At 63.4% G+C, this 57,671-nt stretch carries 49 protein-coding genes (2 of these 49 only partly in view); 26 read left to right on the top strand and 23 right to left on the bottom strand.

Annotation, left to right across the window (positions count from 1 at the left end; all coding sequences use genetic code 11):
• The 6 genes from ACH79_RS31255 to ACH79_RS31280 form a co-directional block, all read right to left on the bottom strand.
• Positions 1 to 815 carry the 5' portion of a CHASE3 domain-containing protein gene (locus ACH79_RS31255; RefSeq protein WP_161854380.1) on the bottom strand. The gene continues 715 nt to the left of window position 1, outside the view, so only the first 815 of its 1,530 coding nucleotides appear in the window; the start codon lies at positions 813 to 815; its stop codon lies off the left edge, out of view.
• Between the two features lie 112 nt (positions 816 to 927).
• Positions 928 to 2,289, bottom strand: a complete 1,362-nt coding sequence (accC, locus tag ACH79_RS31260) for an acetyl-CoA carboxylase biotin carboxylase subunit (RefSeq protein WP_161854381.1) — start codon at positions 2,287 to 2,289, stop codon at positions 928 to 930.
• A gap of 24 nt (positions 2,290 to 2,313) precedes the next feature.
• The gene (gene accB, locus ACH79_RS31265; protein ID WP_161854382.1) at positions 2,314 to 2,811 is read right to left on the bottom strand and encodes an acetyl-CoA carboxylase biotin carboxyl carrier protein; all 498 of its coding nucleotides are present in this window, start codon (positions 2,809 to 2,811) and stop codon (positions 2,314 to 2,316) included.
• A gap of 89 nt (positions 2,812 to 2,900) precedes the next feature.
• Complete coding sequence (gene aroQ, locus ACH79_RS31270; protein ID WP_161854383.1) at positions 2,901 to 3,371, bottom strand: type II 3-dehydroquinate dehydratase; 471 nt, start codon at positions 3,369 to 3,371, stop codon at positions 2,901 to 2,903.
• A gap of 265 nt (positions 3,372 to 3,636) precedes the next feature.
• Positions 3,637 to 4,251: a hypothetical protein gene (locus ACH79_RS31275; RefSeq protein ID WP_246738207.1), complete on the bottom strand. Its 615-nt coding sequence runs from the start codon at positions 4,249 to 4,251 to the stop codon at positions 3,637 to 3,639.
• Positions 4,252 to 4,261: 10 nt separating this feature from the next.
• The gene (locus ACH79_RS31280; RefSeq protein ID WP_161854384.1) at positions 4,262 to 5,578 is read right to left on the bottom strand and encodes a YadA-like family protein; all 1,317 of its coding nucleotides are present in this window, start codon (positions 5,576 to 5,578) and stop codon (positions 4,262 to 4,264) included.
• 243 nt (positions 5,579 to 5,821) lie between these two features.
• Between ACH79_RS31280 and ACH79_RS31285 the strand changes: the two genes are divergently transcribed.
• Positions 5,822 to 6,934 (top strand): helix-turn-helix transcriptional regulator, encoded by a 1,113-nt coding sequence (locus tag ACH79_RS31285; protein ID WP_161854385.1) that lies wholly within the window; start codon positions 5,822 to 5,824, stop codon positions 6,932 to 6,934.
• Between the two features lie 108 nt (positions 6,935 to 7,042).
• Here ACH79_RS31285 and ACH79_RS31290 read toward each other — a convergent pair whose 3' ends face one another.
• From ACH79_RS31290 to ACH79_RS31305, 4 genes are all read right to left on the bottom strand, one after another.
• Positions 7,043 to 7,825, bottom strand: a complete 783-nt coding sequence (locus tag ACH79_RS31290; protein ID WP_161854386.1) for a DUF1236 domain-containing protein — start codon at positions 7,823 to 7,825, stop codon at positions 7,043 to 7,045.
• 152 nt (positions 7,826 to 7,977) lie between these two features.
• Entirely contained in the window at positions 7,978 to 8,319 is a 342-nt protein-coding gene (locus ACH79_RS31295) for a hypothetical protein (protein WP_161854387.1), read from the bottom strand.
• 268 nt (positions 8,320 to 8,587) lie between these two features.
• Positions 8,588 to 9,355 carry a DsbA family protein gene (locus ACH79_RS31300; RefSeq protein WP_161854388.1) on the bottom strand — a complete coding sequence of 256 codons (768 nt, stop codon included), beginning with the start codon at positions 9,353 to 9,355 and terminating at the stop codon, positions 8,588 to 8,590.
• A 129-nt stretch (positions 9,356 to 9,484) separates the two neighbouring features.
• Entirely contained in the window at positions 9,485 to 10,888 is a 1,404-nt protein-coding gene (locus tag ACH79_RS31305; RefSeq protein ID WP_246738208.1) for a M48 family metalloprotease, read from the bottom strand.
• Positions 10,889 to 11,138: 250 nt separating this feature from the next.
• On the opposite strand from ACH79_RS31305, the gene ACH79_RS31310 reads away from it, so the two are divergent.
• Positions 11,139 to 12,326 (top strand): pyridoxal phosphate-dependent aminotransferase, encoded by a 1,188-nt coding sequence (locus ACH79_RS31310; RefSeq protein ID WP_161854390.1) that lies wholly within the window; start codon positions 11,139 to 11,141, stop codon positions 12,324 to 12,326.
• 53 nt (positions 12,327 to 12,379) lie between these two features.
• Positions 12,380 to 12,997, top strand: a complete 618-nt coding sequence (locus ACH79_RS31315; RefSeq protein ID WP_371419301.1) for a biotin transporter BioY — start codon at positions 12,380 to 12,382, stop codon at positions 12,995 to 12,997.
• Positions 12,998 to 13,061: 64 nt separating this feature from the next.
• Here ACH79_RS31315 and ACH79_RS31320 read toward each other — a convergent pair whose 3' ends face one another.
• From ACH79_RS31320 to ACH79_RS31335, 4 genes are all read right to left on the bottom strand, one after another.
• Positions 13,062 to 13,769 carry a ferritin-like domain-containing protein gene (locus ACH79_RS31320; protein WP_246738745.1) on the bottom strand — a complete coding sequence of 236 codons (708 nt, stop codon included), beginning with the start codon at positions 13,767 to 13,769 and terminating at the stop codon, positions 13,062 to 13,064.
• A gap of 655 nt (positions 13,770 to 14,424) precedes the next feature.
• Positions 14,425 to 14,637, bottom strand: coding sequence for a hypothetical protein (locus tag ACH79_RS31325; protein WP_161854391.1), 213 nt, complete (start codon positions 14,635 to 14,637; stop codon positions 14,425 to 14,427).
• Between the two features lie 76 nt (positions 14,638 to 14,713).
• The gene (locus ACH79_RS31330; RefSeq protein ID WP_161854392.1) at positions 14,714 to 16,093 is read right to left on the bottom strand and encodes a hypothetical protein; all 1,380 of its coding nucleotides are present in this window, start codon (positions 16,091 to 16,093) and stop codon (positions 14,714 to 14,716) included.
• 277 nt (positions 16,094 to 16,370) lie between these two features.
• The gene (locus ACH79_RS31335) at positions 16,371 to 19,478 is read right to left on the bottom strand and encodes a ribonuclease E/G (RefSeq protein WP_161854393.1); all 3,108 of its coding nucleotides are present in this window, start codon (positions 19,476 to 19,478) and stop codon (positions 16,371 to 16,373) included.
• 712 nt (positions 19,479 to 20,190) lie between these two features.
• On the opposite strand from ACH79_RS31335, the gene ACH79_RS31340 reads away from it, so the two are divergent.
• The 8 genes from ACH79_RS31340 (at position 20,191) to ACH79_RS31375 (ending at position 31,423) form a co-directional block, all read left to right on the top strand.
• A complete protein-coding gene (locus ACH79_RS31340; RefSeq protein WP_161854394.1) occupies positions 20,191 to 21,519 on the top strand; it encodes an N-acetylmuramoyl-L-alanine amidase in 1,329 nt (442 codons plus the stop codon).
• Between the two features lie 249 nt (positions 21,520 to 21,768).
• Positions 21,769 to 24,291, top strand: coding sequence for a penicillin-binding protein 1A (locus ACH79_RS31345; protein WP_161854395.1), 2,523 nt, complete (start codon positions 21,769 to 21,771; stop codon positions 24,289 to 24,291).
• A gap of 205 nt (positions 24,292 to 24,496) precedes the next feature.
• On the top strand, positions 24,497 to 27,064 hold the full coding sequence (locus tag ACH79_RS31350; RefSeq protein ID WP_161854396.1) for a penicillin-binding protein 1A: 2,568 nt from the start codon (positions 24,497 to 24,499) through the stop codon (positions 27,062 to 27,064).
• 126 nt (positions 27,065 to 27,190) lie between these two features.
• Positions 27,191 to 28,322, top strand: a protein-coding gene (prfB, locus tag ACH79_RS31355; RefSeq protein ID WP_141688374.1) for a peptide chain release factor 2 whose coding sequence is annotated in 2 segments (ribosomal slippage) — positions 27,191 to 27,259 and positions 27,261 to 28,322 — 1,131 coding nt in all. Because the reading frame shifts where the segments join, the coding sequence is not laid out codon by codon here.
• A 3-nt stretch (positions 28,323 to 28,325) separates the two neighbouring features.
• The gene (locus ACH79_RS31360; RefSeq protein WP_161854397.1) at positions 28,326 to 29,195 is read left to right on the top strand and encodes an NAD(P)-dependent oxidoreductase; all 870 of its coding nucleotides are present in this window, start codon (positions 28,326 to 28,328) and stop codon (positions 29,193 to 29,195) included.
• Positions 29,196 to 29,269: 74 nt separating this feature from the next.
• Positions 29,270 to 30,175 (top strand): DMT family transporter, encoded by a 906-nt coding sequence (locus tag ACH79_RS31365; protein WP_161854398.1) that lies wholly within the window; start codon positions 29,270 to 29,272, stop codon positions 30,173 to 30,175.
• A 73-nt stretch (positions 30,176 to 30,248) separates the two neighbouring features.
• A complete protein-coding gene (locus tag ACH79_RS31370; protein WP_161854399.1) occupies positions 30,249 to 30,932 on the top strand; it encodes a helix-turn-helix domain-containing protein in 684 nt (227 codons plus the stop codon).
• A complete protein-coding gene (locus ACH79_RS31375; RefSeq protein ID WP_202639074.1) occupies positions 30,929 to 31,423 on the top strand; it encodes a cupin domain-containing protein in 495 nt (164 codons plus the stop codon). Before ACH79_RS31370 ends, ACH79_RS31375 begins: the two co-directional genes overlap by 4 nt.
• 41 nt (positions 31,424 to 31,464) lie before the next feature.
• Here the strand turns inward: ACH79_RS31375 and ACH79_RS31380 are convergent, their stop codons facing one another.
• From ACH79_RS31380 to ACH79_RS31395, 4 genes are all read right to left on the bottom strand, one after another.
• Positions 31,465 to 33,540, bottom strand: a complete 2,076-nt coding sequence (locus tag ACH79_RS31380) for a carbamoyltransferase C-terminal domain-containing protein (protein ID WP_161856661.1) — start codon at positions 33,538 to 33,540, stop codon at positions 31,465 to 31,467.
• A gap of 340 nt (positions 33,541 to 33,880) precedes the next feature.
• Entirely contained in the window at positions 33,881 to 34,330 is a 450-nt protein-coding gene (locus ACH79_RS31385; protein ID WP_161854400.1) for an SRPBCC family protein, read from the bottom strand.
• A gap of 230 nt (positions 34,331 to 34,560) precedes the next feature.
• Positions 34,561 to 35,916 (bottom strand): M23 family metallopeptidase, encoded by a 1,356-nt coding sequence (locus ACH79_RS31390; RefSeq protein WP_202639076.1) that lies wholly within the window; start codon positions 35,914 to 35,916, stop codon positions 34,561 to 34,563.
• A gap of 101 nt (positions 35,917 to 36,017) precedes the next feature.
• Positions 36,018 to 36,794, bottom strand: coding sequence for a peroxiredoxin (locus ACH79_RS31395; protein WP_161854402.1), 777 nt, complete (start codon positions 36,792 to 36,794; stop codon positions 36,018 to 36,020).
• Between the two features lie 216 nt (positions 36,795 to 37,010).
• On the opposite strand from ACH79_RS31395, the gene ACH79_RS31400 reads away from it, so the two are divergent.
• Entirely contained in the window at positions 37,011 to 40,676 is a 3,666-nt protein-coding gene (locus ACH79_RS31400; RefSeq protein WP_161854403.1) for a DUF3971 domain-containing protein, read from the top strand.
• 106 nt (positions 40,677 to 40,782) lie between these two features.
• Here the strand turns inward: ACH79_RS31400 and bla are convergent, their stop codons facing one another.
• On the bottom strand, positions 40,783 to 41,682 hold the full coding sequence (gene bla, locus ACH79_RS31405) for a class A beta-lactamase (RefSeq protein ID WP_161854404.1): 900 nt from the start codon (positions 41,680 to 41,682) through the stop codon (positions 40,783 to 40,785).
• A 98-nt stretch (positions 41,683 to 41,780) separates the two neighbouring features.
• Here bla and ACH79_RS31410 point away from each other — a divergent pair, with 98 nt between their 5' ends.
• Positions 41,781 to 42,707: a LysR family transcriptional regulator gene (locus tag ACH79_RS31410; RefSeq protein WP_161854405.1), complete on the top strand. Its 927-nt coding sequence runs from the start codon at positions 41,781 to 41,783 to the stop codon at positions 42,705 to 42,707.
• Here the strand turns inward: ACH79_RS31410 and ACH79_RS31415 are convergent.
• Together ACH79_RS31415 and tyrS are read right to left on the bottom strand one after the other, a co-directional pair.
• A complete protein-coding gene (locus tag ACH79_RS31415; protein WP_161854406.1) occupies positions 42,697 to 43,944 on the bottom strand; it encodes an MFS transporter in 1,248 nt (415 codons plus the stop codon). The genes ACH79_RS31410 and ACH79_RS31415 overlap by 11 nt on opposite strands.
• A gap of 70 nt (positions 43,945 to 44,014) precedes the next feature.
• On the bottom strand, positions 44,015 to 45,268 hold the full coding sequence (gene tyrS / locus ACH79_RS31420; RefSeq protein ID WP_161854407.1) for a tyrosine--tRNA ligase: 1,254 nt from the start codon (positions 45,266 to 45,268) through the stop codon (positions 44,015 to 44,017).
• A 178-nt stretch (positions 45,269 to 45,446) separates the two neighbouring features.
• Between tyrS and ACH79_RS31425 the strand changes: the two genes are divergently transcribed.
• From ACH79_RS31425 to ACH79_RS31435, 3 genes are all read left to right on the top strand, one after another.
• Entirely contained in the window at positions 45,447 to 46,547 is a 1,101-nt protein-coding gene (locus ACH79_RS31425; protein WP_161854408.1) for an anhydro-N-acetylmuramic acid kinase, read from the top strand.
• A 118-nt stretch (positions 46,548 to 46,665) separates the two neighbouring features.
• Complete coding sequence (locus ACH79_RS31430) at positions 46,666 to 47,346, top strand: glutathione S-transferase family protein (RefSeq protein WP_161854409.1); 681 nt, start codon at positions 46,666 to 46,668, stop codon at positions 47,344 to 47,346.
• A gap of 4 nt (positions 47,347 to 47,350) precedes the next feature.
• Positions 47,351 to 47,680 carry a multidrug efflux SMR transporter gene (locus ACH79_RS31435; RefSeq protein WP_161854410.1) on the top strand — a complete coding sequence of 110 codons (330 nt, stop codon included), beginning with the start codon at positions 47,351 to 47,353 and terminating at the stop codon, positions 47,678 to 47,680.
• Positions 47,681 to 48,134: 454 nt separating this feature from the next.
• On the opposite strand, the gene ACH79_RS31440 is transcribed toward ACH79_RS31435, so the two are convergent.
• Entirely contained in the window at positions 48,135 to 48,782 is a 648-nt protein-coding gene (locus tag ACH79_RS31440; RefSeq protein ID WP_025589847.1) for an alpha/beta hydrolase, read from the bottom strand.
• 264 nt (positions 48,783 to 49,046) lie between these two features.
• Here ACH79_RS31440 and ACH79_RS31445 point away from each other — a divergent pair, with 264 nt between their 5' ends.
• The 10 genes from ACH79_RS31445 (at position 49,047) to ACH79_RS31490 (ending at position 57,111) form a co-directional block, all read left to right on the top strand.
• Positions 49,047 to 50,201, top strand: a complete 1,155-nt coding sequence (locus ACH79_RS31445) for a cysteine desulfurase family protein (protein ID WP_161854411.1) — start codon at positions 49,047 to 49,049, stop codon at positions 50,199 to 50,201.
• Positions 50,202 to 50,285: 84 nt separating this feature from the next.
• Positions 50,286 to 51,767 (top strand): Fe-S cluster assembly protein SufB, encoded by a 1,482-nt coding sequence (sufB, locus tag ACH79_RS31450; RefSeq protein ID WP_161854412.1) that lies wholly within the window; start codon positions 50,286 to 50,288, stop codon positions 51,765 to 51,767.
• A gap of 6 nt (positions 51,768 to 51,773) precedes the next feature.
• Positions 51,774 to 51,977 (top strand): hypothetical protein, encoded by a 204-nt coding sequence (locus tag ACH79_RS31455; protein ID WP_161854413.1) that lies wholly within the window; start codon positions 51,774 to 51,776, stop codon positions 51,975 to 51,977.
• A gap of 16 nt (positions 51,978 to 51,993) precedes the next feature.
• Positions 51,994 to 52,749, top strand: coding sequence for a Fe-S cluster assembly ATPase SufC (gene sufC / locus ACH79_RS31460; protein WP_161854414.1), 756 nt, complete (start codon positions 51,994 to 51,996; stop codon positions 52,747 to 52,749).
• A gap of 11 nt (positions 52,750 to 52,760) precedes the next feature.
• A complete protein-coding gene (gene sufD / locus ACH79_RS31465; protein ID WP_161854415.1) occupies positions 52,761 to 54,086 on the top strand; it encodes a Fe-S cluster assembly protein SufD in 1,326 nt (441 codons plus the stop codon).
• A complete protein-coding gene (locus ACH79_RS31470) occupies positions 54,083 to 55,330 on the top strand; it encodes a cysteine desulfurase (RefSeq protein WP_161854416.1) in 1,248 nt (415 codons plus the stop codon). Before sufD ends, ACH79_RS31470 begins: the two co-directional genes overlap by 4 nt.
• Positions 55,327 to 55,698 carry an SUF system Fe-S cluster assembly protein gene (locus ACH79_RS31475; RefSeq protein WP_161854417.1) on the top strand — a complete coding sequence of 124 codons (372 nt, stop codon included), beginning with the start codon at positions 55,327 to 55,329 and terminating at the stop codon, positions 55,696 to 55,698. Before ACH79_RS31470 ends, ACH79_RS31475 begins: the two co-directional genes overlap by 4 nt.
• Positions 55,699 to 55,707: 9 nt before the next feature.
• A complete protein-coding gene (locus tag ACH79_RS31480) occupies positions 55,708 to 56,121 on the top strand; it encodes a VOC family protein (protein ID WP_161854418.1) in 414 nt (137 codons plus the stop codon).
• 129 nt (positions 56,122 to 56,250) lie between these two features.
• On the top strand, positions 56,251 to 56,637 hold the full coding sequence (locus tag ACH79_RS31485; protein WP_161854419.1) for an iron-sulfur cluster assembly accessory protein: 387 nt from the start codon (positions 56,251 to 56,253) through the stop codon (positions 56,635 to 56,637).
• Positions 56,638 to 56,664: 27 nt separating this feature from the next.
• Positions 56,665 to 57,111, top strand: a complete 447-nt coding sequence (locus ACH79_RS31490; RefSeq protein ID WP_161854420.1) for a TfoX/Sxy family protein — start codon at positions 56,665 to 56,667, stop codon at positions 57,109 to 57,111.
• Between the two features lie 6 nt (positions 57,112 to 57,117).
• On the opposite strand, the gene ACH79_RS31495 is transcribed toward ACH79_RS31490, so the two are convergent.
• Positions 57,118 to 57,671: the 3' portion of a GGDEF domain-containing protein gene (locus ACH79_RS31495; protein ID WP_161854421.1), read on the bottom strand. It continues 514 nt past the right edge of the window; 554 of the gene's 1,068 nt are visible here — the last part of the coding sequence; its start codon lies off the right edge, out of view; the stop codon is at positions 57,118 to 57,120.

Consider the following 57,671-nt stretch of genomic DNA (forward strand, 5'->3'; position numbering starts at 1 on the left):
AGCTCGCTGGTGAAGCCCATGATGTTCACCAGCGGCGAGCGCAGATCGTGGCTGACGATGTAGGCGAAGCGTTGAATCTCGTCATTGGCCTCGCGCAGGTCCGCGGTGCGCTCGTCGATCGTGGCTTCGAGGTTGAGATGGCTGTCGCGTAGCCTGGCGTCGGCCTGGTCGCGCGCGTGCGACGAGCGCCGCACCAGGAAGATCGCAATACCGGCCAGCACGACGACGAGACCCGAGCCGATGCCGGTGATCGAAGCCGCCAGCGTCTGGCTGTGGTCGGCGTTGGTCGTGCGCTCCACAAACAGACGATCTTCTTCGGTCCGCATCCGCACCGCGAGATCCTCGATATGTTTCATGGTGTCGCGGCCGATGCCCTCGCGCACGATCTTGGCAGCATCGCTCATGCGCTGCGACCGGGCCAGTTCCATGGTCGTACGGAATTCCTCAACCCGCTGGTCGTAGAGTGGCATCATCTCGTTGATGAGCCGCCGTTGGACCGGATTGTCGCTGATGAGCTGGCTCAGCCGCGTCAGCGCAGGGGCCAGTGCGGTCATCGCCTGCTCGAAATCCGCCTGAAAATCCGGCCGCAGCGTCGCCAGGTAGCCGCGCTGGGCGCTTTCGGCACGCCGCAACTGCAGTTGAACGAGCGATATCTGGTTTTCGACCTCGAGGGTGTGCAAGACCCTGCGTGCATCCTCGCGAGCCATGTTCACGAGATGGACCGAGCCCGCGCTGATGACGGTCAAGACCAAAAGCCCCGCCGCAAGCAGCAGGATGTGGCCCACGGCGCGCTTTCGCTGGGCGTCAGCGGTCACGTTGATCTCGCGTCATGAGCAAACGGAACAAGTACCCCTGGCCAACCCTTCCACATGCCAACGTGCATGGAACCCACCGGTTCCATGCACCGTCGAATATGGGGAGCGTCGCTCAGGAGGCTTTGCCGTCCACCGGCTTGCCGGCGAGGTATTGCTCAAGCCAGTGAATGTGGTAGTCGCCGTTGATGATATCGGCTTCCCGGACCAGGGACCGGAACAGCGGCAGGGTGGTCTCGATGCCGTCAACCACCATCTCGTCGAGCGCCCGGCGCAGACGCATCAGGCATTCGGCGCGGGTCTTGCCGTGCACGATCAGCTTGCCGACCAGGGAATCATAATAGGGCGGAATGACGTAGCCCTGATAAACGGCGGAATCGATCCGCACGCCGAGCCCGCCGGGCGGGTGGAATTGCGTGATCTTGCCGGGCGAGGGGCGGAAGGTCTGCGGGTTTTCCGCATTGACGCGGCATTCGATGGCATGGCCGATGATGGCGATCTCTTCCTGCTTGGCGGGCAGGTCGCCGCCGGCGGCGATGCGGATCTGCTCCAGCACCAGGTCGATGTCGGTAATGCTCTCGGTCACGGGATGTTCGACCTGGATGCGGGTGTTCATCTCGATGAAATAGAACTCGCCGTCCTCGTAGAGGAATTCGATGGTGCCGACGCCGAGATATTTCATGTCCCGCATCGCCTTGGCGCAGGTCTCGCCGATCTTGGCGCGGGCGGCGGCGGCGAGAACCGGCGAGGGGCCTTCTTCCCAGACCTTCTGGTGACGGCGCTGCAGCGAGCAGTCGCGCTCGCCGAGATGGATCGCGCCGCCGCGGCCGTCGCCGAGAATCTGGATCTCGATATGGCGCGGCTTCTGCAGGTATTTTTCCAGATAGACGGAAGCGTCACCGAACGCCGACTTGGCCTCGTTGGATGCGGTCGAGAGCGCCAGCATCAGGTCGTCAGCGGTGTGCGCCACCTTCATGCCGCGCCCGCCGCCGCCGGCCGCCGCCTTGACCAGCACGGGGAAGCCGATCGCCTTGCCGATTGCCAGGGCGTCGTCATCGGACGAGACCGCGCCGTCGGAGCCGGGCACCACCGGAATGCCGAGGCGCTTGGCGGTCTTCTTGGCCTCGATCTTGTCGCCCATCAGGCGGATGTGTTCGGCCTTCGGGCCGATGAAATGCAGATTGTGATCGGCGAGAATTTCAGCGAAGCGGGCGTTCTCGGACAGGAATCCGTACCCGGGATGCACGGCGTCCGCTCCGGTGATCTCGCAGGCCGCGAGCAGCGCCGGGACGTTGAGATAGGAGTCCTTGGAGGGCGGCGGCCCGATGCAGACGCTCTCGTCGGCGAGCCGCACATGCATGGCATCGGCGTCGGCGGTGGAATGCACGGCAACGGTGGAGATGCCGAGCTCCTTGCACGCGCGCAGCACGCGCAGGGCGATCTCGCCGCGATTGGCTATCAGAATCTTATCGAACATCGCAGCGCCTGACGTTGACGAATCTTATTCAATGATCACGAGCGGCTCGCCGAATTCGACCGGCTGGCCGTCTTCGACGAGAATTTGCGTCACCGTGCCTGCGCGCGGCGATGGGATCTGGTTCATCGTCTTCATCGCTTCGATGATCAGAAGAGTCTGGCCGGCCGATACCTTGGTGCCGACATCGATGAACGGCTTGGCGCCGGGCTCAGGCGCCCAATAGGCGGTGCCGACCATCGGCGAGGGGACTACGCCCGGATGCTTGGCCAGATCGGCGCCCGCGGTCGGTGCGGCGGAGACGCCTGCTGCCGCGGCCGCCATGGGTTGGAAGTTTGCCGGCATCGCGGCTGACACGGTGACGTTGCGCGCGACGCGCAGCCGCAGGCCGGCGCGCTCGATTTCAATCTCGGTCAGGCTGGTCTCATCCAGCAAGAGCGCGAGTTCGCGAATGAGCGCGCTGTCGTCGCTCTGCAGATTGGCGGCTGATGTATCCGCTGACTTGTTGTCGGGCTGGCGGGCCATGCTCTTTAATCCGGAATCTCGATGTGGGTGACGGCTTAAGCGTCAGGCTTGGTGTCTTTCGATCTCAGTTGTGAGGTCAGTTTTGAAAGTCAGGTGTTCGCCTTGGCGCCGATTTTGGCGGCCAGGCCATTGATTGCGAGTCGGTAGCCGTCGATGCCGAAGCCGCAGAGCGAGGCGAAGGCGGCCATGGCCGTGAAGGAGTGGTGACGGAAGCTCTCGCGGGCGTGGATGTTGCTGATGTGCACTTCGACCGTCGGGATCTTCACCGCGACCAGCGCGTCGTGCAGCGCGATCGAGGTGTGCGAATAGCCGCCGGCGTTGATGATGATGCCGGCTGCCTTCTTGGCGTGCGCGTCGTGGATAAACTCGATCAGCTCACCCTCGCGGTTGGATTGGCGGCAATCGGCCTTCAGGCCGAACTGTGCTGCCGTTTCCACGCACAGTTTTTCGACATCGGCGAGCGTCGCATGGCCGTAGGTTTCGGGCTCGCGAATCCCCAGCATGTTGAGGTTCGGGCCGTTGAGCACATAGATCGTCGCGGCAGCGGTTCCTTGGGCCATCCGGATTCCAGCAAAAAGGGTCGGGCAGGTCGCGGCGTTATAGGTAACAACGCGGCCAAGGGGAAGCCTTTAGGCCGCTGCCGTCCCTTTCAAGGGCCTCATCCTGTTCATAAAAAGGCGCATGGAACCTGCTGAATTCGTTCATTAACCAATGCCGAACGAATCGATCGGGTAGCCGCCGGCCCACCATCATCCACCGCCGGTTGCCCTGATGACCGGTTCTCATGCAGAAATTGCCGGAAATCCAGGGTGACTGGCTTGCGGGCTACTTCGGTTGCTGGCTTTCGGCCGGCTTGTTGTCCGGTGCCGCGGGCTTCGTCCCAGGCGCCGACTTCGCAGCCACTGCCGGCTTGGCTCCGTTCGGAGTAGCGGGCAGTTTTTTCGCCGCCGATGGTTCGGGCGCGACGGGCGCCGACGATCCAACACCGACCGAGATGCCAAACAACCGCCACTGGCCGTTCACCGGCGCGAACAACAGATCGAAATTGACCTGTGTCGGTACCGATGGAAAGAAGCCGGCCATGCGCATCATGCCGTTTGCCTCGATCTGCGGCAGTAGATTTAACTGCGGTTCGATTACCGCAACGCCGGAGAGATCGAGATTGTCGTTCCGCAGTTTGACGAAGATGTCGCCGAGCCGCGCAGCCGTATTGCTCTGGAATCCAGGCGCGCCGATATCCCGTAGCACCGTGTAGTTGCCAGTCTTGTTGGCGTGGTCCAGGGCCAGCAGCGCCGATCGGATCAGGATCAGGACCCCGTTGCGATCGATCTGTGCGGGCTTTGGTGCCTGCGTGGGCGATTCCGCGGCGGCAGCGGAGATCATCGCCAGCAGACCAACCGCGGACAGCAGAATTCGCCAGCTTCGCCGCTTGCCGGTCATCACGCTGCCGTCACCATGCGACGGTTACTCCGGCACGTCCGCCGACGCCGCCTTGCGCAAAGCCTGCGGCGACGCCGCCGTTGAGGACAACGTATTCGTTCAACCGCATCTGCGCGCCGAGGCTCATGGCGTTCTGCCCGCGGAAGGTGCCCCAATTCGTCGAGATCGCGAACTTCTTGTCCGATGGCAGCGCAGAGCCGCCCATGGCGATGGCGATCGCCGTTCCCTCGAAGGCCTGCCGCATCTGCGTCTGCAACGTCGCGACGTTGCCTTGGAGCACGGACACGTTGGTTTGGAGACCGGAGATATCCTGTGCGCTGAAAGGAGCGGCGGCGAGATTGCCATTGGCATCGGTGGTGACAATCGAAGTCGGGCCGGATTGCGCCGCGAGACTTGCCGCCGACGTGATGCCCGACATGCGGTAGGTATTCGATGCGGTGCCGATCGATATCTGATTGGCCGCGGTCGCGGTCGCGCCGTTGCCGATGGCCGTCGAATTGGCGAATGTGGCCGCGGCGTTCGGGCCTATGGCGGTTGCGTTAGTTCCGGTCGCGGCCGAATTGTTGCCGACCGCGACCGCACCGGTCGCGGTCGCCTGTGCGCTGGCACCGACAGCGGTTGCGCCGGTGGCACTCGCGATGCTGGCTTGGCCGATGGCGGTGGTGGCGTCCCCGGTGGCATTGCTGCTCTGGCCAAAGGCGCTCGCGGTGGCGCCGTCAGCGATGCTGTTTTGGCCTGTCGCGGTGGCACTAGCGCCGTATGCGCGGCTGTTCTGCCCGTACGCGGTCGCGCCGGCGCCGCTCGCATTCGCGAGAGCACCCGTCGCGGTCGCGAACCCGCCATTCGCGAAGCTCTGCCGGCCCGTTGCGGTCGCGAACGCGCCGGCCGCTGTGCTGGCTTGGCCAGTCGCGGTGGCGCTAGCGCCGATCGCAAAGCTGCCCCTGCCGGTCGCGGTCGCGTTGTCGCCGCTCGCGTAGCTGCCCGCGCCAGTCGCGGTCGCACCGTCGCCGTTCGCTTCGCTGGCGTAACCGGTCGCGGTCGCGTTTTCGCCGTTCGCCCAGGCTGCAGCGCCGTAGGCAGTAGCGCTGGCGCCATCCGCGATCGTCGCTTGGCCGACTGCCGTGGCGAAGCCGGTTGTCCCTGAGGCGTTACACGATCCGGTGAAACCTGCGCCGCTGGAGTAGCAAACAGCGAAGGCGGGCGAGATTCCCGCTACCGTCGTGCCGGCCGCCGCGGCAAGGCAGCGCAGGGTGCTGCCCGTCACCACGCCGCTCACGAGAAGCCGCGCGGGCGTCCGGATGCACGTTGGTTTCAATCTGTTCGTCATCGACCACCCCTGCCGTAAGGCCGCTGCTTCGAGAGTCAGGCGCGCCCTCTGAAGGGATTGATCCTTGAAACCGCTGGAGGCCGCATTGCCCAAACGGTAGTGATCTGACGTTATTGCCCCTGCGTGTTGCAGGATCGTCACACCGCCTCTGGATGCGACAAAAACAAGCAGCAGACCCCATTTCGCTCCGGTGCAGTTCCCGCAAATATGCGACCTGCAGTATTCCGGAAGCAGGACGGCGGCGTGGATTCGGCAGGGCTCGCACTCACCGAGATGTTCTACCAGGCAGCGCTGGAGCCGGGCATCTGGCCGGCGGCCCTCGATGGCTTGAACCGGCGGCTGGATGCCGAGCACAGCTTTCTTGTCATAGACCATGACTCGGGTGTCGAGGCGCCACTGATCGCAATGGCCGGAATCGACGAGGCCGATGTCGCACGCTTGCTGTCGCCGGACGCTGCTCGCATGTTGATACCGTTCATGGACCGGGTATCTCCCGCACAAGCGCCGGGCACCGCTTTGACCGGTGACCAGTTGATGGCCGACCCTGAGTTCGAGCAAACCGAATTCTATAACGAAATCCTTCGGCCTATGAACAGATACTACGGCCTGACGGTATGGGGCGGTTCGCAGAACCCATGGCTTCAGGTCGCCACCTGCCGCACCCGGTCAGGGGGCCCCTTTCTGCAGCCCGAGGCGCGCGCACTGGAGCAACTGTTTCCCCATCTGACGCGCGCCCAACAGTTGTACCGGAGGCTGCGCATCGGGGATGACCGGGCGGCGGGACTGACGGCCGTGATTGAACGGCTCGCCGATGCCGCGATCGTACTTGACGCGTCGGGCCGTCTGCTCATTGTCAACACGCGTGCACGCCAGATCCTCAATCAACGAGACGGGCTCGCTCAAGCTGCAGGCGCATTGCAGGCCGCGACCGCGGCCACGACCGACCGGCTCCAGAATGCCATCGCACAGGCTGCCACGTCCGCAGAAGATCACGGACGGCGCCTGAGTGTGCCGCGCCCCAGCCGCCGATTGCCGCTGCTGCTCGATGTCATGCCGATCTGGCGGCTTGGTGTTCCCGAGCCCGGGATGCGCTCACCGCGCGTAATCATCTTCATCAAAGAGCCGGACGCGCCGCCGCAGATCGACGAAAGGGCGCTCATCGAGACCTTCGGGCTCACGCCGCGCGAATGCGAGATCGTCTGCCTGCTGGCGGGCGGGCTGAGTGTGACGTCGATCGCCGCCCGCCTGGAAATTCAAGCCAGCACTGTGCGGCAGAATCTGAAAAGCGCTTTCGGCAAGACCGGCATGCATAATCAGGCCGCATTGGTAGCGCTGGTCCGCAACTTCGGACGTTAATCCAGGCTTGAAGGCAGTGTGCCTGCGGCCGCTTCAGAATTGGCTGCGCCGCGAGAGAAAAAAAGGGCGGGCATTTCTGCCCGCCCTGATACTTGTGCAAGCCCGCGCTTAGGCTTCCAGAATCGCCACGATCTCGAACGTGTTCGGATCCACGATCACGATCTGCTCCTTGACGAGGATGAACTTATACCTGCGCCATTCCGGATAGATCGTCACCACTCGCTCCGGCAACGTGTGGAAGTGCACGTCGCGCGGCACGCGGGTGCCAACCGAAACCGAGAAGTTCACGTTCGTTACCGGCTGAACGCGCTGCTCCTTGATCACGCTGGTGATCTGGGTGCGCTGCTCGGTTGAGAGCTTCGCGCCGGCGCCGGCCTGACCCGTCGTGGTCTGGCCCGCGGCTCCACCCTGCGTCTGGGTCTGGGTGCGATCCTGCTGGCGGTCCTGCTGACCGGCCTTCTGGTCACCCTTCTGCATGCTCTTGTCGCGGTCCTGGGTCGTGGTCTGGTCACGCTGGGTGCTCTGATCACGCTGCGTGCCTGGGCCGGCGCCCTGACCAGTCGTCTGGCCCTTTTCGGCCTTGCCGCCGCGGTCCTCCTTGCCCTCGGCCTTCATGTCCTTGCCGCCCTTCATCTGGTCGTCGGCGCGCTGGTTCTTTTCAGGGCCCTTCGACTTCGGCTCGGACTGCGCACCCTTCATATCGGACGCGCCGCCGGGATCGCGCTGCATGGTGCCTGACGAGGCGCCGCCGCGCTCAGAAGAAGGCGCGCTCTGCTGCGCCGTGGAACCGGCCCCGGTGTCGCGCCCCGTGCCGGTACCTTGCGCATTCGCAAAGCCGGTTCCGGCGATCAGAGCCGCTGTCGCGACCGTAATCAGAAAGCGATTACTCATCGAAAGTCTCCTCACGTGTCTGCATTGCCCGCACCGACAACGAAAGGAATTGACTGATGTTCCTGATAGTTGGCGGTTCCGCCGGCGATTGTTTTGTGAACGCGGGATGAACGCCGGCGTTCTGATGCGTCGATCGAAAGCGCCGTCGCTCTTCAGCCGCAGGCCCAGTCGAATTCCATCGTCGCGAGATCGAGCTGACCGTTGCCGCCACCAAAATTGAAGCCGCCGAAATGCTCTTCGATCTCGAGATAGGTCGCGCTGTATTTCGGCGTCCACTGACACGGAAACATGGTGCCGCCGAGATGATTGCGGCCAGATAGCCTTGCCAGATCGAACGGGTCGGCATCCTCGGTATAGGGCGCGATGTATGCGCCGAGTTCGTCCTTGTGCAGCAAATGGTCGCGCGGCGGTTTGCCAACGTTTGGATCGCCTTCGCGCACCGAGATTCCGATGGCATAGGCGCCATGGCCGATTTCCGGAACGCCGCCGAACAACCGGTACCAATGCTTCTGCGCGAACTCTTCAATGCTGTCATAAGAACCGATATTGAGATCGAACGCCGCGCGTGCCGAACCCTTCTCCAGCCATGGAGGTGGCGCGTTGCCCTGCAGGAGCGGATTGTCGACGAGGCGGGGTCTCGTGTGTCGAACGTTCCTTAGTGACCCCTTGCATGGTCACGGTTCGATCGGAGGGCTTTGCCCGCAAAAGAAAATCCGGCTGCGACGCAGCCGGATTTGCTTGCTTCAATGATTTCGGCTGGCCTCAGCAGGTCGCCTTGCCGCAACGGGCATTGTTGATCTTTTCGCGCAGGGCTTCAACGCCGACAGCGCCGATCACGACCTGCTTGCCGATTACATAGCTCGGTGTGCCGTTCATGCCCATTGCCTCGGCGAGCTTGAAATTTTCCTCGAGCGTGTTGCGGACTTCGGCGCTCGACAGGTCCTTCTCCAGCTTTGCCATGTCGAGGCCGACTTCCTTGGCAACGGCCATCGCGCGCGCCTTGTCGGCGGCGCCGCGGCCGGTCAGCAGCTTCTGATGATAGTCGAGATATTTCTTGCCGGTCGGATCCTGCATCCGCACGGCGACGCCGACCTGCGCGGCCTCGACCGAACCGGCACTCAAGACCGGAAATTCCTTGAGCACGACCTTCAGCTTCGGGTCGGCCTTCATTAGTTCCATCATGTCCAGCATCGCGCGCTTGCAGTAGCCGCAATTGTAATCGAAAAACTCGACGAAGGTGACGTCGCCGTCCTTGTTGCCGAGCGTGACGTTGCGCGGTGAATTGAAGATCGCCTCGGCATTGTTGGCGACACCGGCTTCGTGCTTGGCGGCTTCCGCCGCGGCCTGACGTTTGCTCAACTCAGCCATCGCCTCTTCGAGCACCTCGGGATGCGCGATCAGGTAATTGCGGATGACGGCCTCGATGTCGCGGCGCTGGGTGTCGGTGAAGCTCTGCGCGGAAGCCGCCAACGGCGTGCCGCAGAGCGCCACAGCGAACAATGCGGGAATGAGAAAACGGAACGAGGGCATCGGTAAGTCCTTATGCGGCGGGGTCCCGGGCAATTCTGCTGAAGGCCGGCTCCTGGAGGATATCTCGGTTCGTGGCGACCAGGTCCTTGGGTTGAACCGGGTCGGATTATAGCCGAATGCGTTTGATTTCTAGTTGCTCTTCTGGCCCGGCAGCGGCTTGGCGCTCACAATGTCGTCAGCCTTGACCCAGCCTGGCGTGCCGATTGCGAAGCGCGTTTTTGCGCGTGACGCAAGGTCGCGTGCGGTCTTGCTGTCGCCGCGAAGGTAGGCGGCCTGGGCCGAGGCGAGGTCGGCCTGTGCGTAGTCGCCCTTTCTTCCATAGGCCATGGCGAGCTGGGTGTAGCCGATCAGCGCCTCGGGCTCGCGCGCCGTCGCCGCGCGCAGGATCGAGATGGCCTCGTCGGTGTAGGCGTTGTTGCCGGTCGCCACCAGGGCCTGCCCCAGCATCATCTCGATCAGCGGCGAATTGTTGGAGAGCTGCACGGCCTTGCGCAGCGGCGCGATCGCCTCCTGCGGCTTGCCGCCCTCCAGCAGCGCTTGCCCGCGCACCTCATAAAAATAGGGATTGTTGGGCTGCTGCTGAAGCAAGGCGTCGATCTGGGCAAGTGCGCTGCGCAGATCGCCGTGCCGATAGGTCGCGATCGCGTGCGCATAGCGCGCCGGCAGGCTGTTGTTGGACATCGGATAGCGCCGGTACACGGTCTCCTGCCGCTCCATGAACGCCGAGATCTTGGCGCGCACCATGTCGTGACGGAGCTGCAGGGCAGGGTCGTCCTTCTTGTCCCAATAAGGGCTCGACCGTGCCAACTCTTCCAGCGCGGCGACGCGCTGAGCCGGCATCGGATGCGACTGAACGTAGGGGTCGGCGCCGCGCGCGGCGAACAGGCTTTCCTCGGTGAAGCGTTTGAAGGTCTCGTACATGCCCCTCGAGGACTGGCCGGTGGCGTTCAGAAACTTCACGCCGGCCTTGTCGGCGTTTTCCTCCTGCTGGCGCACGTAAGAGAGCAGGTTGCGGCGGATGATTTCTCCGGGAGCCGAGAACATTGCCGCGCCGGCGTTGGCCAGGCCACTATTGCCGCCGCCCCCCTGCGCGCCCGCGACCATCGCGCCGGCGCCGAGCAGCATGGCAATGATCATCTGCGTCTGCGCCTGCGCCATCTGCTCGCGCATCTTGGCGAGATGACCGCCGGCAAGGTGGCCGGTTTCATGCGCCATCACGCCGATGATCTGGTTCGGCGTCTCCGACTGCAGGATCGCCCCGTAGTTCACGAAGATACGCCGGCCGTCGGCAACAAAGGCGTTGAAGACGCCCTGGTTGATGATGACCATCTGGATGTTCTGCTTTTCCAGACCGGCGGCGCGCAGGATCGGCCTTGTATATTCGCGCAGCAATTGTTCCGTCTCGGCGTCGCGGAGCACCGGCGGGCCCCTGTTCTCCTGCGCCGTCGCGGCCATCGGCGCAGCGACAAGCGCGACGGCTGTGGCCAGCGCAGTCAACTTCAGTGATTTCTTGCGTAAGGCGATGCGGAGCATGAGCGGTCTTTGGCGATTGGCTTTCATTCCGGATTTGGCCGGAAGCCGGTTCGGTCTCCGATTAGATCAGAAACAGGTCCCAGTTTGTTGTTTCAACGCGTTTCTTCATCCGAGCCGAGGTATCACTGCATGAACCCGGTATCACTGCGCTTGAAAACGCTATAACAAGCCATCGAATACGGCCAGTCTGGGGCGGTAACCGGTTCGGGAACCTCGATTCGGGCAGCGCCCGCGCAAATAACAGAAATCGATGCTGGAATCGACACTTAGAGACCGCGCAACAGCGCTATTGACTCCCTCGGCACGGAGCGACGTTCCGCCCTTCATGGTGATGGACGTGATGGCGGCCGCCGCCCGCATCGAAGCGGCCGGCGGCCATGTCATTCACATGGAAGTCGGACAGCCGGCGGCGCCCGCGCCCAAGGTCGCGATCGCAGCCGCCCATGCCGCACTCGACGAGGCGCGGATCGACTACACTTCCGCGCTCGGCATGCCCTCACTGCGGACGCGAATCGCCCGGCACTACCGCGATACTTATGGCTGTACGGCCGAGCCTGACCGTATCGTGGTCACGACCGGCTCGTCGGGCGGCTTCATCCTGGCGTTTCTGTCGATGTTCGAGCCCGGTGACCGCGTGGCGGTCACTGTGCCGGGGTATCCGCCATATCGGCACATCCTGACCGCGCTCGGCTGCGAGCCGGTGCTGATCGAGACATCGAGCGCGACGCGCCATGCGCTGACTGGCGAAGCGTTGCTGGCGGCGCATCGCAAGACGCCGCTGAAGGGCGTGTTGGTCGGCAGCCCCGCCAATCCGACGGGAACCATGATGTCGCGCGAAGCGCTCACCGGCCTGATCAGTGCGGCGGAAGGGGCAGGGATCCGCTTCATTTCCGACGAGATCTATCACGGGCTCGACTATGCGTTCCCGGCCGTGACGGCAGCCGAGCTGTCGCCGCATGCGCTCGTGATCAATTCGTTCTCGAAATATTTCTGCATGACCGGCTGGCGGGTCGGCTGGATGGTGGTGCCGGAGCCGTTGGTGCGCCCGATCGAGCGGCTGCAGCAGAACTTGTCGATCTCGGTGCCGACGCTGTCGCAGATCGCGGCCGAAGCGGCCTTCGAAGGCCGCGAAGAGATGGAGGCGATCAAGCGGGGCTACGAGGAGAACCGCCGCATCCTGATCGAGGGATTGCCGAAGGCCGGGCTCACCAAGTTCCTGCCGGCGGACGGTGCGTTCTATCTCTACGCTGATGTCTCGGATTTCACCTCCGACAGTTTCGAGTTTGCCGGTCGCATGTTGGAGAAGGCGCATGTGGCGGCGACGCCAGGCGTCGATTTCGATCCGAACCACGGCCGCAGCTTCATCCGCTTTTCCTATGCGCGCTCGGCCGACGAGATGCGCGAGGCGGTAGCACGCATCGCGCGCTGGCTTCGTTAGCGCGCAGCAATCTGTCATCCACATTCTCATCTGCAATCAATCGGGGAGCCATCATGTCCGCCAGAACCATGCCTGAAACCGTCGTCCCGTCGCATTTCCCGCTCGCCGCGCTGCTGTGGCCGCATCGTGCGGACGGCTCATCGGGCCTGCTGCGCGGCGTGATCCTGATTGCACTGGGAACGGCGCTGCTGACCTTGTCGGCCAAGGTCAATCTGCCGTTGCCCTATGTGCCGATGACGCTGCAAACGCTGGTCGTGCTGATGATCGGCGCGGCCTATGGCTGGCGGCTCGGGAGCGCTACGCTCATGGCCTATCTCGCCGAAGGGGCGATCGGACTGCCGGTATTTGCAGGCCCAGTCGGCGGCCTCGCGCCGCTCGTCGGTCCGACGGCCGGATATCTCTTCGGTTTCGTGGCGGCGGCCTTTGTCACGGGATGGCTCGCCGAGCGCGGCTGGGATCGATCGGTGTTCTGGCTGTTTGCAGCGATGGCGCTCGGACACATTCTCATTCTCGCCGCCGGATTTGGCTGGCTGGCATTCGGCATGAAGCTCGGCGTGGAAAAGGCGTGGCTGGTCGGCATTGCGCCGTTCATCGCGGCGTCGCTGATCAAGAACGCGCTCGGCGCTGCGCTGGTGCCGGCGATCCGCCGGATTTTCGACCGTCGCGATTAAGCGAGCGCATCGAATCGGCCGCCTTGCGGCCGATTCGAGCCCGAGCAGCAGGAGACTGCTGCAGTCAGGTGCTCCTGAGTTCTCCGTTCATTCCGTTCGGATAGAAGCCACCCTTGCTGATCCCGGCCTTGTCGGTCAGGTAGACGATATGCAGGACTTGTTGCGGCGTACGGGTGAAGGCAATCGCGTCGGGGTTTGAAGGCACGAAATTGGCTTTGCCGTCGACCCTGATTCCCTCGTCTTCCTTTTCGGGGGTTCCGTCAATTTTATCCCGCGCATCCGAGATGGCGTTGGCGGCGTCCCATGCCTTTTCGCCCATCATGTAGAGCTGGGAACGGGCCATTCCCATGTGATAAGCCTCAACAGCAAGAATCCCGGCGGCCGCCTGCACGAACTCCTTTTTCTTGAGCAGCGGGGCCGCACCGGCATATGCGGTTACGCCAACATCCTCGAACAGCATGCCGCCGAGCAAGACCGACATGTCATCGGCAAACGGATCGAAATCGGCAGGCAATCCGGCAGCCTGGGCGGCTGCCTTGAAGCCCGCGTCGAAATCGATCGCGGGTCGCGAAATGGCGCGTCTGCCAAGCGTCTTGCGGTAGAAGCGAACGTGGGCGAGTTCGTTTTCCGCGGTTTCCTCGATGAACTCGCGGATCGCCTTCTCCTTGAATTGGGCCTCGTGTCCACCCACGACCCGACCTGCGTCCATGCCGGCATCGGCCTCACTGATACCTTTGCCGGTCGTGGCGCGCAGATAGAACTCGGCTTCCATGTATTCGAGATTCAGAGCGAAGGTGAAGATGTCCTCGTCGTCGGCGGCCCCCTTCGGGCCGATTCCAACGCCGGTTGTCTCGCGCTTCTGCTGAGCATAGGCGTGCGGAATGAGTAATCCCGCGAGGCCAGCGACCGATAGGCCGGCGATCGATTGCCGGCGCGAAATAGGCAACGAACCCATGGCGAACCTCCTCTGTTCTGATTGAGGGGCCGCGCCGCTCTTCACCGCAAGAAGGACGCTATGGGCGCGACCTCGGCACCAGTGCGGTGGTGCTTGAAGCGCACAACGTGAGACCACGTGACCCGTTCCTAGCGGCGATCAAACCAAGCTGCACGATTTCATGACGCTTCGACGAAGTCGTCATTTGATTGTTTTGGCTTTCGCCAATCATCACGGTGCAGTGTGCGTGGACGCAGGCATGACCGCGTGCACGCCGACGTGAACATAAAGCGGAAGCGTGCCATGCGCGCGACCATGATCATCCGAAGCACCCCGGCCTACGGAAGAATTGTTTGAATGACTTGCCGCGTCGTCGAGAAAATCGAGCCAATTACAAGCAGAAGACTTGCGCCGATCCCGGCGAGGAACGTCACAGTTCTTCCCGTATCGCCAGCTAACGGCGATAGATCAGTGCGAGAGCGGACGTCTCGGCCTATCCGCCCCACGAACTGCGGTCGGCTGCCGCTTTTTTCTTTGTCTTTTTCTTCTTTTGTGCCGAAAATTCACTGATGGGGCTCTTTCCGCTCAAATCCGATCCTGCGACCTGTGGTCCGCTCTGTCCGGCGAGCGGCCTCTCGGTGGCGAATGCGGGTACCGCAAGGCCGACACAGCCGGCGGCAGCAAGGATCAATGTCAGCTTTCTCATCTGCTCCTCCATTTGCAGTTGATACTCGCCCCGGTATCGAACGCGCGAGCGTTACCCGCGTTCCCGCCCTGCGGGTTCAACGCAAATACTCGGTGCCGAGATGACATGTAGAGCACCGTCTCGATGGGGATCGAGTGGGATGCGAATGCGAAGCAGGTGCACATTGCGGCGGCTTGTCAAATACGGTGCGCGAGAATGATTGGCCCGGCAGCCACGTGCGATAGTCAAGCACCGCGAAGAGGCGTTTTCCCTCGTCACCCCGTAATGAAGTCACCATGAACGTGGTGGGTTTCCCGGAGAGAGCGTACCAGGCCCAGGCGACGCGCGGACTTGCGAGTGGACAGACGAGAATCCGGGCCGTTCCGTAAGGCGACAGGGAGGTTGTGCCGTTGATCGTTGCCGCGCACTCGCACGGAGCGCGCACGGCCCAGTCGGGACGGATGGCGCCGGGCAGCACCGGCCGGCAGACCAGAGGCCGGTCACGATAATACGTGACTGTGTAACCTTTCGGGCTCAGAAGAAGTGAGTCTTGAGACGTGATCCCGTCTTCCGGTCCCCCGAATGTGCGGGTGCGTTGCGCCGGCACGGTCCAGTCATACAGCACTTCGGCCGGATAGGGGCTTTCATCGGAATCGAACGGGGTCATCAGGCCTGTGATTGCGAGCCTCTCGGGCCACTCGGGAAAAGGGACCGCAGGACAATCCGCCTGGAGTTCGGGCATGACCCGGTTGATCTCGCTCTCCGCAACTTGGGGCGATCGCGACATGTTACCGATCATGGCATGCAGCGTTCGCACCGGATTTCCGGTCATTGTCGGCTTGGACCGTCTGCAGACAGCATCGATCTCGGCAAGGCCGGTCTCCTCCACTGTGTTGAATCGAACCTGATAGCTGAGCGCATACCCGCTGAATGGTGGAAGGTGATCGCTCGCAAATGGAAAGACGAGTCGAAACGGCGATTGATCTGACGTCTTGAACCAGAGCCAATAGCTTGCAGGCTCTGGCGTGATCGCAGTTTTCCACCACTCGACCGGCGTCTCGCCGATTGGCGCCGAGCCGGCGCATTGTGACTGCGGCGCGAGCCAGTCCGTCGGAAGCGGCCGCCAGCCGGTATCGCCTAATGTCCTGCACTCCTTGATCGCGGAGCCTTCCGACTTGAGGAGGTACGTCCGGTTGCCGGCAATGAACAGGTCCAGCGACCCGCGTCTGACTCCATGAAGCTTTACGCGCATCGCGGAAAGCGTGACGTCAGAGACGATTTCGGCCAGCATAAGCTGCGCCTTGGTGAAGGGCGCCATGAGATAGGTGCCCTGCCATTTCTCTGGCAGGCGCGGATGCGATGTTGAACTGCAAGGGGCGAGTTGAGGCAGGTCGAGCAGCGCGCGCGGTTCTTGCGCCGCAGCAGAGCATAGCGGGAGAACGGCGATCGCTATCGTCATCGATGCGCGCAGCAGCATGGCGATCTCGCGAAGATCGGCCCCGCAACTAGCTAACGTATGCCGCGAGGTTTTTGCTCCAAGCTGGAACGAACACGGCCAAGATGAGCGCTGTCGTATTCGGACCGGCGCGCGATTATCTCCGCTTTTGTTCCATCGAGCCGAACCGTGTCGGAAAAATTTATCTTTGCGGACCAGCCGCAGCGACACACGACGGGTTAGGGGCTTGCCGGAACAGATACCGCCAACAAAAAACCGCCCGGTATTCGCCGGGCGGTTTTCTTTGGGTTCGATTTACTTACTCGCCGCTGCCGAAGCGCCGCGACCACCAGCCGGCCTTGCGTGGGGCGGCTTCGCCCGATGCGGCTGGCGCCGGCTCGGCCGCAGCAGGCTCGGCAGGCGCGATCGGCTCTGGCGCGGACTGGCTGACGGAGGGCGCCGGTTCGGCCGGCGCGCTGGTCATGAAGCTGACTTTCTCGCGGACGGTCGAGCGCCGCCGCGCCGCGGCCCGTTCGGCCTCTTGTCCGGTTTCTTCAGCGGCCGGGGCGGGCCCGCTCGCAACCGGCTCCGGCTGGTCACCAGCCGCGGGCGGGGTCTCCGCTGATGCCGTGGCCGGTTCGGGCTGAACATCGGCCTGCGCCAGCGATGGCGCGGGTTCGGACGAGCCACCGTCGAAATCGGCGGCTGCTTCGGCCGCTTCCGGCGGCGAGGGCGGCCCGAGTTCGTCTGCGATCGATCCGGCAAGGCCGTCTTCCAGCCCACCACCACGCCGGCGACGGCCACCGCGGCGGCCGCGGCGGCGCGGACGCCGCTCGCCACCGGCGGGCTGATCGCCGCGGGCCATGCCCGGCTGTTCGTCGCCTTCATCCTCATCGGCCTCGCCGTCCTCGGCGATCGCGCCTTCGACGGCCTCGCTTGCGACGCGCGTCGCGTCACCGTCCTCGCGCGGGGCGCCACCATCACGCGGCTCGCCACGGCCGCGCCGGCGGCGGCGGCGCCTGCGGCGTTGGCCGTCTCCGTCGCCTTCGCCCGTCGCCGCTTCGGCGGCATCGTCGGTCAGCCCTTCGGTCTCCTCGGTCTCAACCTCGGATTCGGTTTCGATGTCGTAGGCATCATCGTCGTCATAGGCTTCCTCGAGCTGCGGCGGGAAGGCCGCGGCCTGCGCCGCCAATAGCGCCTTGGCGGCTTCCAGCGTGTGCACCTGCTCGCCGCGGTCGATGACATAGGACTGCTGGCCGCTCACGGTGGCGTCGGCGACGACGGCCAGGGTCACCTTGAAGGCGTTTTCGAGGTCGCGCAGATGGCCGCGCTTGTGGTTCAGCACATAGAGCGCGACGTCGGTGCGGGTGCGCACCACCAGATTATGGGTGGCGCCCTTCATCAAGATCTCTTCGATGCCGCGCAGCAATTGCAGCGCCACCGAGGAGACCGAGCGCACATGACCGCTGCCGCCGCATTGCGGGCAGGGCTCGGTCGAGCTCTCCAGCACGCTGGCGCGGATGCGCTGGCGCGACATTTCCAGAAGGCCGAAATGCGAGATGCGTCCGACCTGGATGCGCGCGCGATCCTGCCGCAGGCAGTCGGAGAGCTTTCGCTCGACCGCGCGGTTGTTGCGCTTCTCGTCCATGTCGATGAAGTCGATGACGATCAGGCCGGCGAGGTCGCGCAGTCGCAATTGCCGGGCGACTTCCTCCGCCGCCTCCAGATTGGTCTTGAGCGCGGTGTCCTCGATGTGATGTTCGCGGGTCGAGCGGCCGGAGTTGACGTCGATCGAGACCAGCGCCTCGGTCTGGTTGATGACGATGTAGCCGCCGGAACGGAGTTGCACGGTCGGCGAGAACATCGCGTCAAGCTGGCTCTCGACGCCCATCCGCGAGAACAGCGGCTGGCCGTCGCGATACTGCTTCACCGCCCGCACGTTCGAGGGCATCAGCATCTTCATGAAGTCGCGGGCTTCCTGATAGCCGGATTCACCGGCGACCTGGATCTCTTCGATTTCCTTGTTGTAGAGGTCGCGCAGCGAGCGCTTGATCAGCGAGCCTTCCTCGTAGACGAGGGTGGGGGCCTGCGACCTCAGCGTCATGTCGCGCACGGTTTCCCACATGCGGATCAGGTACTCGAAATCGCGCTTGATCTCGGGCTTGGTCCGCGAGGCACCGGCGGTGCGCAGGATGATCCCCATGCCCTCGGGCACGTCGAGGTCCTGCACCACTTCCTTCAGCCGCGAACGGTCCTGGGCGGAGGTGATCTTACGGCTGATGCCGCCGCCGCGGGCGGTGTTGGGCATCAGGACGGCGTAACGGCCGGCCAGCGACAGATAGGTCGTGAGCGCCGCGCCCTTGTTGCCGCGCTCTTCCTTGACGACCTGAACCAGCATCACCTGACGGCGCTTGATGACTTCCTGGATCTTGTACTGGCGGCGCGGCCGGAACGGACGTTCCGGGACTTCCTCCAGCACGTCGTCGCCGCCGACGGATTCGACGACTTCCTCTTCGACGTCCTCGCCATCCTCTTCATCGTCGTGGCCGTCGTCGCCTTCGGGAACGCGGGCGAACTCGTCCGGAGCGGCAGCGGCGTAGCCTTCACCGGCATGCTCGACATGCGGCGGCTCGTCGGCATGGGCAGCGTTGTCGACCGCCTGTTCCTGGTCATGATGCTCATCATGCGCAGGTTCAGCCGCGACTTGGGCAGGCTCAGCCGTGACTTCCGTGGCTGCCGCTTCGACCGGCGCCGCGGCGGGTGCGCCCGACTCCGATTCCGCAACCGGCGTTTCGCTTACGGCATCCGCCTGTTCCTGCGGCGCCGTCGTATCGTCATCATGGTGGCCGTGCGGCTGATCGTGATCGTGACCATGCGTTTCGTGTTCGTGTGCGTCATGGTCATGATGGGCCGCATCCTCATGATGTTCGGCATCGTGCGGCTGCGCTTCGGCATACACGCCGTCGTGCTCATGCTCGCCGCCTTCATAGGGCTGGGCCGCCTGCGAGGGATCCTGGCCGGCGTTCTCGATGACATCGCTCTGGACGCGGTCGCCATGGCCGCGGCGGCGCGCATTGCGGTGGCGCGAGCGGCGGCGGTGGCTGGAGCGGTTCTCGCTCTCTTCCTCGGCTTCGCGATGGGCGCGCTCGTCGGCCTCGATCAGCGCCTGACGGTCGGCGACGGGGATCTGATAGTAGTCCGGATGAATTTCGCTGAAGGCCAGGAAGCCATGGCGGTTACCGCCATATTCGATGAACGCCGCTTGCAGCGACGGCTCTACGCGTGTGACCTTGGCGAGATAGATATTGCCGCGCAGTTGCTTGCGCTGGGCGGTCTCGAAATCAAATTCTTCGACGCGGTTGCCGCGAACCACAACAACCCGGGTCTCTTCCGGGTGGGTAGCGTCGATCAACATCTTGTTGGGCATTTTTGGACTCTTGACGGGGGCGGGCGCGGTGCATGGCGCGCGCAAATTGCGCGGCCCGGTGACGCGACGGTCCACCTGATTCGGGGGTGAGGGGAAGGCCAAAACGCACTTCTTGGCGCCGCGCCGAACGGGGGCCCACCAGGACGATGCGACGTGCGAAGCTTTCGCTTCGCGTCGGCGCGATCGTTCCGTGGATCTTGGTCGGCAACACAGTCTGGCGCATCAAGCGTCGGCCCGTCTGAACATGTTGGCGGAAAGGGATACCGCCGTATCTATCGCTGAAAGCCCGGTTCGGCGCCTAAACGCCCGCCGGCCATCGCATATCGGACCGTTTGGGGTCCGGATAATCAGTTTTGCCGTGTCTCAAACCGTCCCTGGAAAAAGACCTGGGACCGGACGCCGCTCGGGCTCGAAACCGCCGCTCCGTGTCAGCCGCGCGCGGCGCTGGCTGTGGAGGGATCGGGAAAGACGCAGGAGACCTTCGGTTCCGAAAGCTCCGGCGCTGCACCGGGAGGCTGAACGCGACACAACCGGGAGTATTAGCCGTCAGCCCCTCGTACATACGTGGATTGGGGGCTCCGTGCAAGGGAACCTTCCGGCGAGCGTCGCAACGCGGCAACACTTGCGCCTTTTCACGGATCAGGCATTAAGCTGCGATTAACCCTGTGGTCCTAATGCGGTAAGGGAAGGCTCCTCCGGAGGCATCGAATCGTTGGCGAGCCGCGCAAATCTCCTTGTTTTGCTGGGATGTGGCCCGTTGTGCGCCGCAGCATTGCTATGCACCCAGATGATCAGCCCCAGCGCAGCCCAAGGGGTGGCGCCTCAGGCGCCGGCCTCGGTCGCCGCTGCCCCCAGCCCGGCGGCGGGATCGAATTTCCCGGTCGCGTCTGACGCCCGGCTGGCTGGCGATGCCAGGCAGACCCGTTTCATCCTCGATCTCGACAAGCCGATTCAGTTTCGTGCCTTCGCGCTGGCCGACCCCTATCGCGTGATCGTCGATCTTCCCCAGGTCAGTTTCATGCTCCCGGCCGGGATCGGCACGACGGGCCGGGGGTTGGTCAAGGCGTTTCGCTACGGTCTCGTCATGCCGGGTGGATCGCGGATCGTGTTCGACCTGACCGGGCCGGCCAAGATTGCCAAATCCTATGTGCTGGAGGCGGCCAACGGCCAGCCGCCGCGCTTGGTGATCGAATTCGAAGAGATTGATCGCACCACCTTTGTCCAGTCGTTGCCGCCCGAAAACCGTCCCGAATTGCGGCCCGCAATTGCCGAAGCCAACGCCGCCACCCCGGACGCCGCAGCCGCGGCGAAGCCTGCGGCCCCGCCTGACAAGAGGCCGGTGGTCGTGATCGATCCCGGCCATGGCGGCGTCGACAACGGCACCCAGGCCGGCGGCGCCGATATCATGGAAAAGAACCTGGTGCTGACCTTCGGCCTGGCGCTGCGCGACCGGATCGAGAAGTCCGGCAAGTATCGCGTGGTCATGACCCGGACCGACGACACGTTCATTCCGCTTGCTGACCGTGTGAAGATCGCTCGCAGCGAGGCGGCGGCACTGTTCGTTTCGATCCATGCCGACGCCTTGCCGCGCGGCGAGGGCGACGCCCAGGGCGCCACCATCTACACATTGTCCGACAAGGCTACCGACTCCGAGGCCCAACGTCTGGCAGATGCCGAAAACAAGTCGGACGCGATCGGCGGGGTCAATCTCACCGACGAGCCGACCGAAGTGGCCGATATCCTGATCGACCTGGTCCAGCGGGAGACCAAGACCTTTTCAAACCGGTTCGCGCGGGTCCTGATGGGCGAAATGAAGAACACGGTGCGGATGCACAAGCACCCGCTGAAATCGGCCGGCTTCCGGGTCCTGAAGGCGCCCGACGTGCCCTCGGTGCTGGTCGAACTCGGCTACGTCTCCAACAAGGGCGATCTTGAGCACCTGGTGTCGGAAAACTGGCGGAACCGGACCGTCGGCTCGATGGCGCAGGCAATCGATACGTTTCTGGCCAAACGGCTGGCAACTAACGGGCCGGGCAAGTAAAAAGCCCGGTATGCATTGCGTAGAAGCGCGCTGAAAAGCATGCCGTTTGGCGGCCCAAGCCCTAGTTTGGCCACAGCGGCAACGGTATAGATCGGATAGAAAATCGCGTACTGGTCTTCGGAATCGGTCAATATTGTCCGCCGGACCTTTTTTATTGTTCGACCGCGTAGTGGCGCCCGTTCGGGGGGATTGCCGCGTTTGGATAGCCGCCGCAGTTGACGGCGCAAGGGTTGGAACGGAACGTCAATAATGCGCTTGCTGGTCCGGTTTCTGGGTTTCCTGTTCGCCGCCGGCACGGTCGTGTTCCTGGTCGGCGTAGCCGGCGTCGCGGGCGCGATCTGGCATTTCTCCAAGGACCTGCCCGACTACTCGCAGCTCCAGGATTACGAGCCGCCGGTGATGACGCGCGTGCACGCCTCCGACGGTGCGCTGCTCGGCGAATATTCCAAGGAGCGCCGCCTCTATCTGCCGATCCAGGCCGTGCCGAAGCTCGTCATCAACGCGTTCCTGGCGGCCGAGGACAAGAATTTCTACGAGCACGGCGGCATCGACTTCACCGGCATGGCGCGCGCGGCCGTCCTCTACGCGCAGAATTTCGGCTCCAACAAGCGTCCGCAGGGCGCCTCGACGATCACCCAGCAGGTCGCGAAGAACTTCTTGCTGACCAACGAGGTCTCCTTCACCCGCAAGATCAAGGAAGCCTTGCTGGCGATGCGCATCGAGCGCGCCTATTCAAAGGACCGCATCCTCGAACTCTATCTCAACGAAATCTATCTCGGCCTCGGCGCTTACGGCATCGCGGCGGCCTCGCTGGTCTATTTCGACAAATCGGTGAATGAACTCACGATCGCCGAAGCATCCTATCTGGCGGCGCTGCCCAAGGCGCCCGCTGCGCTGCATCCAGTGCGCAACCGCGATCGCGCGGTCGAGCGGCGCAATTACGTGGTCGATCGTCTCGTGGAAAACGGCTGGATCAAGCAGGCCGACGCCGACAAGGCCCGCAAGGAACAGCTCAACGTCACCAGCACCCGCGGTAACGCCGCGCATACCTTCGCGGGCGAGTATTTTGCCGAGGAAGTCCGGCGCGACATCTTTGAGCGCTACGGGGAAAAGAAGCTGTACGAAGGCGGCCTGTCGGTCCGCGCCACGCTCGACCCGAAGATGCAGGTGATGGCGCGCAAGACCATGGTCGCGGGGCTCGTGAGATATGACGAGGCGAGTGGCTGGCGCGGCGCGCCGTCCAAACTGGACATTTCCGGCGACTGGGGCGTGAAGCTCGCCGACGTCAAATCGCTGAGCGACATTGCGCCGTGGCGGATGGCCGTGGTGCTGGAGACATCAGACCAGTCGGCGCGGATCGGTTTCCAGCCGGGCCGCGAACTCGGCGGCGCCGTCAGCAAGCAGCGGCAGACCGGCATCATCACGCTCGATGGTGTGCGCTGGGCCAAGGCCGCATCCGGGCCCGCCAAGGGCAGGACGCCGACCTCGGTGGCGCAGGTGCTGTCGCCGGGCGACGTGATCTATGCCGATCCGCTGTTCGACAAGGAAGGCAAACCGGTCGAGGGCCAGTACCGGCTGCGGCAATTGCCGGAAGTGTCCGGCGCGATGGTCGCGATGGACCCGTGGACCGGCCGCGTGCTCGCGATGGTCGGTGGCTTCTCGTTCGACCAGAGCCAGTTCAACCGCGCGACCCAGGCCTATCGGCAGCCGGGCTCGTCGTTCAAGCCGCTGGTCTATTCGGCGGCGATGGATAACGGCTATACGCCGTCGACCGTCGTGGTCGACGCGCCCATTGAAATCGACCAGGGGCAGGGCGCCGGCGTCTGGCGTCCGGAAAACTATTCGTCGGGCAGATATGGCGGGCCGACGACGCTGCGTAACGCGCTCCGGCAATCGCTGAACACCGTGACGGTGCGGCTGGCGCAAGACATCGGCATGCCCTTGATCGGCGAATATTCGAAGCGGTTCGGCGTCTATGACGAACTGCCGAATTACCTGTCCTATGCGCTCGGCGCCGGTGAAACCACGGTTATGCGCATGGTGACGGCCTATTCGATGTTCGCCAATGGCGGCCGCCGGGTGAAGCCGACGCTGATCGACCGCATCCAGGACCGCTACGGTCACACCATCTTCAAGCATGACGCGCGCGAATGCCGCGGCTGCGACGCGCCGGGCGGCTGGAAGAATCAGGCCGAGCCCCAGCTCGTCGACCGCCGCGAGCAGGTGCTGGACCCGATGACGGCCTACCAGATCACCTCGATGATGGAATATGTGGTGCAGGCCGGCACCGCGACGGTGGTCAAGGAGGTCGGCAAGCCGATCGCCGGCAAGACCGGCACCACCAACGACGAAAAGGATGCATGGTTCATCGGCTTCTCGCCGGACCTCGTGGTCGGTATCTATGTCGGCTTCGACAAGCCGCGCAATCTCGGCCGCGGCATGACCGGCGGTCATCTCGCCGCGCCGATCGCCAAGGATTTCCTGAAACTTGCGCTCGCCGACAAACCGGCTATCCCCTTCAAGGTGCCCGCTGGCATCAAGCTGGTTCGCGTCGATGCCAAGAGCGGCATGCGCGCCGGCCCGGGCGAGGGCGGTCGCACCATCCTGGAGGCGTTCAAGCCAGGCACCGCGCCGCCGGACAATTACTCGGTTATCGGCGTAGCCGACATGGATGGCCGGGTGCCGCAGGGATACCCGCAAGGGTATCAGCAAGGATATCAACAGCCCGACGCCGGCAACATCATGCGTCCCGGCACCGGCGGCCTTTACTAATCCGAGAGCCCACTGCAATCGCACGCTGTGCTTGCGATGTCGCCGATATCGACCCAGCATGCCGGGCGGCATCGAAGAAAGTGAATTGCCCGATTTCGACCATGTGAGCATGGGATAGCGTCAGACGGCGAATCCTTGGGTAGAGGGTTTGCGCACGAATGAACGTCGGGAATTACGACGCAACAGTTGGAATGAAACTTTGGTAATGCGCTTTCTGTTGCGGTTTACCGGCTTCTTGTTCGCAGCCGGAAGCGTGGTGTTCCTGGTGGGCGTGGCCGGTGTCGCAGCCGGTATCTGGCATTTTTCCAGGGACTTGCCGGATTATTCGCAGCTTCAGAACTATGAACCGCCGGTGATGACGCGTGTCCACGCGTCCGACGGGGCGCTGCTTGGCGAGTACGCCAAAGAACGGCGTCTCTATCTGCCGATCCAGGCGATGCCGAAACTCGTCACCAACGCGTTCCTCGCAGCAGAGGACAAGAACTTCTACGAGCATGGCGGCCTCGACTTCACCGGCTTGGCGCGCGCCGGCGTGCTCTACGTGCAAAATCTCGGCTCCAACAAGCGTCCGCAGGGCGCCTCGACGATCACCCAGCAGGTCGCGAAGAACTTCCTTCTGACCAACGAGGTCTCCTTCACCCGCAAGATCAAGGAAGCCCTGCTGGCGATGCGCATCGAGCGCGCCTATTCCAAGGACCGCATCCTCGAACTCTACCTGAATGAAATCTATCTCGGCCTTGGCGCCTACGGCATCGCGGCCGCATCGCTGGTCTATTTCGACAAGTCGGTGAATGAACTCACGATCGCGGAGGCCGCGTATCTCGCAGCGCTCCCGAAAGCGCCGGGAACGTTGCATCCGGTGCGCAACCGCGACCGGTCGACCGAGCGGCGCAACTACGTGATCGACCGTCTCTTGGAAAACGGCTGGATCAAGCAGGCCGAAGCCGACAAGGCCCGCAAGGAACCGCTGGTCGTGGCTATCAGGTCCAACGCCGCGCATACCTTTGCCGGCGAGTATTTTGCCGAGGAAGTGCGGCGCGACATCTTCGAGCGTTACGGCGAGAAGAAACTCTACGAAGGCGGCTTGTCGGTCCGCACCACGCTCGATCCGAAGCTGCAGGTGATCGCGCGCAAGGCCATGGCCGCCGGCCTTGTGAATTTCGACGAGGCGCAGGGCTGGCGCGGCGCCATGAGCAAGCTCGATATTTCCGGTGACTGGGGCGTCAAGCTCGCCGAAATCAAGTCGCTCAGCGACATCTCGCCGTGGCGCATGGCAGTGGTGCTGGAGACGTCCGACCAGTCGGCGCGGATCGGCTTCCAGCCCGGCCGCGAACTCGGCGGCGCCATCTCCAAGGAGCGGCAAACCGGTCTCATCACGCTGGACGGTGTGCGATGGGCCAAGCCGGTCGCTGCCGCGGCGCGCGGCAAGCCGGCGATGGCTTCGGTCTCGCAAATCCTGTCGCCGGGCGACGTGATCTACGCCGATCCGCTGTTCGACAAGGAAGGCAAGGTGGTCGAGGGCCAGTATCGCCTGCGGCAATTGCCGGAAGTGTCCGGCGCGATGGTCGCGATGGACCCGTTGACCGGCCGCGTGGTCGCGATGGTCGGTGGCTTCTCGTTCGACCAGAGCCAGTTCAATCGCGCGACACAGGCCTATCGGCAGCCCGGCTCGACGTTCAAGCCGCTGGTCTATTCGGCGGCGATTGACAATGGCTACACGCCGGCGTCGATCATGATCGACGGTCCCATCGAGATCGATCAGGGGCAGGGCAACGGCGTTTGGCGGCCGGACAATTTTTCGGTGGGCAGCTATAAGGGTCCCATCACGCTGCGCGACGCCCTGAAACAGTCGCTCAACACGGTCACGGTGCGGCTGGCGCAGGATGTCGGCATGCCCCTGATCGGCGAATATGCCAAACGCTTCGGCGTTTATGAGGAATTGCCGAACTATCTTTCCTATTCGCTGGGCGCCGGCGAAACGACGGTCATGCGGATGGTGACGGCGTATTCGATGTTCGCCAACGGTGGTCGGCGGGTGAAGCCGACGTTGATCGACCGGATCCAGGATCGCTACGGACGCACGATCTTCAAGCATGACCAGCGCGAGTGCCGCGGCTGCGATGCGCCGGAGGGGTGGAAGAATCAGCCCGAGCCCCAGCTCGTCGACCGCCGCGAGCAGGTGCTCGATACGTTGACCGCCTACCAGATCACGTCGATGCTCGAGAGTGTGGTGCAGGGTGGCACGGCGACGATCCTGCGCGAGGTCGGCAAGCCAATCGCCGGCAAGACGGGCACCACCAGCGACGCAAAAGACGTCTGGTTCGTCGGCTTTTCGCCCGATCTCGTCGTCGGCCTCTATCTTGGCTATGACAAGCCTCGCACGCTGGGCAGGGCCGCACAGGGCGGCCGCATCGCCGCGCCGGTCGCCAAGGATTTCATGAAGCTTGCGCTCGCGGACAAACCGGCGACCCCGTTCAAGGTGCCTCCCGGCATCAGGCTGGTGCGCCTCGACGCCAAGAGCGGCATGCGGCCGAACCCGGGCGAGGGCGGCCGCACCATCCTGGAAGCGTTCAAGCCGGGCACCGCGCCGCCGGATAATTATGCCGCCGTCGTCGGTGTCCCCGAGGGGGAAGAAGGACGGGTGCCGCAGGGATATCCCCAAGCGCAGACATATCCCCAGGCGCAAGGATATCCCCAAGCGCAAGGATATCCTCAAGGGTATCGGCCCGAGGGTGACAGTATCATGCGTCCCGGAACCGGCAGGCTTTACTAGCCAATTGCGCTTTGCGGCGCGCGCCGCTACATCCGACGCGTCACACAAGATCCACGACCGGTTCTGATTCAATTGGAACCGAATGAGCCATCCAGTAGCGGTCGTTGACCGCAGACAGAAGAGACCATGCGCGCCGAAGTCGAACGCCTCGTAGAAGAGATCAAGCAGTCAGTCGGGCTGCTGAGGAGGCATCTTTGACGTCGAGAAATCCACGGCCCGGCTCGCCGAGCTGAACAGTCTCGCCGAAGACCCCAATCTCTGGAACGATCCCCAGAAAGCCCAGAAGCTGATGCAGGAGCGCACCTCGCTGGTGGATGCGCTTGAGGGCATCGGCAAGGTCGAGCGCGAGCTCGACGACAATGTCGAGATGATCGCGCTCGGCGAAGCCGAGAACGACGAAGGCGTCGTAGTCGAGGCCGAGAACGCGCTGAAGGCCCTGAAGAAGGAAGTGGCGCGCCGCGAGCTGGAAGCGCTGCTGTCGGGCGAGGCCGACAAGTTCGATTCCTATCTCGAGGTGCACGCCGGCGCCGGCGGCACCGAAAGCCAGGACTGGGCCTCGATGCTCCTGCGCATGTATACGCGCTGGGCGGAGAATCACGGCTTCAAGATCGAATATCTCGAAGAGTCACAGGGCGAAGAGGCCGGCATCAAGTCCGCCACTATCCAGATCAGCGGGCACAATGCCTATGGTTGGCTCAAGACCGAAGCCGGCGTGCATCGGCTGGTGCGGATTTCGCCGTTCGATTCCAACGCACGGCGGCACACCTCGTTCTCGTCGGTGCAGATATTCCCCGTGATCGACGACTCCATCAAGATCGAGATCAAGGAATCCGACGTTCGCACCGATACCATGCGCTCGGGCGGCGCCGGCGGTCAGCACGTCAACAAGACCGAATCGGCGGTGCGGCTGACGCATATTCCGACCGGCATTGCCGTGGTCTGCCAGGCCGGCCGCTCGCAGCACAAGAACCGTGCGCAGGCGTGGGACATGCTGCGCGCGCGGCTCTACGAGATCGAACTGAAGAAGCGCGAGGAACAGGCCGCCGCCGATCAGGCCGCCAAGACCGATATCGGCTGGGGCCACCAGATCCGCTCCTATGTGCTGCAGCCCTATCAAATGGTGAAGGACCTGCGCACCGGCGTGCAGACCTCCGATACGTCTGGTGTGCTCGACGGCGATCTCGACGAGTTCATGGCGGCAACGCTGGCGCAGCGCGCATTCGGCACGGGCCCGGGCTCGGTCGAGGATGTGGACTAATCCATGAGCAAAGTGGCCTTCATCGGGCTCGGCCGGATGGGTCATGGCATGGCCGGCCGATATCTCGATGCAGGTTCTAACGTTGCGGTGTGGAATCGCAGCAAGACGAAAGCCGAAGACCTGATCGCGCGTGGCGCGCGCTGGGCTGCGTCTCCGGCGGAGGCCGCCGACGGCGCCGATGCCGTCGTCACCATGGTTGCCGACGACGAGGCGTCGCGGTTCGTCTGGCTCGGCGAGAACGGCGCAGCCGCGAAGATGCAGGCGGGCAGTTTCGCGATCGAATGCTCGACGGTCTCGCATCAACACGCACTCGACATGGCGCGCGAACTGCGCGGCCGCGGCCTGATCTATATTGACTGCCCTGTCACCGGCCTGCCGCAAGCGGCGGCCAGTGGGAAACTGACCTTGCTCGTCGGCGCTGACGCCGCCGATCTCGATCGAGCAAAACCCTATCTCGCGCCGATCGGCGACGTGATCAAGCATTTTGGCGCCGTCGGCACCGGCACCGTCTTCAAACTGATCAACAATCTGATGGGCGCGGTGCAGATCGCAAGCCTCGCCGAAGGCGTGGCGATGGCCGAGCAGGCCGGACTGGACATGACCCTCGTGGCGGAGGCGCTGGCGACCGGCGCGGTAGCGAGCCCGCAGGTGATCCGTCATTCAAAACGCATGGTGGCGCGCGATTTTTCCGGTGCGTCGTTCACGGCGGCGCTTCGCCACAAGGACGCGGCCTATGCGGTGGCGCTCGCCGAAACGCTGCTGCCCGGCGTGCCCGTCAGCCGCGCCGCGCTTACCGCCTATGAGAAGGCGAAGGCAAGCGCGCCCGACGATGACGAAGGCAAGATGATCGAGATCGTGTCGCGGCCGAAATAGTCTCCGGAAATCGGGTGGACGGCGACGTGCATTCGGTCCTAGCTGGTTGCGCGATTTCATCAGGTTCTTGCGAAATGTCAGCCAGCGACGGCCGGATCGATACGCGCGATTGGGCATTGCTCGTCGCCTTGTCGGTGCTCTGGGGCGGATCGTTCTTCTTCAATGGCGTGGTGCTGCGCGAGCTGCCGCCGTTCACGCTGGTGCTGTTGCGCGTGCTGCTGGCTGCCATGATCCTGCTGCCGGTGCTTTGCGCGCATCGACTGCCGTTTCCGAAGGGCTGGATCGGTTGGAGGCCGTTCTTTCTCGTCGCCTTGTTCAACAATGTGCTGCCGTTCTCGCTGATCGTCATCGGACAGATGTACATCCCGAGCGGGCTGGCTTCGATCCTCAACGCCACCACGCCGCTGTTCACGGTGGCGGTGATGGCACTGGCGGGCGAGGAGAAGCTCATCATCAGACGTGTGGCCGGTGTGATCGCAGGCCTTGTCGGCGTCGTGATCCTTCGCGGCAGCGGGATCGGCTTTGCCAGCGGGCAGGGGCTTGGCGTCCTGCTGTGTCTCGCGGCGGCGCTGAGCTACGGCATCTCCGCGCTGATCGCGCGGCGCGCGCTATCGGAGACGCCGCCGCTTGCCACCGCCACATTTCAATTGATGGCATCGAGCCTGATGATGATTGTCGTCGCCGGAATTTTCGAGCGTCCCTGGCAATTGCCGATGCCCGGGACCGTGACGTGGCTCGCGGTGCTCGGCCTTGCCGGCTTGTCGACGGCGCTGGCCTATATTGTTTTCTTCCAGGTGTTGCGGCGCTCCGGCGCGACCAACGTCATGCTGGTGACGCTGCTTGTGCCGGTTACGGCCATCCTGCTCGGCTCGCTCGTGCTCGGCGAGCAGATTTCGCCGCGTGAAATCGCGGGCGCGCTGGTGATCGGCAGCGCGCTGCTGTTGATCGATGGCCGGGTGTTGAAGTTTTTCGCGCGTTAGTTCGCTCGCGAGGCTGCTTGACATTTGCCTATAGAGCAATACGATTTTCCTTATAAGCAAACGGGAGAACCGCATGGTTTCGGCGGAAGCTGGCCGGCGCGCCCGCGAGGCGGCGCGCCTTGCCGCAATTGGAGCCGTCATTCGCAGGGCCCGATCGGCGCGCGGTTTGACGCTCGATGAACTCGCCGGAATGGTCGGGCTGTCAGTGACATTTCTCTCGCGGATCGAGCGCGGACTGATCGCCTGTTCGATCGGCAATCTCCTGGAAATTGCCGGCGTCCTTCAGTTGCCGCCGGCCGAATTGTTTGCCGACATCGAAGGCGAGGACCGGACACGCGCCTATCGCGTGGTGCGGTCAAGCGATGCCATCCCATCGAAGGACGCCGACGCAAATTATGCCTGGTGCAAGCTTGCTTCGGGCATCGGCGAGCAGCGGCTGGAAACTTTCCTTCTCGAATTGTCGGCAAAACCGCGCAAGCCGACGCTGGTCGCGCATCCCGGCGAAGAAATGTGCTTCGTCCTTGAAGGCAGCGTTGAATTTCAAGTGGGCAATGAGACCATCGCACTGGAGCGCGGCGATTCGATTCATCTGCGCTCGGACGTGCCGCATATGGCGTGGGCGCGCGGGTCCGGCCGTGCGCGCCTGCTCATGGTGACATCAATCGAAAACCAGTCGGCCATCGCGGTTGAGTGGTGGAGCAATATTGCGGGCGGGAAAGGCGAACGAGAGAAAACTGCAAAAGGGAGAGTAAAATGAGCGTCAGGAGCAAAGAGATTCCCGATACGGCGACCACAAATGCGGAGTTGACGACCGCTCGCGAAGCGTCGCGAAAGGACCACAAGCCCTACGAGACACGCCATTTCGACGACGTCGAATGGGAGACGATCCGCTGGCCGGGCGAGACAGGCAAAATGCTTTTTCATCCGCGACCTGAACGTCCGACCGAACCGAACGCGGGAATTCTGCGGCTGGAGCCCGGCGCCTATCACCCCGAGCACTATCATGGCTTCGCGCAGGTCTGGCATATTCTGAAAGGCGAGTTTTCAATCGACGGAACGCTGCATGGTCCGGGAACGGTTCTGTTCCATCCCGACCCGCACTTTGAGGGCGAATTCCGCACCGAAACGGGTGGAGAGATATTCATCGTCCAGTATCCTGGTCCGACGACCGGTGAGCGCCCGATCTACAGCGGCCGGTTCAACATGGCGAAACGCAAAGCGGTTGCGAGCGAACGCGTCGATCTCTGAACCGGCGATCACTCGATCTCGGGGAGGAAGCGAATTATCGCTTAAGGCTGACTGGAAGCCGACGTCTTCTTCCAGTCGGCAAGCCAGTTTCTGAACCTTCCGCTGTCGCGCGTCCCCCCATGCCAGGCCGCGTGCACGGTGCCGTCGTCGGCGACCATGATGACGACATCAAGGCCCTTCGAACGCCGCAGCGTATCGATCGCCTGCTGCGGCGTCTGGGCGATGGGACCTGCGACATTGAAGGACGTGTTGACGGAGAGCTCGACTCCGACATGGCGGCCGAGCGCCTTCAGATAGGCGTAGGTGAGGGGATCGTCCTCCGCGCGCACGATCTGGATACGGCCGGTGCCGTCGGCGTGGATGACGGCCGGGATTTTTTCGCGGGCATGCGGCTTCGAATGCGCCGTCAGCACCATGTAATTATAGGCGTTGTAGTCAGCGTCCGCAGCGCCGGGCAGTAACTCGAAATATTCCTGTGCCGCTTCCAGCGTCGCCATCGGCGCCAGCGGCCGAATGGCCTCGCGGTATTTGACACGCTCGTTCAGCCGTTCCCGCGCGTCTGGATCGCAGGGATTGGCGAGGATCGAGCGATGACCGAGCGCGCGGGGACCGGTTTCCGCCGCGCCTTGATAAAGCGCGATGACGCCGTTTCGCGCCACCATGAACGCCATCAGGTCGGCGATCGCATCGCGGCCTTCAGGCGTCGAGATATCGCCGATCTGTTGCGCGGCGATCTCATCGGCCTTAATGGCGTCGGCAATGTCTTCGCGCGACGGCGGCGTGCCGCAGTAGAACGCATGTGTCATCGGCGCACCGCGCCGGGCGCCCGCCAGATGCGCAAACAGCCAGGCGGCGCCAATGGTGACGCCGGGATCGCCGGGCACCGGCGGTACCCACAGATGCAGTCTCGCGTTGCGCTGCTGCACGCGCGCGAACCATGCTTCATCGAAATGTTCGAGCAACCGCATATTGCCGACCGCGTTCAGCGCCACGCCGCCGGTCAGCACCAGCCGGTCGGCGCCTGTCGTGCGCAACAGATGAGCGACGACATGGATCATGGCGTCCTCGAACACCAATTGTGTCGCGGCGGCTTTGTCGAGACGATCTTTTGTGTCGGGGCGATGATGGATGTCCTCGACGCGCAGCACGGCATCGGGATTCCAGAGCTGATCAGGCCTGAGCGGCTCGCCGAGTATCTCGGTGAGCGCCTGCTTGTAGGGATGATCGAAGGGGTCGCAGTACCAGTTGGCCAGCGCGCGATTGAGTTGAACCTCGCCGTTCGCACCGAAATGCAGAACATCGCGCAAGCGCGCATAATAGGGATTGCTGGCGCGGTCCATGTCGCCCCAGGCGGCAGCGCCCATGTAGCGCCCCTCGCAGGACAACCAGGTCCAACCGCCCTGCGTCGACGAGATCACGCTGTAGAACGCGCCGAGTGAATCGAACATGCTGTCATTGCAGTAAAGCCGGCGCATCGCGCCGTTCTCGACGACGTAAAGCGAGATCGAGCCCTGATCGCCGGTGCCGTCCAGGACCGCAATCCCGGTAGGCTTGTCGTCATCGGCGAACGGCGAGGCGGCCCAGGAAAACCAGGCATGGTTGTCGTGATGTGGCAGGCAGATCAGCGGCACGCGCTCGGCAAGCCCGAGCTGGCGGGCAAGGATCTTTGGCGTCCGCGTCATCTGGTCGAGGCGTCGGCCGTCGAAGCCGGCGGCCTCGGTGGTGCGCACAAGCTTGAAACTCTGCGGCAGTTCCTCGATCACCGAGCGCGCCAACGTGCCGGCGAGCGTCGGATAGTCCCAGCTCGTGAGCCAGGCATCGATATCGCTGATGTCGCGGCCCATCTCCCGCAGCGTCGCCACAACGGCGTCGACCGACAGTTTTGGATACTCGGTCGTGTGCTTGTTGCCCGAGAAGCGCTCTTCCTCGTTGTTGACGATCAGCCGTGGCCCGTCCGCTTGCGTCACCTCGATCAGCGCCAGACCGGAATTATGCGTGCCGGGCGCACCGAGGCCCGCAAGATAGACGGTTTCGCCCCGCGCAAGTTTTCCGCGAACATGCGCGATCCGCGCATCGGCGAAATCAGAGCCGAGCTGGTGAAATCCGGCAGCAGCCATGGTTTTCGCCGCCAGCCAGCGCGCGATGCGGAAGCCGCCGGCCGCGAGCCTGGGATGTCGCGGTCCAATTCGTACGTTCGGTTTCAACCTGTCCAACCTTCGAAGCCTTGCACGCTCGGTAATGACGCGAAGGAGCATCAATCACAATTGCGGCCGGGCAACAATGCCGTTTCATGATGCGGAATAAGCACATGCTCGCAAGCGCGGATGCGGCTTGCGAGACGTGCCTGCAAGAAGGCTGAAAAATAAGGGAGAAAACGATGTCGGGTCGCATGCAGGACAATGTTGCCCTGGCGGGCTGGAGAAAAGAGGCACCACGGTGTGGTGCCTCGACCCAACACTATCCCGGAATATCCGGCTCCACGACCAGCGCGAGCTGGGCGAGCGACTGTTGCCAACCGAGATAGCAGGCTTCGACCGGAATCACCGTCGGCAAGTTTGTCTGTTCGATGTTGACTTCGGTCCCGACCGAAACTGCTTTCAGGGTCACCGTGACCTCGATAACCCCTGGCAAATTGGGATCGTCGAAACGATCGGTGTAGCGGATACGCTCGTTGGGCACGATCTCCAGATATTCGCCGCCGAACGAATGGCCCGTATTCGTGGTGAAATTCGTGAACGACATCCTGAATGTGCCGCCGACCTTCCCTTCAAAATGGTGGACCTTGCAGGTGAAGCCGTAGGGCGGCAGCCACTTGGCCATGGCTTCCGGATCGAGGAAGGCACGAAAAACCTTCTCCGGCTTGGTGGCGAAAACGCGGTGCAAACGAACGGTGTTGCCTTGGGACATGACGTTATATTCTCCGGTACCGAGCGGGGTTTTCACATGATTTGGTCAGGTTAGCTCAGTCTCTGCCACAAGGACGACTGAACTCCATGTGAGCCGACATGAGGCTCAAAAAAAATTCGCTGACGCCTGCGCGGCGGTTCCGCTTAGTGACCGCAGAAAAATGGAGAGAATGGAAGGAAGTATTCCGCGGAAGATCAACAAGCCTGCGCGCCAGTTCTGACGGCGCATTTCTATCCCGCGCTCAGTCGCACGCCGGCGCGCAAAAACTTCTGCGGATCGACTGCATCGCCGTCGATCCGCGTTTCATAGTGCAGATGCGGGCCCGTGGAGCGGCCGGTCGAGCCGACAGCGCCGATCACCTGGCCGATCTTGACGACGTCGCCGACCCTGACGTGAATCTCCGACAGATGGCCGTAGCGGGTCGACAGGCCGTTGCCGTGATCGACCTCCACCATGCGGCCGTAACCGCCCATCCATCCCGACGATACGACCTTGCCGTTCGCGGTGACGCGTACGGGGTCGCCAGTGGCGGCGCGGAAATCGAGTCCGGTATGCATGGCAGGGCGGCCGAGGAAGGGATCGCTGCGCACGCCGAAGCCCGAGGTGAATTCGACCTCGCCGACAACAGGCTTGCGGTAGGGCACCAATGCCAGCGTTGCGTTAAGGCGCTGCATCTGGGCGCGGGTGAGGTTGATGCGGTAGAGCTGGCGCTCGAACGCACCGGCATCGGCCGACAGCTTCACCGGCACGAACGGGCCGCCGATCGCCGAGCGCGGCGTTGCCGCCTCGAGTTGCGCCATGTCGAGGCCGAGATCGGTGAACACGCCGCGCATGCGGCGGACGCGCGATTCCATGCTGTCCTCGACCGCGCTCAGCGCCGCCATCTGGCGCCGCTCGACGGAATCGAGCGAGCTCTGCAGGCGGACCAGCACGTTGTCGACGCCCTGAACCTTGGCGAACTGGTTTGTCTGCGGCTTGGTGACGATCGGCGTGCGCGATTCCAGTCGCGCTTCGCGATCCGGCGGTGCGACGAAGATCACGGTATCACTGATCGGGGAGGGTTTCAGGGTGCCGGAAGCGGGCGTCTCCACGGCCGCGCCGCGGGCCGGCGGCCTGATCGAACCGGTAGCCGCAGCATCCGGCATCGCGCCGAGCGCGGTGGCTCGCGCTTCGAGCGCGGTCTGGCGGCGCATGATCTGGTCGAGCTTCTGGTCGAACTGTTCCTGATCGAGCAACTGGCGACTGGTGGTGCGGTCGACCTTGGCGCGCAGCTCCGCGATGCGGTCTTCATAGGCGTATTGCATCTCGGCCTGACGGGCGATCAACCGGGTCAGGACGTCGTCGCGAAACGCGAAATAGGTGGCCGTCGCCGCCGACCACATGCCGAGCAGGACGATCGTGCCGACCACAATCCAGAACACCACCGGTCCGAAGCGAACCTGCTTGCCGGCATGGACGATGGCATAGCCATTGCCATCGAGCGCTGCGGCCGCCCTTGCTGCCTGGGGCGCGGGCCGGCGCGGCGGCGTCCGGCCATGATCATGGGGATGGTGGTGATCGGAATAATGACCGGAACGGTACGACATCGGCACTCCCGCGCCGGTCGGAGAAAAGTTCCGTACGGCTCAATTTGCGGGGCCGATTTGACCCGTTCATGGTTAATTTTTGGAAAATGGGAACTGGCCAATCAGATGGCTCGGGCGGCGGCCAGCACCTCGTCGGCATGGCCGTCGACGCGGACATTGCGCCAGATTTTTGCGATCCGCCCATTGGCATCGATCAGAACCGTGGTGCGAATGATTCCCATGAAGGTCCTGCCATACATCGATTTTTCGCCCCAGGCGCCGTAGGCCTCCAGCATCTGATGTTGCTCGTCCGAGATCAGAGGAACCGAAAGCTGGTGCTTGTCGCGGAAGGACTCCTGGGCCTTCACGGTGTCGGCCGAGACGCCGAGCACCTCCGCGCCCGCATCGGCAAACGCGCTACTGAGTCGCGTGAAGTCGATTGCCTCCCGGGTGCAGCCGGGGGTGTCGGCTCGGGGGTAGAAAAACAACACCAGTTTCTTGCCCGCATAGTCGGCCAGCGACGCGTTGGTGCCGCCGTCCCGCGGCAGGCTGAAGGCGGGCGCCGGCGCGCCCTCGGCCAGCCCGGTTCCGGCAGCCGGTTGGGGCGCAGCCGATTGATTGGATTTTAACGATTTCGATGGGGGCTTGTGCGACGCTTTGGCCGATGCGGTCTTGCTGGTTGCAGTCTTGGCCGTCTTGCCGGTTTTGCCCGCGGGCGTCTTGGCTGCGGTTTTGGCCGCCTTCTTGGCGGCCGTAGTGGCGGTCTTGGCGGCAGGCTTCTTGGCTGGAGGAGCCGGTGCGATGCGGCGGGCGGTCTTTGCGGCGGCCGGTTTTGCGGCTGGCGGCTTGCGGGTCTTGGGGGATGGCTTGGAGGATTTCATGCGCGTTTTCTTGGACATACGCCTTCCTTTCGTCGCTTTCCGCAGATCAACCATTAGGGTATTGCGGGTCTCGCCTTTGACCGTCGGATTCGCTCCGGCTGCTGGGCAACTTTGATGACCCCGGAGTATGGTTACAAGGAATTCGACGCTACACCCGTCCGCTCGTCGATGGGGCCGCCTAATCAGTCCTTGGGCCCGAACACGAGTAACAGTATTAATCGAGGAATGGCAGCGATGCCGGCACAGGAGCGCTCGATACAGATCGAAGAGCGCGTCCTTGGCGGCGATCAACCTCAGCGCCGGCACCGAGAGGCAATGGCTAGGAATACTTCGCCAAAGGGGTCGAATCCGCGTGCCGAGACCCAGCAATGGGACGACGCGGCGGGCTGGGAACAGGACGAGGCCGCCGGCTACCGCGCGCGGCGCCTGTTGTCGCGTTCCGATTCCGGATTTCACCGTGCGGGCGACAGGTTCTCAGCGCTGCGGAGGTGGATGAGCGGCGAACGCTGGGTCAAGCGGCTGGCGATCGTGATCGCCGTGCTGGCGGTGATTTTCATCGGCTGCTTCGGCGGGCTGTGGTGGCGGCTCGGCGCCGGGCCCATCAATCTCGATATCGCGACGCCGTGGCTCGCGGCCGCGATCGAGGAAAATATCGGCCACGGCAATACGGTTGCGGTCGGCGGTACGCAGATCGAGCGGGCCGGACGGATTCGTATAGCGGTGCGTATTCGTGACATCGTGGTCCGCGACCGCGATCAGGTCGTTGTCGCCACTGCGCCGAAGGCCGAGGTGAAACTGTCGGGAACGGCGCTCTTGCTGGGGCGACTGCGCGCCGAAAGCCTCAATCTGGTCGACGCCGAACTCGCGGTACGCATCACGCCGGACGGCCAGGTGACGGTATCCGCCGGCGACACCGCCAAGCCGCTGGCGACGGGCGTTGCCTCCAAGCGCGATGCAGGCATGGCGCCGACATTCCCCCGCCAAGCACCTGCGCCTGTCCAGGGTGCGCCGGCGACGGCTCCCGATCCGACGCAGAACGGATTGCTGGCCGGCCTCGACTGGCTCGACAGCCTCAGCCTGACCGGGCTCGACGGGCAGAACCTGAACGAGATCGGCCTGAAGAACGGCAATCTCGTCGTCGACGACCAGCAGCGCGGCAACAAATGGACGTTCGACAATATCAGTCTCAGCATGCGCCGCCCGAGCAGTGGCGGGGTTGCGGTGAGCCTTGGCGAGGAGGGCGCGCGTCCGTGGTCGCTGAAGGTGGTGGTCGGGCCGCCGCAGAACGGCGTGCGCTCGGTCGATCTTCGCGCCGACAAAGTGCCGGCCGCCAACATCCTGCTGGCGATGCGGGTCAAGGATCTCACCTATGGCGCGGACCTGCCGCTTTCCGGCGAACTGAAAGGCGAATTGGGCCGCGATGGCATCCCGACCTATTTCCGCGGCAAGGTCACCGCGGGCGCCGGGCATCTCATCGATACCGACACGCCGGACTATCCGATGCCGATCGATTCGGCGGAGATGAGCGTGGAGTGGGATGCCGGACGCCGCGTGCTGGTCGCGCCCTTCAAGGTCGTTTCCGGCGCGAACCGGATTACGCTGCTCGGCCATCTTGAGCCGCCGAACGGCGCCACCACCGAATGGCAGGCCGGCCTTAGCGGCGGCACGATCCTGCTGGCCGGCACCGACAATGAACCGCCGTTGATCTTCAACCGCATCTCGATCGGGATGAAGTTCGACACTGACCGGAAACGTGTGCTGCTCACCCAGGCCGATATCAGCAACGGCGAGATTGGCATCGCCGGCACCGGCAGTATCGACTATGCGAACGAGGCTCGCTTGCAGCTTGGTTTTGCGGGTACGCCGATGTCGGCATCCGCGCTGAAGCGGATGTGGCCGATCCTGATCGTGCCCGAAGTGCGCGAATGGGTGATCGAGCGCATCGAGCGCGGCACACTCCAGCGCATCGAAGTCGGCGTCAACTCGCCGGTCCGCAACCTGTCGCGCAAGGGACCGCCGATTCCGGACGATGGCTTGGCCGTCAACATCGTCGCGTCGGGAGTGACGGCGCGTCCGGTCGACGACATGCCGGCGGTCCGCGATGCGGACTTGAAAGCGCGGGTGACCGGGCGCACCGCGACGGTGACGATCGGGCAGGGAATTGCCGACACGCCCGCCGGACGCAAGATCAACATTTCGGATTTCATCTTCGAGGTGCCGGACATGGCGCCGAAGCCGTCACCCTCGCGCGTGAAATTCAGGGTGGATTGCCCGGTGCCGGCCGCGGCCGAGATTCTGGCTTCCGACCGCATCAGCGATCTCTCCGGCACGCTGATCGATCCGAACGCCAGCAAGGGAAACGTTGCCGCCACCATCACGCTCGGCATGCCGGTCAAGGGCTCGATGACCAAGGCCGACACTACCTATACCGTGATTGGCGATCTCAGCGGTTTTGCAGCCGACAAGCTCGTCATGAACCAGAAGCTCGAGGCTAACGCGCTGAAGGTGCTCGCCAACAATGCGGGCTACCAGGTCAAGGGCGACGTCAAGATCAACGGGCAGGCGGCTTCGCTGGACTATCGCAAGCCGAGCGAGGGCGACGCCGATATCAGGCTGCAGGCGACGCTGGACGATGCCAGCCGCGCGCGGCTCGGGATCGATCTCGGACCTGCGGTGAGCGGCTCGATCCCGATCAAGGTGGTCGGCAAGATCGGCGAGAATGACAGCCGTGTCGGCATCGAGGCCGATCTGACCTCGCTGCGGCTCGACAACATCCTGCCGGGCTGGGTCAAGGTGCCCGGCAAGTCGGGCAAGGCGACGTTCAACGTCGTGAAGAAGGAACAGTCGACGCTGTTCCAGGATATCGTGGTCGAAGGCGGCGGCGTCTCGATCAAGGGATCGCTCGAAGTCGACCAGAATGGCGACTTGATGAGCGCGAACTTCCCGACCTACGCGCCGTCGGACGGCGACAAGACCTCGTTGAAGGCCGAGCGCGGCGCCGATGGCGTCGTGAAGGTCATGATGCGTGGCGATGTATTTGACGGCCGCGGCTTCCTCAAATCGGCAATCTCGGGCAAGGAAGCCGACAAGAGCAAGTCCAGGAACATCGACCTCGATATCGACGTCAAGCTTGGTGCGGTCGCGGGCTTCAACGGCGAGGCGTTGCGCAGCGTCGACAGCAAGTTCTCCCGCCGCAACGGCGTCGTGAGAGCCTTTACGCTTGCCGGCAAGGTCGGGCGCGACACGGCCGTGACGGCAGACCTGCGCGGCCGCGGAGCCGGGCAGGGCCGCGACATCATCGTGCTGCAGACCAACGATGCGGGTGCGTTCTTCCGCTTCACCGACACCTACTCGAAAATGGTCGGCGGCCAACTTTCGCTGGCGATGGAGCCGCCGACCGTCGAACCCAGCGCGAAGGATGGCCTGATCAACGTTCGCGACTTCTCCGTCAAGGGCGAGGCCGCGCTCGAGCGCGCCGCTGCCGGCGCGCCGGCCGGCGCCCAGAGCGGCATATCCTTTTCGGCATTGCGGGCGGAATTCACCCGGCAAAGCGGACAGCTCGCGATCCGCGACGGTGTCGTCAAGGGTCCGACCATTGGCGCGACCATCGAAGGCAGCATCGATTATGTCGGCAATGCCGTGCGCATGAGCGGCACCTTCGTTCCGATGTACGGATTGAACAATATGTTCGGCCAGATTCCGGTGCTGGGCCTGTTCCTCGGCGGTGGCAGCAATGAGGGCCTGATCGGCGTCACCTATGAAGTGGTCGGCACGCCCGGCCAGCCGGTGCTGCGCGTTAATCCGATTTCGGCGGTGATGCCAGGCGTGCTGCGCAAGATCTTCGAGTTCAATACCGGCAAGCAGAACAACAACCCGATCGAACTCCCGCCGAATAATTAGTCAGGCACCGCCGCGGGCGGTGCATGATCGAAGCTTCGCGATGGGAAGCCGCGTCCGGCGGAAATCACCGCTCTGATCTGCGGCAGTTGCTATGTGCATTCGGCACCTAGCCGGACGCCATGGCTGAGACCGCCCGCGCGACCGAAGCCCAAATGGCGTTTTGCTGCGCGGCAGGAACGGTGGCGCCAGTCAGATAGCCGGTGATTACGATGGGCGCCTTGCCAGGAGGCCAGATCACGGCGACGTCGTTGTTCGTGCCGCGCGCACCCGTGCCGGTCTTGTCGCCGACGCGCCAGTCTTTCGGAAGGCCTGCACGCAGCCTCGTATCACCGGTCTTGTTGGCGACGAGCCATGCCGTCAGTTGCTCGCGCGATGGCGCGGACAGCGCAGTAGTTCCAACGACGAGAGCCTGCAAATTGGAAGCCATGGCGTTCGGGGTCGTGGTGTCGCGGGGATCGTCGGGCAAAGCCTCGTTGAGCGAGGGCTCATCCCGGTCCAACCGCGTGATCTGGTCGCCGAGACTCCGTGCGAACGCCGTCAGCCCCGGAGGTCCGCCGAGAGCAGAGAGCAGCAGATTGCCGGCCGTGTTGTCGCTCAGCGTCACCGCCGCCTCGCAAATTTCAGCGAGCGTCATACCGTCGCCGCCGACGTGCTTTTCGGTGACAGGCGAGTACGTGACGAGTGCGGATGCTTCAAAGGTGATGCGCCGCGTCAACTGTTCCTTGCCGGCATCGACCCGCGCCAGGATCGCGGCGGCCGCCAGCGCCTTGAAGGTGCTGCACATCGGAAAGCGCTCGTCACCCCGGTGGACGTGACGAGCGCCCGTTGCCGTGTCCAGGACACACACACCGAGCCGGCCGCCGCTCTCGCTCTCCAGCCGCTTGATCTCGTCGATCAGTCGCTGATCTGGGGGCGATGCGTGTACCGTTTTCAGCCGGCCGCTCAAGGCAGTCGCTACCAGCGCTACGCCGCATCCAAGCTGGAACCGTCTTCTCGTGATCGTCATGAATCTCTCCTTGCTGCGGCCGGGAAAGTGCCGACAGGCCGCAATCTTGACAAACGATCAGTTCTGCGGGCAGGCATAAGAAAAACTAGGGACAAACAATGCGGCGCCGCACGAAGCTTTCGCACCTTCCGCTCAACGCGCTGCGGGCTTTTGAGGCGACAGCGCGCCACCTCAGTTTCACCCGCGCCGGCCTGGAACTTCGGGTCACGCAGGCGGCCGTCAGCCAGCATGTGAAGGTGCTGGAGGATCGGCTTGGCGTGCAGTTGTTTCGCAGGCTACCCCGTGGCGTCGCGCTCACCGATGAGGGGCAGTTGCTGTTGCCGAGCATTGTCGAGGCCTTTGGCCGGCTTACTGAAACGCTCAATCGTTTTGAAGACGGCCACTACCAGGACGTCATCGCTGTCGGCGTGGTCGGTACCTTCGCTTCGGGATGGCTGCTGCCGCGGCTCGACGCCTTCAGGAAGGCCCATCCGCGGATCGATCTGCGCCTGTTCACCAACAACAACCGTATCGACATCGCCGGCGAAGGCCTCGATTACGCGATCAGGTTTGGCGATGGCCTTTGGCACGGTACCGATGCGACCCGCTTGATGGGAGCGCCATTTACCCCACTCTGCGCGCCGTCGCTGGCTCGCAGGCTGAGCCGTCCGGCCGACCTCAAGCGCGAGGTGCTGCTGCGCTCCTACCGGCAGGAGGAATGGCCGCGATGGTTTGCCGCGGCGGGGCTGCAAAGTCCGGTCCTCAAGGGAATGGTATTCGATTCATCCATCACGATCGCCAGTGCAGCCGCGCGGGGCTTCGGTGTTGCGTTGCTGCCGGCGGCGTTGTTTCAGGATGAGATCGGTCGACGGCGGCTGGTACGCCCTTTTCAGATTGAAGTGGCACTCGGCGACTACTGGATTACGTCGCTGCATTCCCGGCAACCGACACAAGCGATGCTCTCATTCAAGAACTGGCTGCTTGAAACGATCGCAGCAAAAAAGAGTAGCCCCCGGCAAGCGGGCCGAGACTTGACTACCGCCTGAGCGCCGGGACGACCAGGAACGGAATCATCCCCAGCACCACCGCGACCAGCGCGAACGCGATCACCGGGTTGTAGCTGTGGGTCCAGTCGTGGATCAGGCCGCCGGCCCAGGCGCCCAACCCCGAGCCAAGGCCGCTGCCGATCGAAATCGTGCCGTAGATGGTGCCGACGCGCTCGCCGCGAAAGATCTTCATCGCGGTTGCCGTGATCAGCGGCCCACGCGAGCCGATCATGCTGCCGAAGGTCACGACGAAGGCGCCGAGCAGCCAGAAGTTCGGATAGTACTGCAACAGCCAGAGCAGGATGATGCCGACGATCGAGATGGCGTAGCTGAGCAGCACCGACAGGCGTCGCCCGATGATGCTGTCGAGCTGGGTCACGCCGAGCATGCCGAACAGCAGCACGATGCCGGAAAAGCCCCAGGCGGTCGCCGCCTGCAGTGGCGGGAAGCCGGCGTCGATCAGATAGGCAACGATCTGTGCGGCAAGCGCATACATCCCCACCGCCGTGAAGAAGAAGGTTGCAAACAGCGCCCAGAATGCGTGGTGGCGCATGGCGCTGGCGAGCGTCCAGCCTCCGTCGACGAAACCGGGTTCGGCTTTTCTGGCGATGTGTGGCGAGCCGGTGGAGAACAGCCCCCACGGCAGCAGCAGCAACGGCACCAGCAGGCCAAGCGCGGCGATGCCGAAGATCTGGTAGGCGCCGCGCCAGCCGACATGGTCGATCAGCAGCTGCGAGGCGGGTAACAACACCAGCACACCCGCGCCGGCCCCGGAATAGACCACTGCCATCGCCGTCGGCAGCCGCGGGCCGAACCAGCGGCCGAGCAGGATCGAATTCGGCACGTTGCCGATGAAGGCGATGCCGATCCCGACGCACAGCCCGGTGCTCAATTGCAATTGCCACAGTGCCTGCGCGCGGGATGCCCCCAGAAACGCGCCGCCGAGCAGTAGCAGTCCGAGCGAATAGACAGTGCGCGGGCCGTAGCGATCGAACAGCCGGCCGACCACCGGGGCCATCAGCCCGCCGGCTAGCCAGGTCAGCGAATAGACCGACACCACTTCCGCGCGGTCCCAGCCGAAATTCTCCGCGATCGGTTTCAGGAAAACCGTAAAGCTCTCGCCGAGGCCACGGCCGAGCAGCGCCAGCATAAAGCACAGCGCCAGCACGTTGAGCGCAACCCGGCCCGGCTTGAGCGGCTTGGTCGACGCGTCTTCATCTGGCGTCTTGCTATCCATGGCATGCAGGGAGCGCGTTTCCGCAGGTCCCCGCAAGCGTCAAAAAGCGAATGCGCCCATGCAGGCAGGATCAGGCCGGCTTGAGCAGGACGTGCTTTTTCTTCCCCATGGAAAGTTTGATGACGCCTTCCGGCGTCAGGTTGGACGGCGTCAGCACCATCTTCTCGTCCGTCACGGCGGCGTCATTGACGCGCAAGCCGCCGCCCTTGATCTGACGCCGCGCCTCGCCGTTCGAGGTGACGAGACCGGCCTTCACGAATAGCCCCACGACACCAGCGCCGGCCTCGAGTTCGCCGCGCGAAACTTCCACGGTGGGCAGGTTCTCCGCGATCGCGCCTTGCTCGAACGTCTGCCGGGCGGTCTCGGCGGCGGTGTCGGCGGCATCGCGGCCATGCAGCAGCGCGGTTGCCTCCGTCGCCAGCACCTTCTTGGCTTCGTTGATCTCGCCGCCCTGCAGCGCGGCAAGCTTTTGGATCTCGCTCATCGGCAGGGTCGTGAACAGTTTTAGAAACTTGACGACGTCGGCGTCTTCGGCGTTGCGCCAGTATTGCCAGAAGTCGTAAGGCGAGAACTGATCGGCATTGAGCCACACCGCGCCCTGCGCGGTCTTGCCCATCTTGGCGCCCGAGGCGGTCGTCAGCAGCGGCGTGGTCAGTGCGAACAATTGCTCCGTGCCCATGCGGCGGCCGAGGTCGACACCGTTGACGATGTTGCCCCATTGGTCGGAGCCGCCCATTTGCAGCCGGCAGCCGGTGCGCCGCGCCAGCTCGACGAAGTCGTAGGCCTGGCAGACCATGTAGTTGAACTCGATGAAGCTCATCTCCTGCTCGCGCTCGAGCCGAAGCCTGACCGAATCCATCGTCAGCATGCGGTTGACGGAGAAATGCCGGCCGATATCGCGCAGCATCTCGATCCAGTTCAGCTTGGTCAGCCACTCGGCGTTATCCAGCATGATCGCGTCGGACGCGCCCGAGCCGTAGCGCAATACCTTGGAGAACACGCCGCGGATCGAGGCCTTGTTCGCCTCGATTTCCTCGATCGAGCGGATGGCGCGCGATTCATCCTTGCCGGAGGGGTCGCCGACCATGGTGGTGCCGCCGCCCATCAGGGTGATCGGCTTGTTGCCGCTCTGCTGCAGCCAGTGCAGCATCATCATGGTGAGGTAATTGCCGATATGGAGCGAGGGCGCCGTGCAGTCGTAGCCGACATAGGCGATTGCCTGGCCCTTCGCCGCCAGCGCGTCGAGACCCTCGAAATCGGAGCACTGGTGGATGAAGCCGCGCTCCTGTAAAATGTTCAGGAAATCTGATTTAAATGCGGTCATTGGCGGGCTGCTTTGATCATTCTATTTTCACTGTAATTGTAACTGTTTTGCGGAACCATCGCGGAACAGGCTGCCGCAGGGCCGGGCGCTGTGGCATTATAAGATGTGCGTGTTTGGCACAAGCTGGTCGTCGTCGGCGGGACGTATCGAGCAGGGCGTTTCAAAGGCACAATCTGCTATGATGTTGACGGCATTAGGTTTGATGAGCGGCACCTCGCTCGACGGGGTCGATGTCGCTTTGATCGAAACCGACGGCCGCCGGGTGAATGCGCTCGGACCGTCCGGATACCGGCCCTATACGGATGCGGAGCGCAACCTGCTGCGCCAGGCGCTGTACGAGGCAGCCGACCTGCCGGATCGTACGGCGCGGCCCGGGTGCCTGCGTGAGGCCGAACGGGTCGTTACGGCGGCCCATGCCGAGGCGGTGGCCGCTTTCACCGCCCAACACCGGATGCGCTTCGACGACATCGACATTGTCGGCTTCCATGGCCAGACCGTGCTGCACCGGCCCGAGAAGAAGCTGACGGTCCAGATCGGCGACGCGCTGATGCTGGCCAAGGCTATCCACATTCCGGTCATGTACGACTTCCGCGCTGCCGACGTCGAAGCCGGTGGCCAAGGCGCGCCCTTTGTGCCGGTCTATCACCGCGCGCTGGCCCAATCGCTGGAGCGGGAGGGGCCGACCGTCGTGGTCAATATCGGCGGCGTCGCCAACATCACCTATATCGACGGCGACACGCTGATCGCCTGCGATACCGGCCCGGGCAACGCGCTGCTCGACGACCACATGCTCCGCCGCATGAACCAGCGCTTCGATACCGAGGGCCGCACCGCGGCGCTGGGCAAGGTCGATGCGGCCTGGATCAATCGCGCGCTGCAGATGCCGTTCTTTTCGCTGCCTCCGCCGAAATCGCTCGATCGCAATGATTTTGCGGGGCTGAAGCTCGGCGACATGCCGCCCGAGGATGGCGCGGCGACGCTGACCGCGTTTACGGTGGCTGCCATCGCCCGGGTGGTGCCGCTGCTGCCGAAGGAGCCCAAGAGCTGGATCGTGGCCGGCGGCGGCGCCCGCAACATGACCATGCTGCGGATGTTGCGCGAATGCCTGGCGCCGGCACAGGTCCAGGCGGCGGACACGCTGGGCTGGGCCTCCGACGCCATCGAGGCGCAGGCGTTTGGATTTCTGGCGGCGCGGGGCCTGAAAGGCCTGCCGCTTAGCTACCCCGCCACCACAGGGGTGCCGATCCCGATGACCGGCGGCATCATCGCGCGACCGTGAGCCGGTTCAAGATCTGTTGATGCAACTGCATCGACCTTGACGACTGCATGCATGTGCATCTAATTTGGATGCAGATGCATGGAGCGAGGGCGGCCAGCCTTCGTCTTGGGAGGTCGTCATGGCGCAAAAACTCACTCTGATTAGCCACAAGCTTTGCCCTTACGTGCAGCGCGCGGTGATCGCGCTGAACGAAAAGGGCGTTCCGTTCGAGCGGGTCGACATCGATCTCGCCAACAAGCCGGACTGGTTTTTGAAGATATCGCCGCTCGGCAAGGTGCCGGTGCTCGTGGTGACCGGCGACGACGGCAACCAGGTCGCGCTCTTCGAGAGCAACGTAATTTGCGAGTACATCGAAGATACGCAAGGCGGCGCAAAACTGCATCCGCAGGATCCGCTCCAACGTGCGCAGCATCGTGCGTGGATGGAGTTCGGCTCCACCATTCTGAGCGAGCTCTGGGGCCTGGAGACGACGGGCGATCCCGCGGTCTTTGAAACCAAGCGGAAGGCAGTAGCCGCGAAGTTCGCGCAGGTCGAGAAAACGCTCGGCGCGGGACCGTTCTTTGCCGGCAAGGATTTCAGCCTGGTGGATGCAGTGTTCGCGCCTATCTTCCGCTATTTCGACGTGTTCGACGAGCTCACTGATCTCGCGATCTTCGCCGAGACTCCGAAAGTACGGGCATGGCGTGTCGAACTCGCAAAGCGTGCAAGCGTGCGCGGCGCGGTGTCACCGGAATACGCAAAACTGTTGCGCGCGTTCCTCGACCGTCACAATGCGCACATGCTGAAGCTCGCGGCGTAAAACCATGTCGCCGTCGGTTGCGTGGATCGCGCTGGTCACCGCCGGCCTGCTCGATGTCGGCTGGGCGATCGCGATGAAATATGCCGACGGCTATACGCGCCTCGGCTGGAGCCTCGTGTCGCTGGTGCTGCTGGCGGCGTTCGTATTCCTGCTGGGACGGGCGCTGCAGGTGCTGGAGGTCGGCATCGCCTACACGGTGTGGACCGGCATCGGCGCCGCCGGCACGCTGATCATGGGCGTGCTGCTGTTCGGCGAAGCCATGAGCGCGATGAAGCTCGCCGGCATCGCGCTGGTGCTGGCCGGGATCGCGGCGCTGAAGTTTGCGCCGTCGTGAAGTGATGAATGCCTGGGAGTTAGGGGCTAACGCTGCTTAGGTAGCAGCATCCAACATCCGAATTGAAGCAGAGTTCTATCTTCCCCAACCACGTCCGCTCGATCGTGGGGCCCCAAGTCAAGGGCTCTGCTTTGTCGCCCTGGTTCCTCCGATACGTTGGAGCTGTGACGAACTTCTCTAAGTAGATGTCGGTCCATCCAAATTTCGACTGAGTGGTCTTCCACGTTGACGTTTGTTCCTCGACCTTGTTGCCATTCACAAGGACGGTGTGCGTGTAAGTATGATCAGCCCTCAAGGACAAGGTCGCGGTATCCCCGCGGTAATTGACGGCATAGCTGCCGACCAGGTCAGAGTCTGGAACGGCTTCCGAGCAACCCGTCAGGAGGGCGGGCAAAAGCAGAGGAGTAAGCCTCGTTAGGGGCGACCGCACGAATTCACCCCATCCGACGGATTCTTACCGCACGTTCGCCAGCCGCATGTCGAGATAGCCGGTGACCGTCTCCATCAGCGGCTCGAGCTTGCCGTCGAAGAAATGGTTCGCGCCGGGGATGATCTGCTGATCGATCACGATGCCCTTCTGGGTCTTCAGCTTCTCGACCAGCGTGTTGACGTCCTTCGGCGGCACCACCGCGTCCTTTTCGCCATGCACGATCAGGCCCGAGGACGGGCAGGGCGCGAGGAAGGAGAAGTCATAGAGATTGGCGGGCGGCGCGATCGAAATGAATCCTTCGACCTCGGGCCGGCGCATCAATAGCTGCATGCCGATCCAGGCGCCGAACGAAAAGCCCGCGACCCAGCACGCGCGCGCTTCGGGATTGATGGTCTGCGCCCAGTCGAGCGCGGAGGCGGCGTCCGAGAGCTCGCCGGTGCCATGATCGAACGAGCCCTGGCTGCGGCCGACGCCGCGGAAATTGAAACGCAAAACCGAGAAGCCGCGATGCGCGAACGCGTAGTAGCACTGGTAGACGATCTGGTGATTCATCGTGCCGTGGAACTGCGGATGCGGATGCAGGATCATCGCGATCGGCGCGTTCTTCTGCTTGGCCGGATGATAACGGCCTTCGAGGCGGCCCGCGGGGCCGGTGAAAATTACTTCAGGCATTGATGATTCCTGGGCAACGGATGTGATCCGGCGGAGAGAATGGGGTCAGGCGTCGCTGGGCGATGCGCGAACGACGCTCCCGTGAACTGATGGCGGCCTTCTAACATGAGGCGAGGGGCAAAAAGCAAGCATCTTGAACGTCTAGAAGGCGGTTCAAGGTGCTAGTTTGCGATTGCCTGCAGACGAGGCGATCGCCAATTGCAATAAGGCTTCTGGCGCTCGCGCGCGAAAGACACTTATCAGTATAGGTAATATAGTACAGCAATGCCTGATCGGGTCTATCTCGACTGGAATGCAACCACGCCGCTTCGCCCGGAGGTGCGGCAGGCAATGGCGGCTGCCTGGGACATGGCCGGCAATCCTTCCTCAGTTCATGCCGAAGGCCGGCAGGCACGTCGGCTGGTCGAAGAAGCGCGTGCCGCCGTGGCTGCGGCCGTTTCGGCCCGGCTGCAGGACGTGGTGTTTTGCTCCGGCGGCACTGAAGCCAATGCAATGGCGCTCACGCCGGGATTGCGCCGCGGGTCGGGCTGGCCTGTCCAGCGGCTGGTGGTCTCAGCCATCGAGCATCCATCGGTACTGTCAGGGGGACGGTTTCCGGCGGACGCGATCGCGTCCATCAACGTCTCCGGCGCCGGCGTGGTGGACCTCGATCATCTGCGTGCCTTGCTGGCGGAAGGGCCGCCGGCACTGGTGTCGGTAATGCTGGCCAATAACGAGACCGGCGCCATTCAACCAATCGCCGAAGCCGCTGACATTGTGCATGAGGCCGGCGGCTTGCTGCATGTCGACGCGATCCAGGCAGTGGGAAAAATATCGATCGATATCAAGGCCATGCGGGCCGATCTGGTCACGCTGTCTGCACACAAGATTGGTGGCCCCAAGGGCGTTGGCGCGCTGGTTCTGGCCGAGGGCGTGCAGGGAGGCGAGCCGCTGTTGCGCGGCGGCGGGCAGGAACTTGGACGCCGGGCGGGTACCGAGAATGTGGCCGGCATCGCGGCCTTTGGCGCTGCAGCCACAGCCGCGACGGCGCAACTGCCGACAAATGCCGACCGGCTTCTGGCCTTGCGTCAGCGCTTTGAGAAAGGGCTCAAGCAAACCGCTGATGTAATTGTGTTTTCCGAAGATGCGCCACGGTTGCCGAATACCACCCTGTTCACGGTTCCCGGGCTGAAGGCGGAAACGGCCGTGATTGGCTTCGATCTTGCCGGTATTGCGGTATCCTCGGGCTCCGCCTGTTCCTCCGGCAAGGTGCAATCGTCGCATGTCTTGGCCGCTATGGGATTTGGCAAGGATCTGGCACAGGGAGCGGTGCGGCTTAGTCTGGGCTGGTCTACCTCGGAAACAGATGTTGATTTGGCCCTGGAGGCTTGGCGAAAGCTTGCCAATGTCTTACTTAGAGGGCGACGAAACACGGCTTGAACCGTTCTAAGCGCGTTTCGCCGGACAAGCTTCGTCACAGATTTTGTTCCACCGCGGTCCTTGAAACCGCGAGCGGAGGATGGAATGCCAGCCGTACAAGAGACGGTCGAGCGCGTCAGGCGCATCGACGTCGACCAATATCGATATGGGTTTGAGACGCTTATCGAATCCGACAAGGCTCCCAAGGGACTGTCGGAAGACACTGTCCGTTTCATCTCCGCGAAAAAGAACGAGCCGGCCTGGATGCTGGAATGGCGCCTGGAGGCCTATCGCCGCTGGCTGACCATGACCGAGCCGACCTGGGCGCGCGTCAACTACCCCAAGATCGACTACCAGGATCTCTATTACTACTCCGCGCCGAAGCCGAAGAAGCAGATCGGCTCGCTGGACGAGATCGATCCGGAAATCCTCAAGACGTACGAGAAGCTCGGCATCCCCCTGCGGGAAGTCGAGGTGCTGGAAGGCGTCGTGAAGCCCGAAGGCGAGCGCAAGATCGCGGTCGACGCCGTGTTCGACTCGGTTTCCGTGGCGACCACGTTCCAGAAAGAGCTGAAGGCGGCCGGCGTGATCTTCATGCCGATCTCGGAGGCCATCCGCGAGCATCCCGAACTGGTGAAGCAGTATCTCGGATCGGTCGTGCCGACCTCGGACAATTATTTTGCGACGCTGAACTCGGCGGTGTTTTCGGACGGCTCGTTCGTCTACGTGCCGCCGGGCGTGCGCTGCCCGATGGAGCTGTCGACCTATTTCCGCATCAACGAGCGCAACACGGGCCAGTTCGAGCGCACGCTGATCATCGCCGACAAGGGTTCCTACGTCAGCTACCTCGAAGGCTGCACCGCGCCGCAGCGCGACGAGAATCAGTTGCATGCCGCCGTCGTTGAGCTGGTCGCGCTTGACGATGCCGAGATCAAATACTCAACGGTGCAGAACTGGTACCCCGGCAATTCCGAGGGTGTGGGCGGCATCTACAATTTCGTCACCAAGCGCGGTGACTGCCGCGGCAACCATTCGAAGATTTCCTGGACCCAGGTGGAGACCGGGTCGGCGATCACGTGGAAATATCCGAGCTGCATCCTGCGCGGCGACAATTCGCGCGGCGAATTTTACTCGATCGCGATCTCGAACGGTCACCAGCAGGTCGACAGCGGCACCAAGATGATCCACCTCGGCAAGAACACGACCAGCCGGATCATCTCCAAGGGCATCGCCGCGGGCGTCTCGCAGAACACCTATCGCGGCCTCGTCACCGCCCACCGCAAGGCCACCGGCGCGCGCAACTATACGGCGTGCGATTCGCTCCTGATCGGCGACAAATGCGGTGCGCACACCGTCCCTTACGTCGAGGCGAAGAACTCGTCGGCGACCTTCGAGCACGAAGCGACGACGTCGAAGATCTCCGAGGACGTGCTGTTCTACTGCGTCCAGCGCGGCCTTTCGCAGGAAGAAGCGGTCGGCCTCGTGGTCAACGGCTTCGTGAAGGATGTGCTGCAGCAACTGCCGATGGAGTTCGCGGTTGAGGCGCAGAAGCTGATCTCGATCTCGCTGGAGGGCAGTGTCGGATAAGCCCAGATGATCAGCAACATCTTCGCATTTGTTCGTTTTGCGCCGTTTGCGATCTTTTTGTTTGTTGCGATCGCTGGAGCCTTTGCGGCTCTGATTGGCAGCTTGGCGGGATGGGTTGATGTAGCCGAATTGGGCAAATTGGCTGCCGGTTGTGGGGCCCTGGGCTTCTTCGTCTGGGCTTTTATTCCGGCTTTTATTCGGGCGTTATAGGCCACAAGGAAACAAGATGACTGCGTTGCTTGAAGTGAAAGACCTGAAGGTTCGTGTCGAGGATAACGAAATTCTCCACGGACTGACGCTCGCCGTGAATCCGGGCGAGGTGCACGCGATCATGGGGCCGAACGGCTCCGGCAAATCGACGCTGTCGCATGTGATCGCCGGCAAGCCGGGCTACGAAGTCACCGATGGCCAGATCCTGTTCAGGGGCGAGGACCTCCTTGAGATGTCGCCGGACGAGCGCGCCGCCAAGGGCGTGTTCCTGGCGTTCCAGTATCCGGTCGAAATCCCCGGCGTCACCACCTGGAATTTCCTGCACACTGCATTGAACGCCCAGCGCAAAGCTCGCGGCGAGAGCCAGCTTTCGTCTCCGGAATTCCTCAAGAAGGTCCGCGCGGTCGCGAAGTCGCTCAACATCCCGCAGGACATGCTCAAGCGCGGCGTCAATGTCGGCTTCTCCGGCGGCGAGAAGAAACGCAACGAGATTTTGCAGATGGCGCTGTTCGAGCCGGCTGTCTGCATTCTCGATGAAATGGATTCCGGCCTCGACATCGATGCGCTCAGGATCGCAGCCGACGGCGTCAACGCGCTGCGTTCGCCGGACCGTGCCATGGTGGTCATCACCCACTACCAGCGGCTGCTGAACTACATCGTGCCTGACTTCGTGCACGTGATGTCGAAGGGGCGAGTGGTGAAGAGCGGCGGCAAGGATCTGGCACTGGAGCTCGAGGCTTCCGGCTACGCCCAGTTCGAAGACGCAGCCTGACAGGTATCGTGATGAATTTGGCTTTGGCAAAGAACGAGACCGGACGCGCGCTGAGCGACAGCTTCGCCGTCGCGCGCGACCGGCTGCCGGGCACCGGCAGGATCGCCGAGGCGCGAAGCGCCGCCTTCGAGGCCTATGATCGTGTGGGCCTGCCGCACCGGCGGATAGAGGACTGGAAATACACCGACCTGCGCGCGCTCATGCGCGAAGTGCTGCCGCTTGCTCCTGCGCCGGATGCTGCCGCGCTGAAGCGGGCCGCAACGGCCGTAAAAGTGCAGGCGATCAAGGGCGCGCGCCGGCTGGTGCTGGTGGATGGCGTTTTCGCGCCAAAGCTTTCCGAACTGGATGGGCTGGAGAAGGGCCTTACCGTCCGCACCCTGCGAGACGTGCTGGAAGCCGGCGACGCCGTACTGCAAGCAGAGCTCCTCACGCCCGACAACACCAATCCGATGGTCGCGCTCAACAGCGCGATGATGACCGATGGCGTGGTGATCGAGATTGCCAACGGCCTGGTGCTGAAGCAACCGCTGCAAATCATTCATGTCGCCAGCGGCGCCGCACCCGCGGCGATGTTCACCCGCTCGCTGCTGCGTCTTGGCAAGGATGCCGGCGTGACGCTGGTCGAAAGCTACATTGCGGCCGATGGCGCGAAAGCCTATCAGGTTCACGACTCGCTGATCGTTACGATCGGCGATAATTCGCGGCTCGATCAGGTTCGCTTGGTCGAGGACGGCCGCGAGGCCTTCAACATCTCCTCCGCCGTCGTCACGCTGGGGGCGCATGCCCACTTCAACACCTTTGGCATGACCTCGGGCGCTGCCGTCAGCCGCTATCAGGCGACGATTGCGTTCGCGGGAGAGCATTCCCGGGTCGAGACCAACGGCGTCAATCTGCTCAATGGCCGCCAGCATGCCGACACTACACTGTTCATGGATCACGCGGTGCCGCATTGCGCTAGCCGTGAGGTGTTCCGCGCCGTCGCCGACGACCGCGCCCATTCGGTGTTCCAGGGCCGTATCATCGTGCGTCCCGATGCGCAGAAGACCGACGCCAAGATGATGACGCGGGCGCTGCTGCTGTCCGACGAGGCCGAGGCCGACAACAAGCCGGAGCTCGAAATCTTCGCCGACGACGTCACCTGCGGCCATGGCGCTACCACCGGCGCGCTCGACGAGAGCCTGCTGTTCTACATGCGCGCCCGCGGCCTGTCCGAAAAGGAAGCCCAGGCGCTGCTGATCCAGGCGTTTGCGGGCGAAGCGATTGAATCGATCGTCAATGACGGTCTGCGTGAGCTTGCGATCGCTGCCGCGCATCGTTGGCTGGAGGCACGGGGATGACGCAGCATCCGGCGGTCAAGAATGGCGCCTATGATGTAGCCCGCGTGCGGGAAGATTTCCCCGCGCTGGCGATGAAGGTCTATGGCAAGCCGCTGGTCTATCTCGACAACGCTGCTTCCGCGCAGAAGCCGACCGCCGTGCTCGACCGCATGACGGAAGCCTATAAGACCGAGTACGCCAATGTGCATCGCGGCCTGCATTACCTCGCCAATGCCGCGACCGAGGCTTACGAGGGCGCCCGCGCCAAGGTGGCGAAATTCATCAATGCGGCGCGCAGCGAAGAAATTATCTTCACCCGCAATGTCACCGAGGCCATCAATCTCGTGGCATCGTCCTGGGGCGAGCCCAACATCAAGCCGGGCGACGAGATCGTGCTCTCGATCATGGAGCACCACTCCAACATCGTGCCCTGGCACTTCCTGCGGGAGCGCCATGGCGCGGTGATCAAATGGGCGCCGGTCGACGACGAAGGCAATTTCCTGATCGAGGAATTTGAGAAGCTGCTGACGCCGCGCACCAAGCTCGTCGCGATCACCCAAATGTCGAACGCGCTTGGCACCTTCGTTCCGATCAAGGAAGTCGTGAAACTCGCTCATGACCGCGGCATTCCGGTGCTGGTCGACGGCGCGCAAGGCGCGGTCCACCTGCCGATTGACGTACAGGACCTCGGTTGCGATTTCTATGCCTTCACCGGCCACAAGATCTATGGCCCGACCGGGATTGGCGCGCTCTATGCCAAGCATGAGCACTTGGTGGCGATGCGGCCCTACAACGGCGGCGGCGAGATGATCCGCGAGGTGGCAAAGGATTGGGTCACCTATGGCGACCCGCCGCACAAGTTCGAGGCCGGAACGCCGCCGATCGTCGAGGCGATCGGGCTGGGCGCTGCGATCGATTACGTCAACTCAATCGGCAAGGAGCGAATCGCCGCGCATGAGGAGGGCCTGCTTGCCTATGCTCAGGAGCGACTGCGCGAGATCAACTCACTGCGACTGATCGGCACCGCCCGTAACAAGGGTCCCGTGATTTCCTTCGAGATGAAGGGCGCGCATGCCCATGACGTCGCGACCGTGATCGACCGGCAGGGCATTGCGGTGCGCGCCGGCACCCATTGTGTGATGCCGCTTTTAGAGCGGTTCAACGTCACGGCCACCTGCCGCGCGTCGTTTGGAATGTATAATACCCGGGAAGAAGTCGACCATCTGGCACAGGCGCTGATGAAGGCGCGGGAATTGTTCTCATGAGTGATACGGCCGAAGTCAAAACCGCCAACATGGAAACCCAGTCGGCGCTGCCGCCGGAGGAAACCGAGCGGCTAGGGACCGAAATTGTCGCCGCGCTGAAGACGGTATTCGATCCTGAAATCCCGGCCGACATTTATGAGCTCGGCCTGATCTACAAGGTCGACCTCAAGGACGATCGCGCCGTCGACGTGACGATGACGCTGACCACGCCGAACTGCCCCGCAGCCGGCGAACTGCCGACCATGGTGGAGAACGCCATCGCCAGCGTGCCCGGCGTCGGCGTCGTGAATGTCAATCTGGTGTGGGATCCGGCCTGGACGCCGGATCGCATGTCCGACGAGGCGCGCCTCGTCCTCAACATGTGGTGAAGGGGTCCGTTGCCGCAGCTATCCGGCGTCATCGAAACTGCACTTTACGTCGATGACCTCGACCGCGCCCGCGCGTTTTACGAGAAGGTGCTCGGGCTTGTGCCGCTGACGGCCGATTCGCGGTTTCTTGCTTACGATATCGGTGGCCGGAGCGTGCTGCTGCTCTTTCTCCGTGGCTCGACACCGGAGCCGATCCAGTTGCCCGGCGGGACAATTCCGCCACATGACGGCAGCGGCCCGATCCACATGGCCTTTGCCATCGCGGCGGCCGAATTGCCGGCCTGGGAAAAGTCGCTTGGTGAGCACGATGTCGCGATCGAGGGCAGGACGGATTGGCCGCGCGGCGGCAAGAGCATCTATTTCCGTGATCCTGACAATCACCTGCTGGAACTGGCGACGCCGGGAATATGGGCGATTTACTAGGAAGCTTGCGGCTTGTTTCGACGGGTTCTGACCGAGTTCATGACGAGAGACCTTCACAGGGGGAATTTCGTTGTTATTTTAATGCCATGATAGTTCGCCGCCATGAGGCGACGCCGGAGATCGACCGCAATGGATACCACCATCCAGTCCAAGCCGAAGCCGCGGCCCCGTCCGCAGGTCATGAAACTGACCGAGGCTGCCGCTACCCGGATCACGGAGCTGACCAAGCGCGCCGATTCCGAGATCGTCGGCCTGCGCGTCGGCATCAAAAACGGCGGCTGCGCCGGCCAGTCTTATACGGTGGAATACGCCCACGAGATTCGTCCGACCGACGAAGTGGTCGAGGACAAGGGCGTCAAGATCCTGGTCGATCCCAAGGCGGTCTTGTTCCTGCTCGGCACCGAGATGGACTACAAAGCCGACAAAATGCAGGCCCAGTTCATCTTCAATAATCCGAACCAGGTCTCCGCCTGCGGCTGCGGCGAGTCGGTGCAACTGACACCGGCGAAGGTGTAGCGATCGCATCGCCGGCGCGGTGAGCAAATGGATCGCGAATTCCTGACCGATCTGTTTGCCGATTTCGGCCCCGTCACCATCCGCCCGATGTTTTCAGGCTTTGGCATTTCCGCCGACGGCACCAATTTCGCGCTCGCCCTCAGGGCAGGTCTCTATTTCCGCGCCGATGACCAGACCATTCCGCAATTCGAGGCGGAAGGCTCGCAGCCGTTTCAGTATCAGACGCGGGCCAAGACGGTCACCGTGAACTCGTACTGGCAATTGCCGGCACGGCTGTTTGACGATTCCGAGGAACTGGCCGCATGGGCGAGGGCGGCATTGGCCGCGGCGCAGCGTGCGGCCCTGCGCAAGCGGCCGAAGGCGCGCAAAGCGAAGGCGAAGGTTTCGGGGAAGGCTGCGCGCAAGCCGGCCTCGAAGCGAAAGGCGACGGGGGCGAGGAAGGCCGCGCGGACGAGGACGGCGCCGCGCAAATAGATGCCCTCAGGCGACCTGGCTGCGGGTCTCGTCGGCGTATTCGGGGTCGACTTCGCAGATCACGCGGTTGCGGCCGTTGCGCTTGGCGGCGTAGAGGCAGGCGTCCGCGCGCTCGATCAGCGAATCCGTGTCGTCGTCCGGCTTGAGCATGGAAACGCCGACCGAAATGGTGACGCGGCCGAGAATCTCGCCGGTGGACTTCTTCTTCAACTCTTTCGCCATCACCGCGCGGCGGATGTGGTCGGCAACCGTCAGCGCCTGCCGCAGCCCGGTATTCGGCAGCACGACCGCGAATTCCTCGCCGCCGTAACGGGCAGTGATGTCCTGGCCCTTGATGGTCTGCTTCAGCGACATCGCAACCAGCCGCAGCACCTGATCGCCGGTGAGATGACCGTAGGAATCGTTGAACGATTTGAAGTGGTCGATGTCGAACATCAGGAGCGACAGCGGCTCGCCGTTCGCCAGCGCCGTCCGCACCGCCATCTCGATCGAGCGGTCGAAATATTTGCGGTTGCCCAATCCGGTCAGCGGGTCGGTCAGGCTTTCGGCGCGGATCGCCT

Source organism: Bradyrhizobium sp. CCBAU 051011 (genome assembly GCF_009930815.1).
GTDB lineage: Bacteria > Pseudomonadota > Alphaproteobacteria > Rhizobiales > Xanthobacteraceae > Bradyrhizobium.

Coding starts and splice junctions, on each gene's coding strand:
- accC (WP_161854381.1), bottom strand. CDS start 2,289: ATGTTCGATAAGATTCTGATAGCCAATCGCGGCGAGATCGCCCTGCGC.
- accB (WP_161854382.1), bottom strand. CDS start 2,811: ATGGCCCGCCAGCCCGACAACAAGTCAGCGGATACATCAGCCGCCAAT.
- aroQ (WP_161854383.1), bottom strand. CDS start 3,371: ATGGCCCAAGGAACCGCTGCCGCGACGATCTATGTGCTCAACGGCCCG.
- ACH79_RS31275 (WP_246738207.1), bottom strand. CDS start 4,251: ATGACCGGCAAGCGGCGAAGCTGGCGAATTCTGCTGTCCGCGGTTGGT.
- ACH79_RS31280 (WP_161854384.1), bottom strand. CDS start 5,578: ATGACGAACAGATTGAAACCAACGTGCATCCGGACGCCCGCGCGGCTT.
- ACH79_RS31290 (WP_161854386.1), bottom strand. CDS start 7,825: ATGAGTAATCGCTTTCTGATTACGGTCGCGACAGCGGCTCTGATCGCC.
- ACH79_RS31300 (WP_161854388.1), bottom strand. CDS start 9,355: ATGCCCTCGTTCCGTTTTCTCATTCCCGCATTGTTCGCTGTGGCGCTC.
- ACH79_RS31305 (WP_246738208.1), bottom strand. CDS start 10,888: ATGCTCCGCATCGCCTTACGCAAGAAATCACTGAAGTTGACTGCGCTG.
- ACH79_RS31310 (WP_161854390.1), top strand. CDS start 11,139: ATGCTGGAATCGACACTTAGAGACCGCGCAACAGCGCTATTGACTCCC.
- ACH79_RS31315 (WP_371419301.1), top strand. CDS start 12,380: ATGTCCGCCAGAACCATGCCTGAAACCGTCGTCCCGTCGCATTTCCCG.
- ACH79_RS31320 (WP_246738745.1), bottom strand. CDS start 13,769: ATGGAAGCCGAGTTCTATCTGCGCGCCACGACCGGCAAAGGTATCAGT.
- ACH79_RS31325 (WP_161854391.1), bottom strand. CDS start 14,637: ATGAGAAAGCTGACATTGATCCTTGCTGCCGCCGGCTGTGTCGGCCTT.
- ACH79_RS31330 (WP_161854392.1), bottom strand. CDS start 16,093: ATGCTGCTGCGCGCATCGATGACGATAGCGATCGCCGTTCTCCCGCTA.
- ACH79_RS31335 (WP_161854393.1), bottom strand. CDS start 19,478: ATGCCCAACAAGATGTTGATCGACGCTACCCACCCGGAAGAGACCCGG.
- ACH79_RS31345 (WP_161854395.1), top strand. CDS start 21,769: ATGCGCTTGCTGGTCCGGTTTCTGGGTTTCCTGTTCGCCGCCGGCACG.
- ACH79_RS31350 (WP_161854396.1), top strand. CDS start 24,497: ATGCGCTTTCTGTTGCGGTTTACCGGCTTCTTGTTCGCAGCCGGAAGC.
- ACH79_RS31360 (WP_161854397.1), top strand. CDS start 28,326: ATGAGCAAAGTGGCCTTCATCGGGCTCGGCCGGATGGGTCATGGCATG.
- ACH79_RS31365 (WP_161854398.1), top strand. CDS start 29,270: ATGTCAGCCAGCGACGGCCGGATCGATACGCGCGATTGGGCATTGCTC.
- ACH79_RS31370 (WP_161854399.1), top strand. CDS start 30,249: ATGGTTTCGGCGGAAGCTGGCCGGCGCGCCCGCGAGGCGGCGCGCCTT.
- ACH79_RS31375 (WP_202639074.1), top strand. CDS start 30,929: ATGAGCGTCAGGAGCAAAGAGATTCCCGATACGGCGACCACAAATGCG.
- ACH79_RS31380 (WP_161856661.1), bottom strand. CDS start 33,540: ATGGCTGCTGCCGGATTTCACCAGCTCGGCTCTGATTTCGCCGATGCG.
- ACH79_RS31385 (WP_161854400.1), bottom strand. CDS start 34,330: ATGTCCCAAGGCAACACCGTTCGTTTGCACCGCGTTTTCGCCACCAAG.
- ACH79_RS31390 (WP_202639076.1), bottom strand. CDS start 35,916: ATGTCGTACCGTTCCGGTCATTATTCCGATCACCACCATCCCCATGAT.
- ACH79_RS31395 (WP_161854402.1), bottom strand. CDS start 36,794: ATGTCCAAGAAAACGCGCATGAAATCCTCCAAGCCATCCCCCAAGACC.
- ACH79_RS31400 (WP_161854403.1), top strand. CDS start 37,011: ATGCCGGCACAGGAGCGCTCGATACAGATCGAAGAGCGCGTCCTTGGC.
- bla (WP_161854404.1), bottom strand. CDS start 41,682: ATGACGATCACGAGAAGACGGTTCCAGCTTGGATGCGGCGTAGCGCTG.
- ACH79_RS31410 (WP_161854405.1), top strand. CDS start 41,781: ATGCGGCGCCGCACGAAGCTTTCGCACCTTCCGCTCAACGCGCTGCGG.
- ACH79_RS31415 (WP_161854406.1), bottom strand. CDS start 43,944: ATGGATAGCAAGACGCCAGATGAAGACGCGTCGACCAAGCCGCTCAAG.
- tyrS (WP_161854407.1), bottom strand. CDS start 45,268: ATGACCGCATTTAAATCAGATTTCCTGAACATTTTACAGGAGCGCGGC.
- ACH79_RS31425 (WP_161854408.1), top strand. CDS start 45,447: ATGATGTTGACGGCATTAGGTTTGATGAGCGGCACCTCGCTCGACGGG.
- ACH79_RS31430 (WP_161854409.1), top strand. CDS start 46,666: ATGGCGCAAAAACTCACTCTGATTAGCCACAAGCTTTGCCCTTACGTG.
- ACH79_RS31435 (WP_161854410.1), top strand. CDS start 47,351: ATGTCGCCGTCGGTTGCGTGGATCGCGCTGGTCACCGCCGGCCTGCTC.
- ACH79_RS31440 (WP_025589847.1), bottom strand. CDS start 48,782: ATGCCTGAAGTAATTTTCACCGGCCCCGCGGGCCGCCTCGAAGGCCGT.
- ACH79_RS31445 (WP_161854411.1), top strand. CDS start 49,047: ATGCCTGATCGGGTCTATCTCGACTGGAATGCAACCACGCCGCTTCGC.
- sufB (WP_161854412.1), top strand. CDS start 50,286: ATGCCAGCCGTACAAGAGACGGTCGAGCGCGTCAGGCGCATCGACGTC.
- ACH79_RS31455 (WP_161854413.1), top strand. CDS start 51,774: ATGATCAGCAACATCTTCGCATTTGTTCGTTTTGCGCCGTTTGCGATC.
- sufC (WP_161854414.1), top strand. CDS start 51,994: ATGACTGCGTTGCTTGAAGTGAAAGACCTGAAGGTTCGTGTCGAGGAT.
- sufD (WP_161854415.1), top strand. CDS start 52,761: ATGAATTTGGCTTTGGCAAAGAACGAGACCGGACGCGCGCTGAGCGAC.
- ACH79_RS31470 (WP_161854416.1), top strand. CDS start 54,083: ATGACGCAGCATCCGGCGGTCAAGAATGGCGCCTATGATGTAGCCCGC.
- ACH79_RS31475 (WP_161854417.1), top strand. CDS start 55,327: ATGAGTGATACGGCCGAAGTCAAAACCGCCAACATGGAAACCCAGTCG.
- ACH79_RS31485 (WP_161854419.1), top strand. CDS start 56,251: ATGGATACCACCATCCAGTCCAAGCCGAAGCCGCGGCCCCGTCCGCAG.
- ACH79_RS31490 (WP_161854420.1), top strand. CDS start 56,665: ATGGATCGCGAATTCCTGACCGATCTGTTTGCCGATTTCGGCCCCGTC.